Consider the following 57162-nt stretch of genomic DNA (forward strand, 5'->3'; position numbering starts at 1 on the left):
CCGCGGCTTCGCGCGCTTCCCGGTCCTGAATGTCGATGTTCTCGCTCATGCCAGATGATCCTCGGTCATGGGGGTCGGTGCTGCGAAAGGGCCGCGCAGCTGGGCAAGGGTGATGCCCGCCAGCGCGCCGCGCAGCGCGTTGTTGATGATCGGCCAGTGCGACTTCATGCTGCACCCGGCCTCGTAATCGCAAGGCGTGTGATCGACGCAGGCGGTGAGCGCGATGCGCCCTTCGATCGCCTCGACGATGTCCGCCACGGTGATCGCCGCCGCGGGCCGCCCGAGCTGCAAGCCGCCATGCGCGCCGCGCACGCTGCGCAGCAGGCCCGCCGCGGTCAGCTTCGAGACCAGCTTCTGCACCGTCGGCACCGGCAGGCCGGTTTCCGCCGCCAGCTCCGCTGCGCTCACCCGGCCATCGCCACAATGCGTGGCGGCCTGGCACATCGTGATGACGGCATAATCGGCAAGGTTGGACAGGCGCATTTGCGAGCGGTTCTCAAATTGGACGGAATCGTTCCGATTTCCAATTAGGAGCAAAACGCTCGCATTACAACCGCCAAAGCCGGGCTGGCGAGTGGGTTACTCGGCTGCAGCCTTCAGCGGCGTGCCCGCGTCCCCATGCGCCGCCGGATCGAGCATGTCGCGCGCCAGTGACTGCTCGCGGAACTGGGTCGGCGTGCGCCCGGTATAGCGGCGGATGTCGCGGATCAGATGCGCCTGATCGAAATAGGTCGCCATCAACTGGTCATGCAGATCCCGGCTGACCGCGGGCTGTGACAGCATCATCGCGGCGCGCAACGCGCGGAACCGTTTGAGCACCTGCGCCGGTGCGACGCCGAAGAAGCGGCGGCTGATGCGCTGGAGCTGGCGGGGGGAGACATCGACGCTGGCGTGAAGATCGGCCAGCGCAGGATCGAACCCGCTCGCCAGCCAGCCAAGGATCGCATCGACCACCGCGACATGATCCTCACGCAAGCCATGCGGGCCTGCGGCGATGACGGCGGTGAGGTGTTGGCACAGGTCTTCGGGCGCGATCCGCCCTTCGTCGCAGGCGATCGCGGCGGCTTCGAGCGTGGCGATCTGGTCGGGGGTGAGCACAGCCTCGGCGGGGATCAGCCGGTCGTGCACTTCGTCCGCCGGGAGATTGGCGAGCCGCTGCCAGGCGGTGTGCGTCAGCGAGGCACCCACCTGCAACACCGGGCCCTCAAGCACCGCATGGGCGCTGCGCATCTGCGGGGCGTTGATGAACACCCGCGCGGATTGCCCCGTGCTGCCATCGGCGAAGGTAAAGCGTATCTGCCCGCGCACCATCACCAGCAGCTGCGCGGCATAGGCGGGCACAGGTTCCTCGATCGGCGCTGCGCCGGTCTCGATGATGTAGAAGGTGTTGACCAGCCCCGCGGCCTCAGCCGGGGGCGCGATCATCGTGGTGCGGTACTGCAACCCTGCCCTCTCCTTGCGGAGACCCCCTTGGTTGGTGCGGTGCGACCCGCCGCGCTTTTGCGCAAATACGCAACTCTTGTCGAGAGGGCGTGCAGGTCAGGGCCCCAGTTCGCGCAGGTTTCGCGCGTCGATCATCTCGGCGAGGTAGGGCGTGGACGGATCGCCCAGCCGCGCCGGGGTCCGCCCGACGAAATGGGCGATCTCGCGGATCATGTGCGGCTGATCGAAGAAGGCCTCGGCAATCTCGGCCTCGTCCTCCAGCGACAATTGCGGGGCCGAGAGCAGCGCGGCGGCGCGCAGGGCGCGATACTTGCGGGCAAGCGCGCGCGGCGGCAGGCCGAAATAGCGCTCGACCAGCCGCTGCACCTGCCGCCCGGAATAGCCCGCCACGCCGGACAGCTCGCCGATCTCGGGATTGAACGATGCGCCCAGCCAGCGGGCGGTCGCCGCGATCAGTTCGAGATGGCGCGGATGGATAGGCTTCACCTTCGCGCCGATGAAATCGCCGACGGCCAGCGCGCAGTCCCGCCCGCTCATGCTGCCTTCGCGATAGGCCGCGATCAGCCGCTCGCCCAGTTCCGCAATCTCTGGTCCGAGCACGCTGGCGGCGGGCAGCAGCCGGTCCTTGTGCTGCCCGGCGTGGAGCCCCGTCAGCGCCGCCCATCCGACCGGAGAGAGCGCCGCGCCGATGGCATGAAACGGCCCCTCGACCTCGATCGGCGTCGCGCGCGAGAGCGGGGTGAGCAGGCCCACGGCATGATTGGGATCGCGGTGACCCTCTGCGAAATGCATTTCACCGGTGCCGTGCGGGAACATGCAGAGCTGCCCGATCGCGGCGGGCTGGATGTCGCGGATCACCGGCTCGTCGCAGCGGAAGTGGTAGAGCGTGGTGACGAAGGGCGCGATGGGCGCAGGCGGGGCGATGTAATCCACCGCGATCAGCGCAGCTGCGGTTAGCTCCCCCTGCGGGACCGGCTGATTGCGATCGAGATCGGGAGGGGCGGTTGGTGCGTCCATGGCGTGCGGCGCGCACTATTGCCGCTTTTGCGCCCCCCGTCAAAAAAGCGGAGCAAAGTCAAAAGCGCGAAAAAAAGGCGGCGTCCCTGGAGGAACGCCGCCTATCTGAGTTGAGGAACTCTTTGCATCTCTGCTCCGAGCCCTTCGGGTCGCAGGAGAGCCTATAGCCTGCGAATCGGCCGGGGGATTGTATGCAAGCGACACGCAATTCCCCTTATCGTGGGGGTGGCCTTCGTTAGTCTTTGTAAACTCACGGATTAGTGGCGCGGATGGGCCCGAAATGCCCGATTGTCTCGACATGACGCGCGCGCTGCCATAGGCGCTCGGCCATGCTGTTCCGCCTGATCAAACCCGCCCTGTTCGCGCTCGACTCGGAGACCGGGCACCGCCTTGCCCTGCGCTCGCTGGCGCTGCTGCCGCATCGCGCGCCGCCTGCTGCCGGGCCGCTGGCGGTGGAGGTGGCGGGGCTGACCTTTCCCAATCCGGTCGGCGTCGCTGCGGGGTTCGACAAGGATGCCGAGGTCCCCGACGCGCTGCTGGGGCTGGGCTTCGGCTTTACCGAAGTGGGCTCGATCACGCCGCTGCCGCAGGCCGGAAACCTGCGCCCGCGCCTGTTCAGACTGGTGGAAGATCAGGCGGTTATCAACCGCATGGGGTTCAACAATGGCGGGGCCGAGGCGGCATTGACGCGGCTGCGGGCGCGCGCCGGGCGACCGGGTATCGTCGCCGTCAACATCGGCGCCAACAAGGATTCCGCCGACCGCATCGCCGACTACGCGGTGATGGCGCGCAAGATGGCTCCACATTCGAGCTATCTCTGCGTCAACGTCTCCAGCCCCAACACGCCGGGCCTGCGCGCGCTTCAGGATGAGGGCGCGCTGACCGCCCTGATCGCCGCCGTGATCGCAGCGCGAAACGAGGCGGTCACCGATTCGCCGCCGCCGGTGTTTCTCAAGGTCGCGCCCGATCTCGAGCCTGCAGACATCGACGCCATCGCCCGGATCGCACTGGATCACGGGCTTGGCGCGCTGGTGGTGTCGAACACCACGATCAGCCGCCCGGCGCTGCGCTCGCACCATGCGGGCGAGACCGGCGGCCTCTCGGGCGCGCCCTTGCGCCAGCTGGCCACCCAGCGCCTGCGCGATTTCCGCAAGGCCACCGGGGGCGCAATACCGCTGGTCGGCGTCGGCGGGATCGCCACGGCGGAACACGCGTGGGAACGCATCCGCGCCGGAGCGAGCCTTGTGCAGCTCTATTCCGCGATGGTCTATGAAGGCCCCGGCCTCGGCGCTGCAATCGTGCGCGGGCTGGAGCGGCTGATGAAGCGCGACGGCTTTGCGAGCATTGCCGAAGCGGTGGGAAGCGAATAGCTAGCTTGGCGATGCGTTTCCTTCCTGCCCTCATCGCCCCGCTGGCGCTGGCCCTGTCGGGCTGTGTCACCCCCCAGACCTTAGCCCCCGCCGGGACCGTTGCAGCGCCGTCCGTCCCCGTCATGGCAGGCGCGGTCAGCGCGGCCGATCCGCGCGCGGCGGCGGCGGGTGAGGCGATTCTGGCGCAGGGGGGATCGGCGGTCGATGCCGCGATTGCGGTGATGCTGGCGCTCACCGTGGTCGAACCGCAAAGCTCCGGCATCGGCGGCGGCGGCTTCATGCTGCGTGCGGATGCTGAGAGCGGTGCGCTGGTCACCTATGACGGACGCGAGACCGCCCCTGCCGCCGCGACCCCGACCCGCTTTCTCGATGACGCGGGGAAGGTGCTCCCGCGCGAGACCCGCGTTTTCTCGGGCCTCAGCGTCGGCGTGCCGGGCAATCTCGCGCTCGCCGCCAAGGCCCATGCCGAACACGGGACGTTGCCGTGGGAAGCGCTGTTCCAGCCCGCCATCGCGCTCGCGCGGGATGGCTTCGTGATGAACCAGCGGCTGTACGAATCGCTCAAGGGCAACAAGGGCCGCGCCGATCTCGATATGGAAGCGAAGCGCGTGTTCTTCGGCCCGGACGGCGAGCCGCTGCCGCTGGGCACCGTCGTGCGCAATCCCGATCTCGCCGAATCGCTCACCGATCTGGCGCAGAACGGGCCGGGGGCGCTGTACGACCTCAACGCTGGCAGCCTCGCGCGCTGGGTGGCCGAACGCACGCCGAGTGACGGCAAGATGACCGAGGCCGACGTGCGCGGCTATACCGCCAAGGAGCGTCCGCCGGTCTGCGTGCGCTACCGCGTCTACAAGGTGTGCGGCATGGGCCCGCCGTCCTCTGGCGGGGTCGCGGTGGCGCAGATGCTCGTCCAGCTCGAACGCTTCGATCTTGCCGCGATGGGCCCGGATAGCCCGCAGTTCTGGCACCTGTTCATCGAAAGCCAGCGCCTCGCCTATGCCGACCGTGAGCTCTATTCGGGCGATGCCGATTTCGTCGAAGTGCCTGTCGTGGGCCTCGTCGACGCGGGCTACCTCGCCAGCCGGTCGGCGCTGATCTCGCCCGACACGCGGCTCGCCAAGGTCGAGGCCGGGGTGCCGCCGGGCGCACCGGTTGCCCGCGGGGACGGGCCGGAGGAGCCCGAGCACGGCACCACACACTTCGCGATTGTGGACGCGGGCGGGAACGCCGTCAGCTACACTTCGACCATCGAAGGCGCATTCGGGTCGGGGCTGTTCTTCGGCGGGTTCTATCTCAACAACGAACTTACCGACTTCACCTTGACGCCCGAGGCCGATGGCAAGCCGGTCGCCAACCGGGTCGAGGGGGGCAAGCGCCCGCGCTCGTCGATGGCGCCGACCATTATCTACGATGCTGAGGGCAAGATCGTGCTGGTGATCGGCGCGGCGGGCGGGCCTACGATCCCCGTCACCGTGGCCCGCGCGATCATCGGCGTGCTCGATTTCCGCATGGGCGCGCAGGATGCGCTCGCCATGCCCTTCGCGATGGCCTTCGGCGATACGCTGCTGATCGAGGAAGGCTCGTCTCTGGCGCAAATGCAGGATGCGCTGAAGGCGCTCGGCCACACCGGCATCCGCGTCGGACCTGCCCCGATCAAGGCCAATGCCGTGGGCCGCCGCGCCGACGGCACGTGGGAAGTCGCGACCGAGCCGCGGCTCGTCAGCGTCGTCACACCCTGAGCGCTTGCCGCTACGGCTGCGACCTTCTAATCTGCTGCCCAAACGCGGGTCGTGCCTGAACCTGCGACATATAACCTCGAAGGGATCAGGAGCCTTTGCCAGTGCATTCCCCCAGCCATGTCCACGCCCCCCGCGCGGTCGTAAACCCCGCTGATAACCAGCTGTTGCAGGACATCGACGGCGCGCAGAACCTGGTCGCGCTGTTCCTGAAGCGCGCTGACCAGAAGGGCGATGCGCCCTTCCTCGGCCACAAGACCGGCGGGCAGTGGGTGACGCAATCCTGGCGCTCGGCAGCGGAGCAGGTGTGCCTGATCGCCGAGGCGCTGCGGGCGATGGGGCTGGGCGATGGCGACCGGGTGGCGCTGGTCAGCGAGAACCGCCCCGAATGGTGCATCGCCGACCTCGCGATCATGGCCGCCGGGTGCATCACCGTGCCGACCTACACCACCAACACCCGCCGCGATCACGCGCACATCCTCGACAATTCGGGCGCGCGCGCGGTGTTCGTCTCGACCGAGAAGCTGCTCGCGCCGCTGGTGGGCGCGATCGGGCAGACCGGACTGGTCGAGCACGTCATCGGGATCGACGATCTGAAGCGCCAGCAATCGGGCAGCTTCGAATATCACCGCTGGGCGAGCCTCATCACCGGCGATGCCGCCGCAGCGCGCGCGGCAGTGGATGCGCGGATCGCACGGATCGAACGCTCGGACACCGCCTGCCTGATCTACACCAGTGGCACCGGCGGCGCGCCGCGCGGGGTGATGCAGCACCACGGCGCGATCCTGTGCAATGTCGCGGGCGCGGCCGAGGTGCTGATCGAGGATTTCGGGATCAAGGACGAGCGCTTCCTCTCCTTCCTCCCGCTCTCCCACGCCTACGAACATTCGGGCGGGCAATATCTGCCGATCGGGGTGGGCGCGGAAATCTTCTATTCCGAGGGGCTGGAAAAGCTCGCCTCGAACATCGAGGAAACCCGCCCCACCATCATGGTCGTCGTCCCGCGCCTGTTCGAAGTGCTGCGGACGCGGATCATGAAGCAGGTCGAAAAGCAGGGCAAGGCCGCCAGCTTCATGATGGACGCGGCGCTCCGCATCGCGGGGAACAGCAAGGACGGCAAGAAGCGCCTGCGTGACAAGCCGCTCGACTTCATCGTCGAAAAGGCCTTTCGTCCCAAGATTCGCGCCAAGTTCGGCGGGCGGATCAAGGCGATGGTGTCGGGCGGCGCGCCGCTCAACCCCGAGGTTGGCAATTTCTTCGATGCGGTCGGCCTCACCATGCTGCAAGGCTATGGCCAGACCGAGGCCGGGCCGGTGATCAGCTGCAACCGCCCCAAGGTCGGCCTCAAGATGGATACTGTCGGCCCGCCGCTGCGGGGTGTCGAAGTGCGGATTGCCGAGGACGGCGAGATCCTCGTGCGCGGCGAGCTGGTGATGCACGGCTACTGGCGCAACGAGGCCGAGACCGCGCGCACATTGCAGGACGGCTGGCTCCACACCGGCGATATCGGCCATTTCGACAGCAAGGGCCGGATCGTCATCACCGACCGCAAGAAGGACATGATCGTCAACGACAAGGGCGACAATATCGCCCCGCAGAAGGTCGAGGGGATGCTGACGCTCCAGCCCGAAATCGCGCAGGCGATGGTGAGCGGGGACAAGCGGCCCTACGTGGTCGGCCTGATCGTGCCCGACGCCGAATGGGCGGTGGAATGGGCCCGCGCCAATGGCGAGAAATTCGACCTCAAGGCCTTGCAGGAGCTCCCCGCCTTCAAGAACGCGGTGCGCGCCGCGGTCGACCGGACCAATGCCGACCTGTCGGTGATCGAGAAGGTCCGCCAGTTCGCCTTCGCGGACGAGGCTTTCACCATCGAGAACGAAGAAATGACGCCGTCGATGAAGATCAGGCGGCACAAGATCCGCGACCGGTATCAGGAACGGATCGACGGGCTTTATCGGGGGTAGGGGCATGCGCGCTTCCTGCGTAGTCGCCCTTGTTGCGCTTGCCTGTTGCACACCGCAGAATGCAAGTGAGCAGCCCGCTGCAAAGCCCCCAGAACTCGTCGACCTCCAACAGCTCGCCACGCTCGATTGTCAGTGTCGGCTGGCTGGCAAAGACGGCTCCAGACACGGCAGAGAATATGGCCGTCTCACGGAAACTCTGAGACGGGAAAGTAGCGCCACATCAAGCGCCCCGGTCAGCTACGAGAGCGAGTGTTTCCCTGCGCTTGGAGAAAGCGCCTGCGTGCTGACGCGCGGCTACATTCCGCCAAACTCTGAAGACTTCGTCTGCACCGAAGCGCAGGGGATTGAACTCGAGACGGTCTGGAAAGATGCCTATGATCGCCGCGCTTCGGAGAACGAGGCGGACAAGGCGATACTCCAGCGGCTCGGCAAGATACGTGACGAGGCTAAGACGTCTGTGCGCGAAGAAGACTGTGCCTAGCCTTTCGACGCCAACATTTTCGTCACCCCGGACTTGATCCGGGGTTGGGCTTTATCTTCAAGGCCAACGCCTTGATCTGGCCGAGCTGATAGTGCAGCGACCTCTGCGCCGCTTCGATATTGGCCAGAATTTCAAGCATCTCTATTCGCGTGTAGGTCTTCAGCGGGTACCGCGTTTCGGCCTTACCGTCGAAAGTTATGTGATTGACACTTATGCCATGTTCAGTGGCCCTGATTTCGGCATGCGCAAGAGGAGCGCGGGCTTCGTACACGCGATCCCACTCCTCAATCCGTTTTAGCGCCGCCTTGCCGTGCCCGCCGAACTCCTGTGCTGCGATGCACGTGCGCAGGGCCTTGAGACGGTTTCCGCCGAAGGGATTGAGCGCCTCTTTCCCGAGCGGCACTCCGGCACCCGAGAGAGTGCGCAAACAATCCGCCACCGAATGTTCGGCCCGCGCAAACACTTCGAGGCAACAACCCCTCCATGCGCAAACCGCGACGGACCAATCATCCAGCCCGAAGAAGCTGATCTTGCTGACATCGAAATGCACCGACATGGGCGTCGCATAAGATACAAGGCCTTAAGCCTTCGTCACTAAGCGGCGACCAACCCGCCCCTGACAAATGCATCAGGCCGCACCGGGCCTGTGGCATTTGCCACACTCTTGCGCCACCATCGGCTTCATGGTCCCATGCGGGATGGCGTCATGCCGCCTGTCGGGGATCGCCAAGGGGGGCATCGATGGAGCACGTGACTTCGAAACATATCGACGGGATCGCCGATCTCGTCGTGATCGCGCCGATCAAGGATGGCTTCATCAAGGCCTTCGAGACGATGAGCTACGCCTCGCGGCTCGATCTTGCCGCCAACGCGCTCAACAAGCTCCGGGTCGCGGCGCGCGAATATGAGCGGGTGATGCCCTTCAGCGACGTCACCGAGCGGATCCTCAGCCTGCTCGATTTCCGCGTCGGGGTGATCGACCGCGACCTGTTCGGGCTTGCGCGCGGCAATGACCAGACGCTGACGCTGACCCCGCGCCGCTACCTGTATCTCACCGCCACCTTCGAAGGCGGGTTCGAGCCATATATGCGCCAGATCTGGCGCCCGCTCGGCCCGTTTCTCGACCTGCTGTTCTGCAATTGCGAGGGCTATGTCACCGCCACCGAGCACGGGTTCGAGGAATATATCCAGTGGGTGCGCGACAACCAGATGGACAGCGCGATCTTCTACAACACCACCGGGCTGGGGGTGCGGGATCACAAATATCTGAGCGCGCTGGAACGGGCCGAACGCAGCGGGGCGGGGGACGTGGCGCGCGCCGGGCTGACGATGGCGCACCCCGAAGACGATGCGCTGCACACCCGCATGGCGCATCCGCGCAAGACCACCGAGCTTGCCTTCGAAGCGCTCAACGTGCTGCACAAGCTCGCCGATTTCTACCCGCCCGAATGGATGACCGGCCCCATCGGGGAGCCCGAGCGCGAAAATGAAGGCCACCGCCTGCTGCGGGTGACGCGCGACATTCTGCTGGGGTTCGATCCGGTGCTGGCCGGGATCGAGGCGGCGGCGGCGGCCGATCCGCAAGGGCCGGAGGCGCTGTTGCTCAGGGCCTATGCCGTGCCGCTCGACTGGTATCGCACCGGGCGGGCCTATGTCGATGCGCTGGATGCCGCGGCGCTCCCGCCGCCCGATCCGGCCTTCGACCGCAAGGAAGTGCAGGCCGGAATCCTGCGCGCCCACGGCACCCGCACCGCGCCTGCCGATCAGGGCGCGCTGATGCTGCTGAGCGTGCGCGACGCCGAGGGCGCGCGCGATTTCATCCGCACACTGATGCAGAGCGGCGTGCTGCGGTTTGAAGGCGATCCGCCGGGCGACCCCGCGGCGCTGGCGGGCAATATCGCCTTCACGCCGCAGGGACTCGTCGAGATGGGCATGGCGCCGGACACGCTCGACCGTTTCCCCAAGGAGTTCCGCGAAGGGCTGGCGCAGCGCAGCGGGCTGGTGGGCGACATGCGCGAGAACCATCCCCGCAACTGGATGCTGCCCGAACGCAACGGCCCCCCGCTGATGGGGCTGGTGCCCGATGATCTGCGCCTCCCGCCGGTACAGCTGGAAGAGGTCGACATCGTCCTCCAGCTGCGCGGGCAGGGTCCCGACCGCGCCGCCTTCCGCAGCGCGGCGCTGGCGCTGGTGCGGCAGGCGGGGGCGGCGGTGACGCTCGAGGCGGTCGACTGGCTCCACGCCAAGTTCGACGAGGAAGGGCGGTTCCGCGAACATTTCGGCTTCATGGACGGGATCAGCCAGCCACGCCCGCGCTTGCCCGATGCCCCCGGCTACGGCCTGCACCGCGACCGTGTGGCGCTTGGCGAGGTGCTGGCGGGCTATGGCAATGATCGCGGCGACGGCCCGCCCGATGAATTCCGCACCCTCGATGCCGAGGATCGCCCGCTGGATTACAACACCCATTGGCGCAGCCCGCACCGCAAGGAGGCGCTCGCCTTCCAGAAGAACGGCAGCTTTCTGGTGGTGCGCAAGATCGGCACCAATGTCGCCGCCTTCGACGCCTGGCTCGATGCGCACAAGCACGCCATCGCCGCCGCCACCGGCTGGACCGAGGTCGAGGCCCGCGCGCGGCTGAAGGCAGCGGTGATGGGGCGCGACGAGGCCGGCAGGCCGCTCGCCGACACGGTCTCGCCCGATCTCAACGATTTCGATTTCCGGGGCGATGCCGATGGCCTGCGCTGCCCCCATGCGGCCCATATCCGCCGCGCCAACCCGCGCCGCACCGAACGCGGGCTCGCCGCCCCGGTCGAGGTCCGCCGCGAGCATGACCGCCCGACCCCGCGCCTGCTGCGCCGGGGGATGCTGTTCGGCGAGGACACCGATGCCGCGCCCGGGATGATGTTCATGGCCTATGTTTCCAGCATTTCCGAACAATACGAGGTGATCCAGCGCTGGCTCAACGGCGGCAATCCGACCGATGTCGCTTCGGCCAACAACGACCCGCTGACCGGCGTGTGCCCGCGCGCCGGCGAAGGCGCGTTCCGCTTCGTGGCGCACCGTGCCGATGCCTCCGGGCGGCGCGAGCCGGTGGTGCTGAGCCTTCCGCTGCCCGTGCCCGATCAGCCGCAAGGCAGCCTGTCGGAGCCGGGCCGACACCCCTTCACGCCGCTCTATTGGGGGCTCTACACCTTCGCCCCGGCGCGTGCGGCGCTGACCGCGATGACCGAGGAATGGCAGGGCAGCTACCGCCCGCTCGGCCCGCTGCGCGGTGCGGACATCGGCGCGCCGCAGATCAGCCGGGTGATGCAGATCGCCAACGAGACGGTGCGCGGCGGGGAGTGGAAGCGGCTGCTCGACGATTTCCTGACCAAGGACCCGGCCGAAAACGGCATCAGCCCGCATGTCTGGGAAGCGATCCGCACCGCGGCGGGGGGCGTGGTGAATTGCCGCGCGCCGATGACCAAGGGGCCGAACAAGGCGCTGATGGCGTCAGCCCGCGCGCTGTCCGATCAGCCGGTCTGCACCGAGCAGTGGCGCAATCCTTCGTGGGATCACCAGAACGTGATCATCGCCGGGGGGATGCATCAGGTGATGCGGGTGCTGGCCGACTGGGACAATTTCACCAATGAGGAACAGCTGCGGCGGGTCAGCCCCAATGCCGGGCCGATCTATGTCACCCAGCAGCCCGATGATCGCTATATCTGCCTGTCCGGCACCCACGACTATCCCGGCCCCGACGGCACCACGAAGCAGCAGAAGCTGAATTACCACGCCGAATCCGCCGCCACCAACACCGCGCTCCTCGCTTATCCCGAGGCCGATGCCTTCCGCGCGGGCTATGCCGCCGGGCGCGCGGTGCTCGACCAGCGCAAGGCGGCGGCCCGCGCGCTGAAGCGCACCTCGTTCAAGCTCGAGATGCGGCGCGAATATCTCCAGCCCGCGCTCGCCGGGGTCTGGCAGCTGTGGTACGGCCTGCCCGACGAACAGGCGCTCCATGCCGGAAGCTGGTCGTGGAAGCGGATCGTCGAGACGGTGGCCGATTCCGCGACCGAGCGGTCCAAGGCGCTGTGTCCGGGGGACTTCATGGCGCCCTCGCGCGGGGCGGTGTTCCCGCGGCCCAATGCCTCGATCCGCGATTTCGCGCAGATGCACGGCACCGCGATCCTCAAGGCCGGGCGGATGTTCGTCGCCCGTCACCGCGCCGATCCGAGCCTGCCGCGCACCCCGCTGATCCAGACGCTGTTCGACAAGACCCCGGACGATGAAGTGCTGGCCCGCAATATCATCGGCAGCATGATCGGGGCGATCCCGCCGATGGAGGCGAACATGCGCAACGTGCTGTTCGAATGGCTCACCAGCGGGCGGTTGTGGCGGCATCAGGCGGCGCTGGTGCAGGCGCTGGCGGGGCGCTCACCCGAGACTTGCGCGGACGAGGCGCTTGCCGTGCTGGCGGTGCCGGTGGCGCAGGCGATGTGCATCCGCCCCGCGCCCGACGTGCTGTTCCGCACCGCCAAGCGCCCCGTCACCATCCGGCGCGATCCCGCCTGCGGAGAGCCCGACGTGACCGCCGAGGAAGGCGACATGGTGGTCGTCAGCCTCGCTTCGGCGAGCCAGGGCGCGCTCTGCGCCGATCCCACCGGTGCATCGGGGATCGACGTGATCTTCGGCGGGCGGCGGGCGAAGGGCTGGCAGGGCTACCGGCTGGGCGATGACGGCACGGTGCTGCCCGATCCCGACGCCAGCGACGAAGAGCCGGTCCACGCCTGCCCCGCGCAGGCGATGGCGATGGGCGGGATGAAGGGCATTCTCGCCGCGCTGCTGGAGGCCGGGACGATCCAGGCGCTCCCCGCATCGTTGATCCTGCGCATCAGCGACTGGTGAAGGCGGGCATGTCCATCTGCGCGAAGGCGGCAATGGCGGCCTCGCGCAGGCGGGCGGCTTCGTCGGCTTGGCCCTGCGCGGCGAGGAGATCGGCGGCGAGCATGTCGTTATGCGCGGCTTCACTCGCCGAGATCCTCAGCGCAGCGGCGCGGCGGGCAAAGCCAAGGTAGCGCGCGGCGCGCTTCTGGTCGCCAGCCGCCAGCGCCGCGCGCGCCATCGCCCGCCAGCCCATCGCCTCGCCCAGCCGGTCGCCCGCAATCCGCGCGCGAGAGATCACCTGCCCCATATATTCGCGCGCGCGGGGGATATCGCCGACCGCGACCATCGCCTCGGCCACCCAGCCGAACACCATCGAGACGTGCTGCAGGCTGTTGCTGCCGGTCAGGAACTCGCGCGCCACGGCCTCGAGCGCGGCGGCGTCCTGCGCCTCGCCGGTCAGCCGCCAGCGGGCATAGGCGGTCTGGGCGCGGGCGGTGCGGTTCTGCATCCGCGCGCGGCTGCGATGGCTGACCGCGATGACTGCGCCGGCCGCTTCCATCGCCGCTTCCCACGATCCTTGCGTGATCAGCGCGGCGGAGCGGTAGAGCAGGATGCTGGCGTTCATCGCGCTGGCGGGATCGGCGAGGACCCGGTCGGCCTCGGCAAACAGCGCTGCGGCGCGGGCGTGGTGGCCACTTTGCGCGTTGAGGAAGGCGAAGCCCGCATGGGCATAGGCAGCGACCTCGCGCTCGTTGCGGGTGCTGGCAGCGGCGAGGCGCGGCAGATCGGCCTCGAACTGCGCGGCGGCGGCGGCGACCTGGCCGCTGGCGAAGAGCGAATGCGCGCGCTTGGTGCGGATCAGCAGGATGTCGCTCTCGCGCCTGCTCGCCTCGGCCCGCGCCAGCGCGGCTTCGAGGTGCCGGACCGAGCGCTTCCCCAGCCCCACCCCATAGGCGATGAGCCCGAGCCAGTATTCGGCGCGCTGCATGTCGCGTGCCTGCCCATACACCGCCAGCACCTCACGCAGCCGTTCGAGCACCGCGAGCTGATCGGGCGCGGGATCGACGATGCAGGCGAGGCCGAACTTGTTGAGCAGCGCCCAGCCCGCCTCGCGCTGCGCCTCGGGCGTGGGCAGGCGGCCGAGCAGATCGAGCGCGGCGAGGTAATGCCCCTGCGCCCGGTCAAGCGCGCCCGCCGTCAGCGCGGCATCCCCCGCCGCGATCGCATAGGCGAGCCCCGTCGCCCCGCGCCCGGCGGCAACCGCGTGATAGGCCAGCGCATCGAGCAGCGCCTCGCGCCCGCGCGCCGCGCTCGCCGCCTCGAGCACCGCCAGCACTTCGGCATGGAGCAGCCGGCGCTCGTCACGGCCCAGTCCGGCATAGAGCGCATCGCGGGTCAGCCCGTGCTTGAAGCGATAGGTGCCCGGCGTATCGCCCGGAAACAGGAAATCGACCGCCTGCAAGCGTTCCAGCTGTGCGGAATCGAGCGGGGCGCCGTGGAGGCTCTCGATTAGCCAGCCGGGGACGATGTGCCCGATCACCGCCGCCAGCTTGAGCAGGTCGCGGTCGGCGCGCTCCAGCCGGTCGAAGCGCGATTGCACCGCCTGATCGAACCACGCCCCACGCGGATCGCGATCGGGCGCGGCGGTGCCGGTGGCGAAGGCGTGGCACAATTCCTCGATCAGCAGCGGCGACCCGCCCGAGGCGCGCTCGATCCGGTCGACCACGAAGGGATCGGGTGAGGCAAGCAGCGCCTCGATCGCCGCCAGCGTCGCGTCGCGGCCCAGCGGGGCGAGCGCCAACACCTCGGCCTCGCCGCTGTCGGGAAAGTCGAAGCCGCTCTCGCGCGAGGCGAGCACGCAGGCGAGCCGCGCGGGATCGGCATCGCGCAGCAGATCGGCGAGGAAATCGCGGCTGGCATCGTCGGCCCATTGCCAGTCGTCGATTACCAGCAGCACCTGCTGGCCCGTCAGCAGGGCGGCACGCACCGCTTCGGGCGTGTCTGCACAAAGCGGCTCGCCCGGCAGGCTGGCAGCGGCCTGGGCAAAGGCCTGCAAGGGGCGCGCGCTGAGATAGGCCTCGCAATAGCCCGGCGCGACGCTCCATCCGGCGGCGGCGGCATGGGCGGCGATGCGCGACAGAAAGCGGCTCTTGCCGATCCCCGCCGGGCCATGCAGCCCGAGCACCGCCGGGCGGCTGCGGCGCGCGGCGAGCCAGCGGGTGAAGCTCTCCCATTCCCCGTCGCGTCCCTGAAACGGGGTCAGCCCGGCCCGCGCGCGCGCCTCGAACCGCCGGGCGATGCCGCTGCGCCCGGTGACGGCGAGGCATTCGAGCGGCGTCTGGTGCCCCCGCGGATGGATCGCGCGGGCTTCGGCGACGGTGAAGAAATGCCGCTCGGCCCCCAGCGTCTCGGCGCTGACGAGGATTTCGCCCGGCGCGGCGGCATCGCACACGCGCGCCGCGACATTGGTGGCATCGCCCAGCACCTCGTACTTGCCGCGCACCAGATCGCCTTCGCGGATCAGCACCATCCCGGCGTGGATCCCGCTGTGCAGCTTGAGCGGCAGGTCGCTCGTCCCGAACACCGCCGCGATCGCCGCCATCGCGGCGTGCATGTCGAGCGCGGCCTCGGTGGCGCGGCGGCCCGCGTCCTCGTGGACATCGGGATAGCCGAACAGGCAGAGCATCCCGTCGCCATCGACCCGCAGGATATCGCCGCCATGCGCCGGGATCACCCGGTGCGCGATCGCGCGGATCTGCTCGATCACTTCGACGAACTGCTCCGGCTCCAGCCCGGCGGCGAGCGCCGTGGAGTTGGTCAGGTCGGAAAACAGGAGGGTGGCGAGACGCCGTTCCTGCCGGATGGCCTGCATCAGCGCGCCAGCCTTTCGTGCAGCGCCGCCAGCCCGGCGCGCGACACCACCACCAGCTTGCGCCCGGTTTGCACGACCAGCCCGTCGCGCGCCAGCTGACGCAATTCGCGCGTCACTGCCTCGCGGTGGGTGCCGATCCGGGCGGCGAGATCGGCATGGGTCGGCATCCGCGCGATTTCGGCGCGGTCATCGTCATGGCCCGTGGCGGCAGCGATCCGCAGCAGCTCGCTCACCAGCCGCGCGGCGACCGGCTGCGAGGCGAGCTCGACCGACTTGTCGGAAAGGTTGCGCACCCGCGACACCAGCTGCGCTGACATCCAGAAGCCCGCGCCCGGCACCTCGACCAGAAAGCTGCGGAACGCCGCCGCCGAGATCAGCACCAGCACCGCATCTTCGATGACGGTGACATTGGCCGAGCGTGGGCCCCCGTCGATCGCCGCCAGCTCACCGAACAGCCGCCCCGGCCCCATGTCGCGCAAGATCGTCTCACGCCCGTTGGCCGAGAACACCGAGATATTCACACGGCCCGATTCGATCAGATAGACATCGCTTGCCTCTGACCCTTGCGCGATCAGCATCTGACCTTTGCGCGCATGAATGCGCTTGCCCCGCGCGGCGAAAGCCTCTGCCAGCGCGGGCGGGAGGGTCTCTTCAGCGTCGAGCCCGGCGATGGCGACTTGTCTGATGGTTTCCATAAGGCGCCCCCGCACACCTGCCCTTCGCAAATGCACAAATGTGCGTTTCAGCACAAGACCCCTGTGAGGAATGCCGCCGCGCGGGTACGCGGGTTGCGGCATGGTTGCGCCGCAGTCAGCGCCGCTCCGGCGCGTCATGGGGGGACGAGATGTCGAGCACCTTGAGCATCTGGCATGCCGCACCGGGGGCGCTGGCTGTGACGATCAAGCCGCTGCGGCCCTTCATCCCCAAGCCGCGCCTGTCGCTGATCTCTCCCAGCGAGGAACGCGATTTCGCCTTCCAGCCCGACGATACGGGCCTCACCGCCGTCATCCCCGAAGCTGCGGTCGAACAGCTGATGCGCGGGGCGGGCACGCCCGGCGGGGCGCATCTGGTGCTCGGCGTGCGAGCCCTGTTCGAGCCCGGCGCACCGACCCGGCGGTGGCAATGGGGCATCCGGCTGGCCCAGGATGGCGCTGCGCTGACCTGCTACGGCAGCAACCGCATCTCCATGCCCGCCGATGCCGAGGGCTTCGTGCGCTCGGCGGTGCGCGCCTTCCCGCACAAGCGCACCTATGCCTTCGACGAGTGGGAGCTGGCCTTGCAGGACGCGGCGCAGGACCCAGCAGCACCCGGTGCATCGTGGCAGCAATCGCAACCCCTGGCGGCCTGTGCTGGTCGCTGAGGCTCCGGCGCACGATGCGTGCAACGACGCCGTGACCGGCTTTGCGCGCCCGCTGGTGCTCGACGGCATCGGCCACGCCGCCTCCGGAGCGCAGGGGCTTTCCCCGCTGACCGGCCCGCTCACCCGCCGCTTTGCGCCGGGCACCTTCCACGTCGTGGCGGGGCCTCCGGGCGCGGGGAAGACCACGCTGCTATCGATCCTCGCGCTGGCGCTGCGGCCGATGCAGGGGTCGGTGCTATGGGGTGAATTCAACCTCACCCGCCTGTCGAGCGCCGGGGCGGCGGCATGGCGACGGCAGAACCTCGGCCTGATCGCGCAGAGCCAGCAGACCGTCGGCGTGCTGACGGTGCGCGAGCATGTGCGCCTATCGGGCGTGCTGCGCGGCATGCCCGAGGCCGAGGCCGAGGGGCTTGCGCTGCTCGGGATGCTGGGGATGGGCCGGCGGCTGACCCAGTTCGGCGGAGAGCTTTCGGGCGCGGACAAGCAGCGCCTCGCCATCGCGCAGGCGCTGTGCGCGCGGCCCACGGTGCTGCTCGCCGACCAGCCGACCGCGGCGCTCGATCAGGCAAGTGCGGGTCTGGTGGCCGATACCTTGCGCGATTACGCGCGCGATCGCGGCGCGGTGGTGATCTGCGTCAGCCACGATCCGGTGGTGATTGAGGCTGCGGATGATCTGGTGATGTTGCGGAAGGGCTGAGGGGGTCTGCGGGTGTGGGCTTCGGAAGGGGCCTGCGGCAAAGCCGCAGGCTGACGTCAGACGGGTTCGGCGGCTTTGCGCCGCCGCCCCGCTGGCCGACCGCTCCGGCTGCCGCTGCGCGGCACCGGCGGCCAGCAGGGCTGGCCGCCTGCCTGCGCTAGTACATATGCTGGCCGCCGTTGATGCTCATGGTCGAGCCGGTCATGAAGCCGCCGTTCTCGCTCGTGAGGAAGGCCACCCCGCGTGCGATTTCCTCGGCCATGCCCAGCCGCCCGACCGGGATCTTGGCGACGATCTTTTCCAGCACCGGCGCGGGCACGGCGGCGACCATGTCGGTGTCGATATAGCCCGGCGCAATCGCGTTGACCGTCACCCCGAACTTCGCGCCCTCCTGCGCCAAGGCCTTGGTAAAGCCGTGAATTCCGCTCTTGGCCGCGGCGTAGTTGACCTGGCCATATTGCCCCGCCTGCCCGTTGATCGAGCCGATGTTGACGATCCGCCCCCAGCCGCGCTCGCGCATGCCGGGGAAGGTCGCCTTGGCCATGTTGAAGCACCCGCCGAGGTTGATGCGCATGACATCGTTCCAGTCGTCGAAGCTCATCTTGTGGAGCGTGCCGTCGCGGGTGATCCCGGCATTGTTGACGACGATGTCGATGGGGCCGAACTCCTCGGCCACCGCCGCGCAACCGGCCTGGGTCGCCTCGTGATCGCCCACGTCCCAGCGGCGCGCGGGGATGCCGGTGGCTTCGGTGAAGGCCGCCGCCTTTTCTTCGTTCCCGGCATAATTGGCGATGACCGTGTGGCCCTGCCGCTGGAGCCGCTTGCAGATCGCCTCCCCGATCCCGCGCGTTCCTCCGGTGACGATGGCAACCCGGCCCATGGCATTCTCCCCTTATGTGACTGGCTTAAGGCCTCGCAACCTAGCGATGCCGTAAGGTCAGGGGAAGCGGGGAATAGCTATGCGCGGGAGGTTGGCGCCGGGCCCGAAACGCCCGGTTGGCAGGGATCAGAAGTTGATCTGCGTGCCCACGTAGACCGCCTGGCTGTCCTTGACCGAATTGGTCAGCGGATCGAGCCGCTCGCGCTCCTGCGAGTAGCGCACCCCGGCGGTGACGTTCAGATTGGGCGAGAGGCGGAAGCTGCCGCCCACGCCCACGGTCTGCGCCCCGATCGAATCGAGCGTGTTGGGCGAGCGCCCGGCGATTTCGCGATCTTCCAGCTCGATCCGCGGTTGCAGGCGGCTGGGCTTGTCTTCGGCCTTGGGGCGCGAAGGTTCAAACTGAGAAAGATCGGGCAGCGACAAGTTCTGCACCTTGGCCGACAGGTCCACGGTGCGCGCAAAGCTCTGATAGCCGCGCGCCGAGCCGAGCTTGAACTTGCTCACGTCGAGACCGGCAAGGCCGGAGTTGCGGCCGGGCATGGCTTCCACCGCCTTACGCACCGAGATTGCACGGGCGGCATCGTCATCGACCCGCACCGCGACGGTGATCGTGCGCTTGCCGCTGATCGGCGGCGCGCTGGCGGGGGTGAAATGCACGCCGCGCGCGCGGGCCTTGTCGGCAACGCGGGCGGCCAGTTCGGGATCGACCGAGGCCGGGGTAAAGGTGCCGAGGCCGAGTGCATCGCGCCCGAAGCTCGTCAACGCGGCGGTCCCCACGGGGGTGAAATCCCCCGCCAGGGCGAGCCCGGCGGTCGGCACGGCCAGCGCCAGCGCGCCGCACAGCGCAAACAGCGGCAGCGAGCGCTGCGCTTTTGCGGTCATGTGCGGCTGGCGTGCCATCGTGCTATCCGTTCCCTGTCCTGTCCGGCGATCATACCGGTTTGGGCCTGTCGATTTGGAATCAAGCCCAAGCATTATTTACCTTAACCGCAGGTGAGTCGCACCCCGGTTGAAACATAGTGATAGGCTTGGACCCCCAGCTTGCAATGGTCTTTCAGGCCCGCGCACGGGATTCCTCCTCAAACTGTGGCAGCAGGCACACAGACTCGCGCGAGTCGGCGCCAATTCATCCCCGGTAAAGCCCCGAGCCTGTCTTGCTGCGGGCCAAGGTGCCTGCAAACCTCGCGGATGATGCTTGCCGCGAGGGTGCTGGCGGTTATAGGGGGCAGGGGAGCGCCTGCTCCGATCAATCATGAGGAATACCCGGCTGTGACATCCGCCAAATCCGCCACCTTCCGCCGCACTCTGGCACTGGCCCTTGTCGTGCCGGCGCTGGCCGCGCTGAGCGCGTGCGGCGGCAATAGCCGTCCGCGCACCGAGCTCGCCGCCGCGAAGCTCAACACCATCGGGGTCAACGCCTATCTGTGGCGCGCTGCGCTCGACACGGTGAGCTTCGCGCCGCTGCTGCAGGTTGACAGCACCGGGGGCGTGATCGTGACCGACTGGTATGCCAACCCGGCCAATCCGGGTGAGCGGGTGAAGCTGACCGTGACGATCCTCGATCAGGACCTGCGCGCCGATGCCCTGCGCGTCGCCGCGAGCCGTCAGGTAAACGAGGCCGGCAACTGGATCGAAGCCCCGGTGCAGGCGGCAACGGTGCAGAAGCTGGAGGACATCATCCTCACCAAGGCCCGCGATTTGCGCCGTCAAGCGCTCGCTTCGTAGAGTTTAACGCTTCTCACTGAAAGCCGTTCATGACTGATACCCGTTTCGACTCTGCGGGCGCCCCTGCGGATCGCTTCGATCCGCAAAACGCCGACGCGCGCTGGCAGCGTGCCTGGGCAGACGCGGGCACCTTCACGGCGGATTCGGACAGCCCCAAGCCCAAGAGCTACATCCTCGAGATGTTCCCCTATCCTTCGGGGCGCATCCACATGGGCCACGTGCGCAACTACACGATGGGCGACGTGCTGGCGCGCTACCAGAAGATGCGCGGTTTCGAGGTGCTGCACCCGATGGGCTGGGACGCCTTCGGGATGCCGGCGGAAAACGCCGCGATGGAAAAGGGCGTCCACCCCGGCGGCTGGACCCGCCAGAACATCGCCCAGATGAAGGCGCAGTTGCAGCGCATCGGCTTCGCGCTCGACTGGACCCGCGAATTCGCCACCTGCGATCCCGAATATTACGGCCATGAACAGGCGCTGTTCCTCGACCTCTATGAGGCGGGGCTGGTCTATCGCAAGGAATCGACCGTCAACTGGGATCCGGTCGACATGACCGTGCTCGCCAACGAACAGGTGATCGACGGCAAGGGCTGGCGTTCGGGCGCCGAGGTCGAGAAGCGCAAGCTCAACCAGTGGTTCCTGAAGATCACCGACTTTGCGGATGATCTGCTGGAGGGTCTGGGGAGCCTCGAGGACTGGCCCGAGAAGGTTCGCCTGATGCAGGAGAACTGGATCGGCAAGTCGCAGGGCCTGGAGTTCAGCTTCGACCTGTCTGACGGCGGCAAGCTTGCGGTCTATTCGACCCGCCCCGATACGATCTTCGGCGCGAGCTTTTGCGCCATCGCCGCCGATCACCCGATCGCGCAGGGGCTGGCGGGCGATCCGGAAGTCGCCGCGTTCATCGACCAGTGCAAGAAGGGCGCGACCACAGCCGCAGCGCTCGAAACGGCGGAGAAGCTGGGGTATCGCACCCCGGTCACCGCCAAGCACCCGTTCACTGGCGCGGACCTGCCGGTGTTCATCGCCAACTTCGTGCTGATGGAATACGGCACTGGCGCGGTGATGGGCGTGCCGGGGCATGACCAGCGCGACTTCGAATTCGCCACCAAATTCGAATTGCCGATCCTGCGCGTGGTCGCCAGCGATTCTGCCCGCGCCGACGAGCCCTTCAAGGGCGAAGCCGAGGCGGGTGACGGGGTGATCGTCAACTCCGACTTCCTCAATGGCATGAGTGTCGAGGAGGCCAAGCAGGCCGTCATCACCCGCGCCGAAAGCGGCGGCTGGGGCGAGGGGCGCACCGTGTGGCGGCTGCGCGACTGGGGCGTTTCGCGCCAGCGTTACTGGGGCACGCCCATCCCCTTCATCCACTGCGATGCCTGCGGCGTGGTGCCGGTGCCAAAGGACCAACTACCGGTGACGCTGCCAGAGGATGTCAGCTTCGACATCCCCGGCAACCCGCTCGAACGCCACCCGACCTGGAAGCACGTGGACTGCCCCAAGTGCGGCGCAGCAGCGCGGCGAGAGACCGATACGCTCGACACTTTCGTCGACAGCTCGTGGTATTTCCTGCGCTTCGCCAGCCAGCCCGCCGACCGTCCGTTCGACCCGGAGGAAGTCGCCAAGTGGATGCCGGTGCAGCACTATATCGGCGGCATCGAGCACGCGATCCTGCATCTGCTCTATGCCCGCTTCTGGACCCGCGCGCTGGCGCACACCGGCAAGATCACCGTGCAGGAGCCGTTTGCCGCGCTGTTCACGCAAGGCATGGTGACGCACGAGACTTATAGCCGCATCGACGAGAGCCGGGGCGTGCCGGTGTTCTTCGGCCCCGAGGAGATCGACCGGACTTCCGAGGGCGCGACGCTGCTCACCGATGGCGGGGCCGTGGAAGTCGGCCGCGTCATCAAGATGTCGAAGTCGAAGAAGAACGTCGTCGACCCCGATGCGATTATCGCCCGCCACGGTGCGGATGCGGTGCGCTGGTTCATGCTGTCAGACAGCCCGCCCGAGCGCGACCTGCCGTGGTCCGACGCCGGGATCGAGGGCTGCGCGCGCTTTGTGCAACGCTTGTGGCGGTTGTTCAGTGCCTATGACGCCTCGGCACAGGGTGAGGACAAGGCGCTGATGCGCAAGACCCACCAGACCATCGCTGCGGTTGCCTCGGACATCGAAGCGCTGGGCTTCAACAAGGCCGTGGCGCGCATTTACGAGCTGACCGGCGCGACCGAGAAGGCCGCTCCTTCGGCCAGCCGCTCGGCGGCGATCCGCGCGCTTGTCCACCTCGCCGCTCCGATGATGCCGCACTTGGCCGAGGAAGCATGGGCGAACATGGGCGGAGAGGGCCTCATCGCAGACGCGCCGTGGCCCACCGTCGATCCCGCGCTGCTGGTCGACGACGAGGTCACCATCGCGATCCAGCACATGGGCAAGCTGCGCGACACCGTCACCGCGCCCAAGGGCTCCTCCAAGGAAGATCTCGAAGCGCTGGCGCTGGCCTCGGCCAACCTCCAGCGCTCGATTGACGGCGCGGCAGTGCGCAAGATCATTGTCGTGCCCGACCGATTGGTGAATATCGTCACCTGATGCGCAGCGTTGTCGCCCTCCTCGCCTGTCTCGCCCTCACCGCCTGCGGCCTCCAGCCGATGTATGCGGGCGGGGCCAGCGGGGCGAGCGCGCAGGGGATTGCGGCGGTCGAAGTTCCGGCGATCGCCGGGCGCGGGGGCTGGCTGGTCAAGAACGCGCTCGACGCGCGGCTCGGGGTCGCCGGGCAGACCACACCGCAATACCGGCTCGACGTGCGGCTCGACGATTCGCTCGAAGCGCTGGGCGTGCTCAACGATGACACCATCAGCCGCGAACGCCGCATCTTGCGCGCGCGCTATCAGCTGATCGATCTCGCCACCAATGCGGTGCTGCTCGACGCGACGGCAGGCTCGGACGCGGGGATCGACGTGGTGTCATCGGAATACGCCACCATCGCCGCCGAGCAGAAGGCGCTCGAAAACCTCGCGGTCGATGTCGCCGACCGGATCGCGACACAGGTGGCGGTGACGCTGCGCACGCGCGCCGTCGCGGGCCAGTGAAGGCCAAGAACAGCGATTTCCTGCGCGGCTTTCCCGCAGGGGCGCTTGGCTGCCGCATTTTCTTCTTCTGCGGGCCGGACGAGGCCGGGGCGAGCGCCGCCGCCGCGCGGCTCGCCGCTGCGATCCCCGATGCGGGCGAGCGGATCGAGCTGGCCGGGGCCGATATCAAGCGCGATCCCGCGCTGCTGGGCGACGAGGCGCGCTCGACCTCGCTGTTCGGCGACACGCGCCACATCTGGGTGCGCGCCAGCGGCGACGAGGCGCATGACGCGCTGCAATTCCTGATCGAGACCGCCGAGGCCGGCGCGGGCGAGGCGGCGCCGGTGTTCGTCGTCGCGACCTCCGCCACCGACAAGTCGCGCACGGCCAAGCTGCTGGAAAAGCGAACCGATGCGCTGGTGGCGATGTTCCATCAGCCCGATCTGTCTGCCGTCGCGCAGGCGGTGCGGGGGATGGCCGATGCGGCGGGCCTCAGGCTCGGCGGCGATCTGGCCGAGCGGATCGCGCGCGCCGCCGGGCTCGACGTGCGGCTCGCGCAGTCGGAGATCGACAAGCTCGCGCTCTATTGCGATGCCGATCCGCAGGCCCCCAAGCCCGCCACGCCCGAAGATCACGCCGCGATCGGCGCGGCCACGGAGGAAGACGGCTTCGCCCCATTGGTCAACGCCGTGCTGGGCGGCGAATTGGGCAAGATCGCCAGCGAGATCAAGCGGATGCGTGAGCTCGGCCTCAATCCCGTGGGCGTCGCGCTGGCGCTCGAACGGCGCGCGGCGCAACTCGCGAACATCGCCGCCTATCTCGGCCCGCGCGGGCAATTCGACCGGATCGACAAGGGCGCGGAAATGCGGCTCGGCATCTTCTACAAGGAAAAGCGCGACATCGCCCAGCAGTTCAAGCGCTGGACCATGCCCGCCGCGCGCGGCAGTCGCGCAACCCGGCTCGACCGATTGATCCCGCGCCTCACCGCGCTGCACCGCAGCCTCCTTGCCAACAGCCAGTCGGCCGAACTGCTGCTGGCGCAGGAACTGGCGCAAATTGCGCGATTTGCTGCGAAGCGGTAGCAAAATGTGACAGGCCGCGCTTCGCAGTCGCACAATTTTGCCCTTTTCTCTGTCAAGCAGCCTATGTAGGTAACCTTAGGTCGCGCCTCTGGGGGAAAGTCTTTCATGAATCGCGTCACGCCGAAACTGCTTGAATCGGTTCGGCATCAGGCAGTCGAGAACAGGATCGTTCCCTCGCTGGAGCGGCGCCGGCTGCGTGCCTATGTACTGATGCTGCTGGCCGATGGCGTGCTGTTCAATCTGTGCTTTGCGCTGGCGGCGCTGCTGTGGGACGGGCGCTGGTGGGAACCGCGCGCGATGCTGGCAGCGCAGGCGATGCTGCCGGTATTCTTCACCATTGCGCTCTACAACGGATCCTATGGCGTCAAGGCGCTGGGCGACTGGCTGTTCGCCTCGCGCCAGGCGCTGGTGGCGCTGGTGATTTCGGCAGGGCTGATCAACTTCGTCGGCTTCTATACCAAATCGAATGAGGATTTCTCGCGCGCGGCGGTGACGCTGGGCCTGCTGTTCACGGCCTGCGCGCTGGTGGTGTTCCGGCGGCTGGTCCACGGCCTGATCCGCTATCGCTGGGGCGGGAAGGTGACCAACCGGCTGGTGATCGACGACGGCGGATCGAGCTTCAGCTTCGAAGGGGCAGAGGTGATCGCCGCGGCCGATTACAATCTCGACCCCTCCAGCCACGATCCCTTCATGCTCGACCGGCTGGGCAAGCTGTTGCGCAATCAGGATCAGGTGGTGGTCAGCTGTCCGATGGAGCGGCGGCAGAACTGGGCGTTCCTGCTCAAGTCCGCCGGGGTCTATGGCGAAATCGTGAGCGAGCCCGCGCACGAGCTCGGCGCGCTTGGGGTCCATTGCTACGACGATCTCGACCGCACGACGCTGGTGGTCTCGACCGGGCCGCTGGGCCTGCGCGCGCGGATCCTGAAGCGCATGTTCGATGTCACGGTGGCCGGGGGCGCGTTGCTGGCGCTGTCGCCGCTGCTGCTGCTGGTGGCGCTGCTGATCAAGCTGGAAGACCGCGGGCCGGTGCTGTTCGTCCAGCGGCGGCTGGGGCGCGGCAACCAGTTCTTCGACATGTTCAAGTTCCGCTCGATGCGCGAGGAGAAGCTTGATCACGCGGGCGAGCGTTCGGCCTCGCGCGATGATGACCGCGTGACCCGCGTCGGCGCCTTTATCCGTCGCACCAGCATCGACGAGCTGCCGCAGATCATCAACGTGCTGAAGGGCGACATGTCGATCGTCGGCCCGCGCCCGCACGCGCTGGGATCACGCGCGAACAACAAGTATTTCTGGGAGGTCGACCGCCAGTACTGGCAGCGTCACTGCCTCAAGCCGGGGCTGACCGGCCTCGCGCAGGTGCGCGGCCATCGCGGCGCGACCGAGCGGGAGAAGGACCTGACCGATCGGCTGCAATCCGATCTCGAATATATCGCGGGTTGGTCGCTGCGGCGCGACATCGGCATCGTGCTGCGCACCGTGATGGTGCTGCGCCACCAGAACGCCTACTGATCCTGCTTGCGGTCCTGCGGGACGGTGAAGGTGCCGGTCACCCGGCCCTGACCCGAAGGCGAACCCGGCGCTGCGGCGCTGCCGCCGGTCGCGGTGCCATCGACGGTCGAGAGCCCGCTCTGCAGGTCGATCACCAGCCGCCCGCCATTGAGCGTGTCGCTCCCCCGGCGCAGGCGGACATTGCCCGCCATGGTGATGATCCGGCGGTTGAAATCGTAGATCGCATTGTCGCCGCTCGCCCGCTCGTCGCCGCGGGTGATGATCACGCCGCCGGTGGCGGTGATGCGCTGGATCTGGAGCTGCCCGCCGGCGTCGGTGAAATTGACCAGCATCCGGTCGGACTGGACGCGCAGGCCCGCTTGCGTCACCACCACGCCGCCGGTGGCGACCGCCTGATTGGCCCGGTCGTCGAGCACGAACTTGCCCGCATCATAGGTCACCGGCGCGTTGGAATCGTGCCGGGCAATGCCCTGCGCGGCCAGGTTCATGCCCCCCGCCAGCACGGCGGCAAGCGCGAAGCCCCCCGCGCCCCATACGAGAGCGAGGCGGCCGAGCGGTGGGCGGTTTCGGACAGGCTGGGTCATCACGGCATCCTCAACTGGCCGGGGGTCATGGTGAAGCGCGCATTTCCTTCGAGCGTGATGGTGCGCGCGGAGAGATCGGCCTGCATGGTGTTGGCGGAGAAGGTCCCGGCCGGAATTGCGCCCTCGACGCCCGCGTCGCCCTGCATCGTGCGGCTCTTGAGATCGACCGAAACCCCGCGCGCGGTCATGGCATAGCCGTCAGAAGCGGTGAGGCGCACCGGGCCGTTGACGGCCACGGTCTCGGCATCGATGTCGTAGGTGCCGCCTTCGGCACTGAGGCGCGCCGGGCCATCGGTGAGCAATAGCTGCGCGACCAGATCCTGCATCCGCACCAGCCCTTCCGCGCTCGAACGCTGTACCGCTTCGCCCGCCAGCAGCGAGAAGGGGCGGCCCTGATTGTCGCGCCCGCGATACATTGCATTGTCGACGCTCAGCCGCTCGTCGATCATCGCCACCTTGTTGCGATCAAGCAGGAAGCTGACCTCGCCGCGCGGGGAGAGCGGCGTGATGATCATCAGCGCCGCGATCACCCCGACCCCCATCGGAAGCCCGCGGGCGAGGAACCGTACCAGCCGGTCATGCGAGCCGCCGGGCGCGGCAAAATGCTGCCGCCGCCCGCGCAGAGCGCGCGCTTCGGAGGTTTCGAGGCTTTGTTCGACGGCCATGTGTGCGGGTCCTGCCTCGGGCTTCCTTACATGTGGCTGAAGATGTCGCTCTCGGCCCAGCCGGCGATGTCGAGCAGCGCGCGGGTGGGGAGGAAATCGAAGCACGCCTGCGCCATGGCGGTGCGCCCTTCGCGCTCCAGCCGTACGGTCAGTTCGTCGCGCAGCCGGTGGAGATAGCGCACATCGCTCGCCGCATAATCGCGCTGCGCGTCGGACAGCACCGGCCCGCCCCAGTCGCTCGACTGCTGCTGCTTGGAGATGCTTTCCCCCAGCAATTCCTCGACGAGGTTTTTCAGGCCATGCCGGTCGGTGTAGGTGCGGGTCAGCTTGCTGGCGATCTTGGTGCAGAACACCGGCCCCGCCATCACGCCGAGATAGTGGTGGATCGCAGCGAGATCGAAGCGGGCGAAGTGGTAGATCTTCTGGCGCGCGGGATCGGCAAGGATCGCCTTCAGATTGGGCGCATCATAGGCGCTGCCCGGATTGAAGCGCACCAGATGCTCATCGCCCGTGCCGTCGGAAATCTGCACCACGCACAGCCGGTCACGCGGGGTGATAAGGCCCATGGTCTCAGTATCGATCGCCAGCGCGGCGCTGCCGGTCAACACGCCTGCGGGAAGGTCTTCTTCATGAAAATGCACTGCCATGTCTGAGCCCCTACGCCGAATGGGGAACAAGGGGAAGCGTGGAAAGTGGCTGAGCCCGGCGCAGTGGCGCCGCCGCGCGCCGTCGCTATTCCGGCAAGGCCTGTGCACCCGGCACCTTGCGGAATCTCGCCAAGCCAAGCGGGCCATCCAGTTCGAGCACCCCGTCCATCAGCATGCCGTGCATCCCGCTTAGATCGTAGACGCCGATATCGTTGGGGATGAACTCCACGTGCAGCGCCTGACCCGGGGTCCATCCGATCGCGTCGAGATCGAAGCGCGGCGAAGCGACGTCATATGATGAAAGCTCGACCGTGACAGCGATGGGCCGGTCGCAGCGGGGCGGGTCATCATCCTCGTAATAAGCGTTGCTGCCCGCCACGAAGCCATAGATCGTCACGCCATTGGCGCATTCGCTGCGGGTATCGGCGTCGGTGAAGGGCTTGCCGCTGGGCCGCGTCACCTGAACCTGCACGATTTCGGGCGTCGGCGGAGGATATGTGTCGTCTGCTTCGGCCTTGTCCTGCTCCGGGATCACCCGCGCCGTCAGCCCCACAAGCCGGAACTCTGCCGGGACAGGCGTGGGCTGGGTGGTGAGGTGGATCACACCATCGCGCACCTCCCACGAGCCTTGCGAGCGCAGATCCAGCGAGCCGACCGCCAGCACCCAGCGGAAAGTGCCATCCTCCCGCAACTGCATCGCCATATAGGTTTCGAACGAGCTGCCGTCGTAGATCCCGGCGATTTCGGCAGGGTCGGTTTCGGCCCAGACAGGCTCGGGCGGGGTATTGCCGAGGCTCAGCAGCGCCGCGAGGCAGGCCAGCAGAGGGCGGGCAAGATGAGGACGCGCGATCATCCCCCGGTCGATACGCCGGTTGGGGAAACAGGGAAAGCGCCGTTTCGCGTGGCGGGCGGGCCGTGTAGGCATGGCGCCATGACGTCCGAAACCATCCCCGATAGCTGGCGTCCGGTGCTGGAGCCGGTGCTCGCCACACCCGAAGCGCGGCGGCTGGGTGGCTGGCTCACAGCCGAAGAAGGCGCGGGCAGGCAGGTCTATCCCCCGCGCGGGACACGGCTGGCGGCGCTGGCGCTGACGCCGCTGGACGATGTGCGCTGCGTGATCCTGGGGCAGGATCCCTATCACGGGCCGGGACAGGCGCATGGCCTCGCCTTCTCGGTGCAGGCCGGGGTCAGGCCGCCGCCCAGCCTCGTCAATATCTACAAGGAGCTGGAGGCCGACCTTGGCCTGCCGCGCGCGGCGACCGGCGATCTCACCCCGTGGGCCCGGCAGGGCGTGCTGCTGCTCAACAACACGCTGACCGTCGAGGCCGGGCTGGCAGGCAGCCATGCCGGACGCGGGTGGGATGCGATCACCGATGCCTGCGTGGCCGCAGTGGCCGAGCGGGAGGCGCCGACCGTGTTCATCCTGTGGGGCAGCCACGCGAAGAAGAAGGCGAGCCGCGTTCCTGCACTCAGCCGCGCGGGTCATCATCTGGTGCTCGCCGCGGCGCACCCCAGTCCGCTTTCGGCACATAATGGCTTCTTCGGCTCGCGCCCCTTCAGCAAGGCCAACGCCTTTCTCGAAGCGCAAGGGCGCGGGGCAATCGACTGGCGTGTGTGACGCGCAGGTCCGGGGCTTGGTTAACCTAATCGATATCATTCTGAATTATCAGCGGGGATATTGTATCATGCGGAGCGCGGGCGCGCTGCCTTCGCGTGATCGATGCAGGCCACTCTCCCAGCCCGAAAGCAGCGACGGGTCCAAGACGCGATGCAAGGTTCCGCAAGTGCCCCTCACGACGCCGGTCTGATCGGCCACACCGGCTTTGTCGGCGGGGCCCTGCTGCGTCAGACGCGCTTCGATGCCTGCTTCAACAGCGCCAATATCGCGGCCATCGCAGGGCAGAGCTTCGGCACGCTGGTGTGCGCAGCCGCGCCGGGATCGATGATCGAAGCCAACCGCGCGCCCGAGCGTGACGCGGCGCAGATCGACGCGCTCATCGCGCGGCTGGCGCAGGTGCGGGCGGAGCGCTTCGTGCTCATCTCCTCGATCGCGGTGCTGGCGGACTTTGCCGGCGGCGACGACGAGAGCACCGGGGCGTTCCAGCAAGACCTCGCCTATGGCCGCCATCGCCGCGCGCTCGAAGCCTTTGTCGAGAGCCATTTTCCCGCCAGTCTGATCATTCGCCTGCCCGCGCTGTTCGGGCAGGGGCTGCGCAAGAATTTCCTGTTCGATCTGCTGAACCCAGTCCCCTCGCTGCTGACCGCGGCGAAGCGCGACGCGCTGATGGCGGCGCTCGACCCCGCGCTGTCAGGCTGGGTCGAGACGCTCTATGCGCCCGATGCGGTGACGGGGTTGCTCAAGCTCGACCGCGCGGCCCTCAATGCCGACCGGCGGCGCGCGGCGCTCGAGGATGCGGTGACCGCGCTGGGCGCTTCGGCGACGCAGTTCCATCATCCGGAGACGACCTACCAGTATTACCCGACCGACCGGCTGTGGCAGGATATCGGCATCGCGCTCGACGCGGGGCTGTCGCACCTGCATCTGGTGGCAGAGCCACTCACCGCCGCCGCGATCCACCAGCGCCTGACCGGGCGCGCCATGCCCGAGACGCCCGCCCGGCTGCACCGCGAGGACATGCGCACCCGCCACGCAGCCCTGTGGGGCGCTACCGGACCCTACCAGTTCAGCGCCGCCGCCACGCTCGATCGGCTCGCCGCCTTCTTCGCCAGCGAAAGGCAGGCGGCATGAGGCTTGCCATGTCGAACATCGCCTGGGCGGCGGAGGAGCGGCTGGAGGCCTACGCCATCCTCGCCGAGGCCGGGATTGCGGGGCTGGAGATCGCGCCGGGGATTTTCTTCCACGCCGCCGCCGATCCCTTCGTGCCCGATGCGGCCAGCGCCGCGGAAGCGCTGTGCGAGATCGCCGAGGCGGGACTGTCGTTGGTATCGATGCAGTCGCTGCTGTTCGGCGTCACCGGGGCAGAGCTGTTCGGCGGGCCCGAGGCGCGCGGCGTTTTCGAGCAGGGGATGACCCGCGCGATCGCGCTCGCCGGGCGGTTCGGCATTCCCAATCTGGTGTTCGGCTCCCCCGGGCAGCGCCGTGTGCCTGAGGGCCTCGCGATGGCGGACGCGCTGGAGCAGGCCGCCGCCGTGTTCCACCGCCTCGGCGATGCCGCCGCAGCCGCCGGAACACGGATCACCATCGAAGCCAATCCGGCCGCCTATGGCACCAACTTCCTCACCACGCTGGAGGAGGCCGAGGCCTTCGTCGCCCGCGTCGATCACCCCGCGATTGCGCTGATCCTCGATCTGGGTGCGATGCACTTGAACGGCAGCTTTGCCAGCGTGCCCGCGCGTCTGCCCGACCTCGCCCCGCGCCTCGCTCACGTCCATGTCAGCGAGCCCGATCTCGCCCTGGCCCCCGCCGATGCGGCGGCGCTGGTGCCGGTGCTGCGCGGCCTCAAGGCGGCCGGCTTTAGCGGCGCAGTATCGATCGAAATGAAGCGCCCGCCGAAGGGTCTCGCCGAGGTGCGGCGTGCCGTCCACCGGCTGGTCGCCACCCATCGCGCAGCGGAGACGGTCGATGCGTGAGCCCGACGCCGACCAGTTCAAGAAACCGCGCGAGGACGTGGTGGTCTCGGTCTGCTTCTCCGACCTTGCCGCCACCCCCGCCACCTTCGCCGCCTTGCGCCTGGTTGCCGCCACGCTCGACCGCGCCTTTCGCTTCCGCGAGATCATCCTTGTCGTCGACGACACCCAGCGCGAGGGCTTCCTCCCGCTGATCGCCGAGGTGCCCAATTGCCGCCTGTTCGTGGTGCGGCGCGACACCGAATATTACGACCGCCGCGTGATCGCTGCCGAGGAAGCGATCGGCGACCTCGTGGTGCTCGGCAATCTTGACGAGATCGTGCAGCTCGACCTCATCGCCTTCCTCGCCCATGCCGAGCGCGAGAATGCCGTGACCATGGTGTTCCGCGCCGCGCGTCGCCCTGTGAAGCGGCTGCTGGCCTGGCCCTTCATCGCGCTGGGCAAGCTTGCCGGGTTCAATGTCGATCCCAGTGATTTCCAGTCGATCGCACTGCCGCGCACGGCGCTCAACCTGCTGCTCGCGCATGACGAGCCGCGTCTCGCGCTGCGCTTCCCCCCGCGCGATCCCGGTCTGCCGCTCGACTGGTTTCGCACCACCCGCAACGTGCCCGGGCGCACTGCCTTCATGGGGCTGGGGCGCCGCGCACAGCTGCTCCAGACGCTGCTGGTCTATCTCACGCCCACGATCCTGACCGTGGTGGCGCTGTCCTCCACCGTGCTGACGCTGGTGGGCCTCGCCTATGCCGCGTGGATCGTCGGCGCGCTGTTTGTGGTCGATGAGCTTGCTCCGGGCTGGCTCACCACCAATGCCATGCTGGCGGTCAGCGCGGTGTTCATGGGGCTGTCGACGCTTGGTCTCAGCCTGGGCCTGCAACACCTTCTGAAACAGCAGCGGCGGCTGAAGGGCGGGATCGTGCCTGAGGAGGTCAACCGGATCGACCTGTTCCAGCAAGTCGCCTTCGATCTCAATGTCGAGCTGGAGAGCGACGCGCGCCCCGGCGCGGCAGGGCCGGACTGATGCCGCGCGCGCCTGCGACCCAATATGATTACGTCGTGATCGGCGGCGGTTTCTACGGCTGCTGCCTTGCGCTTTACCTGCGCTCGATCGCGGCGCGGGTGCTGCTGGTGGAGGCGGGGCCGCGGCTGATGGACCGCGCCTCACGGGTCAATCAGGCGCGGGTGCATACCGGGTTTCACTACCCCCGCTCGGCGGCCACGGCGGTGAAATCCATGCTGCTGCACCGCCGCTTCCTGGCCGATTTTCCCGAGGCGGTGGTCGACGATTTCCAGATGCTCTACGCCATCGCCCGGCGCCGCTCGAAGGTCACGGCCAAGAAATTCCACCGCATGTTCCGCGACATGGGCGCGCCGATCGAACTCGCCAGCCCCAGCCACAAGGCGCTGTTCGATCCCGAAATGGTCGAGGATGTTTTCGCCTGCCGCGAAGTCGCCTTCGATCACAAGCTGCTCGGCACACAGGTTGCCGCGCGGCTGGCCGAGGCGGGGATCGAGGTGCGGCTCGATACCGCGCTCACCGGACTTGCCGATCACCGCAGCGGCGTGGTGGCGGCGCTGTCCGACGGCAGCGAGGTCACCGCGCGCTATGCCTTCAACATCACCTATTCCCAGATCAACGCCGTGCTCGCCAAGGCGGGCCTGCCGCAGGCGCAGCTGAAGCACGAGATCGCCGAACTGGCGCTGATCGAGCCGCCGCGCGAGCTCGACCGGATCGGGGTGACGGTGATGGACGGGCCGTTCTTTTCGGCCATGCCCTATCCTGCCGAGGGGCTCTACTCGCTCACCCATGTGCGCTACACCCCGCACGAAAGCTGGGCCGACGATCCGGCGCGGCGCGATCCCTATCGCCATTTCGCGAGTCTCGAGCCCGAAACGCGCTATGCCTTCATGCGGCGCGATGCGCAGCGCTATCTGCCGTGCCTCGCGGGTGCTACCTATCAGCGGTCGATCTACGAGGTGAAGACCATCCTCATCAAGAACGAGGGCGATGACGGCCGCCCGATCCTCTATCACCAGAAGCCCGAGGCGAGCCGGGTGATCTCGATCCTCGGCGGGAAGATCGACAATATCTACGACCTTTTCGAAGCGGTGAAGGATACGGCGCCCGAATTCGCATCCCTCCATTCGGGTTTCGTCTTCGGACACGCCTATGCCTGATCGGCTGGGGACATTGCCGCGGGCGAAGGGCGGTTGGGCGCTGGCAGGGCTGGCGGCGGCGATCTGCGCCCTGCGCGCGGGCGTGGTGCTGTATGACCACAGCCTCAATTCGATCGACGGCGCGTTGCAGACATGGTTCGCGCTCCACCACTTCGCGGACGGCGACCAACTGGGGACGGGGTTCCAGTCCTATCTCGGGGTGACGATGGTGCTGGCGCTGGTGCCGCTGTTTGTCGCCTTCGGGGAGACGCTGTTCGCCTCGTCGCTGGCGGCGCACACGGCGGTGGTGGCAGGGGCGTTCGGCGCGGCCTATGCGACCGTGTGGCTGATCCGCGCGGTGCCGCCGCGACGGCGCTGGCAGGCGGCGGTGCTGCTGATTGCGGTCTTCTACTACGCCGCGCCGCCGGTGGCCGAGCGTGCGGGTCTGCGCTGGCCCGCGACCTTCGACCCCGGCGTCTCGCTCCGCCCCCTGCGCGGGTTTCTGCCGTTCTTCGTGCTGCCCTTCTTCGTGGTGCTGGTGCGCCGCGTGCTGCGCGATGGCCGCGCGCTGGGGCGTGGGCTTGCGTTGGGGCTGGTCGCGGGGGCGGGGCTGCTGTGGTCGAACGATGCGGGGATTCCGCTGGTGCTGGCGCTGGTGCTGGGACTGGTCGCGGCGCTCCACCGCCGCCTCGCCCTGCTGGCGCGGATGCTGGCGGCATTGGGGCTTGGCGTCATGGCCTCGGCGGGCGCGATCCTGATCGCGGTGACGCACGGCGCGCCGGGGCCGTGGCTGACCTACAATTTCCGCGACGTGGCGGGCGACCAGTTCTGGTTCTTCGCCCCGTGGGAGAGGAGCACACGCATCCTCGGCCTTGGCGACCTGCCGAGCATCCTGCATCACGCCGATCCGCTCTCTGCGGCGAGCCTGATCGTCCTGACGCTGTGCGTGCTTTGGGCGATGCTTCAGCGGCTGCGCGGGCGGGGGGCTCCGGTGCGGCTGAGCGCTTTCGTATTCGTCGGCGCGGGCGTGATCGGCACCGCGCTCGTCCCGCAGGTCGGCGGGCATGTGGGGGCGGAGTATAACGCGATCACCTTCGTGCTCGGGGCCTGCGCGCCGCTGGTCGTCGCGCCTGCGGGTCTGTGGCGACGGTTGGGCGGTGTGCTGCGGGCGGTCTCGCCGAGGCAGGTCGCGGTGCTGACCGGCCTCGCCGCGCTGGCGATGGTGGGGGCAGAAGGCGCGCGCTTCGCGAGCGTCCGGGCGAACACCGAGCGGACGGTCTACGACCCGGCGCTCGGGTTCTTCGTGACCCCCGACTATGCCGCAGACCTTGCCGCGATGCGGCGCCTGGCGGCGGCGTGGGATGCGCGTGGGGCGCCGCAGGATCGCCGCCTGCTCTCGGTCTACACCTCGCCGCTCGATATCGTCGCGGGGGTGGAAAGCGCGACCCCAGTGGGATCGCTGATCCATGCGCTGGGGCCGCGCTATCGCACTATGGTCGCCAGCAAGATCGCCAACCGCTCGGTCGCTGCCGTCACCACCATCGCGCCCGATTATAGCGGGTGGGAGGGGTGGCTGATGCGCGCGCAGTGGCCGTTCTTCAAAAGCCTCGGCACCTATTACCGCCCGATTGCGCGCACCGGGCAGAACATCCTGTGGGTGACGTCGGGGGGGCAAGGGCCGGGGGGCGGGGCGCGCTGCGAGGCCACGCAGACCTCTGCCAGCAGCCTGCGGGTTACAGTGACGGCGGCGCGCTCAGGCATCGCCTCGGTGGAACTCACGCGCAGCGGCACCTATGCCACTGGCCGGGAGGCGATGCTGACCGTTACCGAGACCTCGCCCTATACCCGCGCGGCGACCAGCCCGCCGTGGAGCGATTTTCCGCGCTACGGGATCGCCAATGAACCGAGGCTCTTGCTCCCCGCGCCGGTCGATCCGGGCAGCGCGACCGTGCTGGAGCTGGCGGTGCTCGACGGGTCGACAATCGGCACAGCGCAGTGTCTGGCGGTGATGATGGCGCCCCTCGACCTCACCGCGCTCCCGCCGCTGCCCGAGGGCATCGACGAATACCTTGCGAGCGGCAGGCCATGAGCGAGCTGGCGCGCTTCTTCGCGGTGACGGTGCTGGGGGTGATCCTCGACCTCGCGATTGCCTTTGCGCTGCACGCCGGGCTGGGCGTGCCGCTGTGGCTCGCCGCCGCGATCGGCTTCACGCTGGCGGCGAGTGCGAATTACGTCATCCACCAGACATGGAGCTTCCGCAGCGGCCCGCTGTCGGCCCGGCGCGCGGGGATGTATGCGCTGGTCGCGCTCGCCACGCTGGCGGTGCGGGTGGGGATAGTGGCGCTGCTCGACCGCGCGCTTCCGGGGGTCTGGCCGCTGGCGATCCTCGTTGCCGGGGCGGGGGGATCGTTTGTCGTCAACTTCGCCCTGAGCAAGTTCGTCGTCTTCGCTGCCGAGCCTGAGCGGCCATGACCATGCATCCGCCCCCCATCCTCGACGACAGCGACTGGGATGTGCCTGCCCACGACGCGGCGGTCTACGCCCCGCGCCAATATGCGCACGCGCTCGTCATCCCGGTGATCAACGAGGGCGAGCGGATTCGCGGACAGCTGTTGCGCATTCAGGCGGCGGGCCTGCCGGTGGACGTGATCGTCGCTGACGGGGGCTCGAGCGACGGTTCGCTCGATCCCGATTTCGTGACGCAAGCAGGCGTGCGCGCGGTGCTGACCAAGACGGGGCCGGGCAAGCTCAGCGCCCAGCTGCGCATGGCCTATGCCTGGTGCTTGCGGCAGGGCTATGCCGGGATCGTCACCATCGACGGCAACGGCAAGGATGGGGTCGAGGCGATCGCGGCGATGGTCGAGAAGCTGGAGGAGGGCTGCGACTATGTGCAGGGCTCGCGATATCTGCCCGGCGGCGTGGCGGAGAACACCCCGCTCGAACGCACCATCGCCAACCGGCTGATCCACGCCCCGCTGCTGAGCCTTGCGGGGCGGCACTGGTTCACCGACACCACCAACGGCTTCCGCGCCTATTCCGCGCGCTATCTCACCCACCCCGATGTGCGCCCGTTCCGTGCGGAGTTCTTGGTTTATAACCTCTTGTTCTACCTCACGGTGCGCGCCGGGCAGCTGGGGCTCAAGGTTGCCCATGTGCCGGTGGAGCGGCGCTATCCCGATGACGGCAAGGTGCCGACCAAGATCGGCGGGCTCGGGCCGAAACTGGCGCTGCTGAAGGAGACCGTCATCGCCGCGACCAGCGGCTACACTCCCGATGAGGCCGTTCGGCGGCCGACATCGTGGGTGTGGCCGTGCCTCGCCCTGTTGCTGGTGCTCGCCCCGCTGCTGGCGAGCGTGATCGCCGCGCCGCCATACTCGCCGGACTCATGGGCGCTTTACGAGTTGTCGCAGACGGTGCTGGGCGATTTCTACCGCTTCAATCACTGGCGCAGCTATGCCAGCGCGTCCGAGTATTCCGCCAGCTTCCCGCCGCTGACCCCGCCGCTGATCGGGCTGACCGACACGCTGTTGGGCACCGGCCCGCGCACCGGGCTTTATTGCGCCTTCGCCTGCTTTACCGGGTTCGCGCTGGTATCGGAACGGATCGGGCGCACAGTCACGGGCGCGGCGTGGATCGGGCTCGGCGCGGCGCTGATCGGGCTGCTTGGCCCGAACATGCTGCTGGCCGAACTGGGCGCGGGGCGGACGATCCCGCTGCAATTGCTGCTGCTGGCGCTGATTCTCAACGGGTTGCTGCGGGGCGCTGAGATCGGCCTCGCCCGCGCGGCGCTGATCGGGCTACTCGCGGGACTTGCGGTGCTCAACCGCTTCGATGCGGTGCTGCTGCCGCTGCTGGTCGCCGCGACGATCGGCTGGGTGACGCGCAAGCCTTCACGCGCGGTGGCGGCGCTCGCCGCGTCGGCGATCGCGGTTGCGCCCTGGGTGATCTATTCGCTCGCCACCTTCGGGACCCTGTTCGCGACCGATAACAGCGCGATTGCCACCCGGCTCGACCCGCTCGCCTATGTGACCGACTGGTGGCCGACGCCGCAGCCGGGTCTCTCCGACGATCCGGCGGCATGGGCGGCGCGGGCGCTGGGCAATGCGCTGGGCTATGTCACCACCGCGCTGTCGCTACTGCCGACGGGCATGGCGCTGGTTGCGGCTGTGTTTCTGCTGCCACCCGCTGCCTGCGCGCTGCTGGCGGAGAAGCGGCGCCGCGCTGGCGACCGCCCCAAGCTCATCACAGCCTTCGCCGCGATCACCGCGCTGCTGCTCGCGCCGCAGGTGCTGACGGGCTATCTCGAGCATCGCTATTTCGCCGCTGTCATCTGGGCCGGCCTGCTGGCGGCGGCGTGCTGGGGGCTTGCCCTTGCTCGCTCGCTGCACCAGCGGGTGCTGGCGGCAAAGCTCGCCTTTGCCGGCGTGGCGGCGGGGATGGCGATGCTGGTCATCGGGCAGGTGGGCGAGGCCGTCGCCAACGGGCGGACGGACAGCGCTGCATGGGCGCGGTTCGATTCCGCCGACGATCTCGCCGCGCTGCAAGCCTGCGTCGCGGACACGCCCGATCCGCGCATCCTCGTGCTGGGCGACGACAATTTCGCCGCGCGCGCCGGAGCGCTGGGCGAAATGGCGACGATGATGGAGCCGCGCAACATGGCGCGCGGGCGGCTGGGCGGGGAGGGCAGCCGCGCTTTCCTCATCGCGTGGAAAGTGGACCACGTCCTCGCCAGAGACCCGGCCCGCGCCGAATGGGCGAGGGCGAACCTGCCGCTCGCCGCTGTGCCGGACTGCCCTTTCGCGCTCTACAGGGTCACGCGGTAAGCCGTAGGGCGTGCAGCCCCGAAACCCGTCACCCGATGCGGTGTTCGCCCCTGATCCAGCGAACGGTTCCGGAACTGGCCCGCATTACCACACTCTCGGTCGTCAGGATCGTCTCGCCGGTCGGCTTGCGGCGGCGCTTGACGCCGCCCAGCAGCGAGCCGTCGGTCACGCCGGTCGCAGCGAAGATGCAGTCGCCCTTGGCGAGGTCTTCGAGCTTGTAGATGCGGTTCAGATCCTCGATCCCCCACTTGCGCGCGCGGGCTTTCTCGTCCTCGTTGCGGAATACCAGCCGGCCGTTGAACTGCCCGCCGACACAGCGCAGCGCCGCTGCCGCCAGCACGCCCTCGGGCGCGCCGCCCTGGCCCATGTACATGTCGATCGTGGTGTTCTCGTCGGTCACCGCGATTACGCCCGCCACGTCGCCGTCGCCGATCAGCACAACGCCGCAGCCAAGTGCGCGCAGCTCGGCGATCAGCTCGGCATGACGCGGACGGTCCAGGACGCAGACGTTGATGTCGGAAGGCTTCACGCCCTTGGCATTGGCGACCGCGCAGACGTTCGCGGTTGGCGATTTGGCGAGGTCGATGATGCCTTCGGGATAGCCGGGGCCGACCGCAAGCTTGTCCATATAGGTGTCGGGCGCGTTCAGAAGGCAGCCTTCTTCCGCCGCCGCCAGCACCGCGAGGGCATTGGGCCCGGCCTTGGCGGTGATGGTGGTGCCTTCGAGCGGATCGAGCGCGATGTCGATCTTGGGGCCTTTGCCCATGCCGACCTTCTCGCCGATGAACAGCATCGGGGCCTCGTCCCGCTCGCCTTCGCCGATCACCACGGTGCCATCGATATAGAGGTTGTCGAAGGCGCGGCGCATCGCTTCGACCGCGGCGGCATCGGCGGCCTTCTCGTCCCCGCGCCCGATCAGCTGCGCAGCGGCGACCGCGGCAGCTTCGGTCACGCGCACCATCTCCAGCACCAGCACGCGCTGGATCGCGTTGTCGCTGGCGGCTTGTGCGGCAGCGGCGGCGGCGGTATCGATGGTTGAGTTCATGTGCAATTCAGCCCTTCTTCGCTCTGGTTGCGTGCCAGCAGGTATCACCCCGGCGCTTAAGCGGATGGAGACGGGTTTGTCGAGCAATGCAACGTCTGTCGGCCCCCGTTTTCGCAGTCACCTTGCGCTGATCGCCGCGCTCATAGCCGCGCCTGTGGCCGCGCAGGATGACAGCGCCGCGACTCCGCCGCCCGCAGCGCCGCCGCCGAAGATCAATCTGACGGTCACCGTGCCGCGCGAGGAGGTCAACGAGGCCGCGCTCCAGCAATGCCGGGACGAGACCGATGCGGGCACTCTCAGCGGCGAGATCGTGGTGTGCGGCGGGCTCGGCAACGATACCAGCGCGCTGACCGGCGACCGCGCGGCGACGCAGAAGCGCTATGCGCAGGAGACCATGCTCAAGGGCGCCCCGCGCGCGCCGGAAGCCTTCGGCATTGCCAATCACGGCAACCCGATCGGCTTCGGCAAGCCGCCGCCGGCGGCGATCCTGATCGATGTCGAGGCGCTGCCCACGGCACCCCCCGGTTCCGATGCCGACCGGATCGCGCGCGGGCTCGCTCCGCTGGATCAGGATCGCGAGCTGACCGAGGAAGAGGAACGGGCGCGGCGCGAGGCGCTGGGGATCAAGACCACCACGCCGCCACGCGACAAGAAAAAGGGCGGCTGACGGAGCGGTCGGCGTGCCCCTCGCCCTTCTCCTCGCCGCGCTGGCCGCGCAGGTCGCCACCGATCCGCAGGTGCAGGTCGGGCCGCAGGTGCCGCCCCAGCAGACCCTGCGCCTGCCGCTCCCGCGCGAGGCGACCCCGCGCGAGGCGACCCGCCTGCCGCAGCGCCCCGCGCCCGACGCGCCGCCCGAACCGGAGCGCATTCCGATCGACCTCGGCCCCGATGCCCCGACCTCCGGCCCGCCGCAGCAGATCGACATTCTCGCGAGCCCCCAGACCTCCGAGGCCGCCGATGCGGTGCAGCTCAAGGAATGCGAGGAACTGCGCGATGTCGGGGTGGTGGCGGGCGAGATCGTGGTGTGCCGCGAGCTTCCGGCAGACACCTCGCAGCTCTACAGCGGCAGCCGCGAGGCGTGGCTGAAGGATTATGCCGAGCGGACGATGAATGCGGGGACCATCCCTCCCCCCGATGTCGCCGGGCCGGGGATCTTCCGCGGGCCGCCCACGGTCAGCGGGCTGTGCTTCATCGGCCCTTGCCCGAAAGACCCGGCGCTGATCATCGATGTGGAAGCCATCCCGACCCCGCCCGCAGGCTCGGACGCCGAGCGGGTGGCGCAGGGGCTTGAGCCGCTGAAGGACGACGACGCGCCGCTGTCGGACGAGGCGCGTCGCCGGGTCGAGGAGGAATTGGGCCTGCCCGAGGTGCCCGAACGTTAGAGTGGCAGGATCGGCAGCACCAGCGGATCGCCGCTGAGGCTTTCCGAGCCTTCGAGCAGCGCCAGCGCCTTGGCGACATGGGCCTCGGGACCCTCATGCGTCACCATTGCCACCATCACCTCGCCCCCGCTCTGTGATCGGCCCTGCTGGATCAGGCTCTCGATCGAGACGTCTCCGTCACGCAGCGCAGCGGTGATCTCGGCGAGCACGCCGGGGCGGTCCTTGACCATGAAGCGGATATAGGTGCGCGCCGGGCGGTGGCCGGGTTCGGCCGGGGGCATGGCGACAAGCTGGGCGCAGGGGATCGAGAAGGGCGCGCCCACCTCGTCGCGCGCGATGTCGATGAGGTCTGCGGCGACGGCACTCGCGGTCGGCCCGTCGCCCGCGCCTGCGCCCTGAAACAGCAGGCGGCCCGAGAAGTTGCCCTCGGCCACAACCGCGTTGGTGGGGCCGTCGACCGCGCTGAGGGGATGGCCCCGGGCGACGAGGCACGGGCGCACGCGCTGGAGCAGGCGGGGCCCCTCTGCCGTCTCCTCGACGTCGGCCTCGCCGATCAGCCGGATCACGAATCCGAGCGCATCGGCCTGCGTGATGTCGTGGCTGCGCACCTCAGTGATGCCGGTCACCCGCACGCCGCCGAAATCGACCCGCGTGCCGAAGCCGATCGCCGCAAGGATCGCCAGCTTGTGCGCCGCGTCCACGCCCTCGATGTCGAAGGCGGGATCGGCCTCGGCAAAGCCCAGCCGCTGCGCTTCGGCCAGAACGACATCGAAGTCCGCCCCGGTCGCTTCCATCTCGGAGAGGATGTAATTGCAGGTGCCGTTGAGGATGCCATAGACCTTGGTGAGCGCATTGGCCGAGGTGCCTTCGCGCAGGCCCTTGATCACCGGGATGCCGCCCGCCACCGCCGCCTCGAACTTGAGCGCGGCGTTGTTCGCCTCGGCGATTTCGGCCAGCTCCAGCCCATGATGCGCGATCATCGCCTTGTTGGCAGTGACCAGCCCCTTGCCCGCCCGCAGCGCGGCGCGCGAGCAGGCCAGCGCCGGGCCGTCGGACCCGCCGACCAGCTCCACCACCACGTCCACATCGTCGCGCCGGGCGAGGGCGGTCATGTCGTCTTCCCAGGCGAAGCGGCTGATATCGACCCCGCGGTCCTTGCCGCGCTCGCGCGCGCTGACGGCGACCACCTCGATCGGGCGACCGGCGCGCGCGGCGATCAGCTTGGCATTGGTGTCGAGCAAGCGGATCACGCCCACGCCCACAGTGCCGAGCCCGGCGATGGCAATGCGCAAGGGTGCAGTCATGGACGGTGCGGTGGTGGTCAAGCGGCCCTCCGTTGGTAACGCGAGGGGTCGCTTAACCGTGCCACGCGCGCGGTCAAGCGGGCATAGGCCCCATCAGCCTTCGGTGATGCGCCGCTCGCAAGGGCCGATCGCCTGCCGCACGAAGGCATAGTCGGTTGCCGCCAGCCGCCGCTCGTCCGCCTCGCGCGCGAGATTGGCATTGCTCGGCAGCTGCGCAGGCAGAGAGCAGGCGAGGCGATACCAGCGCAGCGTTTCGGGCTGGGGCGGGCGCGCCGACGAATCGATGATCTCGCCCCACGACACGCCCCATTGCACCTGCTGACCGGGGCGGCGGAGCACGGTGATCGACACGGGTGAGCGGTTTTCGGTTGCCAGAAAAATCTGCGTCTCCGATTCGCCGGTCAAGGTGCCGGACACCGCCAGCGCATCGCTGATCCCGGTGATCCGCGGCGGCGGGCCTTCGGCGGCGTAGAGCTCGGTCAGGATCGGGCGCAGGCGCGCTTCGAGTTCCGGCGTATAGGCCAGCTGCGCGGTCGGGGAGACCAGCTGCACCTGCCCCGCGCGGCCCGGCACGCTGCGGGCAAACAGCACGAAGTCCTGCTTTTTCAGCTTGGGCACCTTGCCCTTCGCATCGAGCGGCACGTCGACCAGATAGGCCAGTGTGCCGCCCACGCTGCTGCGTCCGGCGATCAGGGCGATGGTCTGGGCCTCGACATAAAGCCGCGCGAATCCCGGTGCGAGGCCGGGCGCGCGTTCGGGTTTCAGCGCGGTCTGGCGGCGAATCTGCGCGCGGATGACCAGCTCCGAAGCCTCGGAAAAGGTCGCCAGATCGGCATAGGTCGGCCCGGTTGACGCTGCGGCGGCGGCCGGAGCCGGGGTCTGCGCATGGCCCGCCATCGGCACCACAAGCGCCGCGCCGAGCACACCTGCCGACATCTTCATAACCTTGAAAAACGGCATTAATTCATCCTTAACCTGTTACCCGGCGGTGGCCTGCCCGCAGCATCGCGACGACACCGCTTCACCATCACTTGTTGCACATGATTCGCAGTGAATCAGCCCTGAACCGCAAAAGCGTTTGATCGGGTAGGGGTTGCCCGTTAAAGCCCGAATATCTGATCGCACGGGACTGGGGACATTGCCGCGCGAACAGTTCAGGTTGCAGGCTGGGCCCAATTGCTCAGAATGTACCGGCCGGGGAAGGTTTCGGGCCATGCGTATTGCGCTGGCCCGTGTTTCTTTACCTGGTGTGGGAGGACCGAAATGACCGGGATCCACCAACCCGCCGTAAAGGCAGGAGGGGTGGTGAGTGTGCCGATCGCATGATCGGCTAGTAATTGGAGAGAAAGCGCTGGATGTCCTACGCTAGCCAACAACAAGGATTGACCGGCCCCAAGCTTGTCGCCCTGATTATCGCGCTTGCGATTGTCGGTGGTGTCGGGACGGGGATGGTCCTCTTTCTGACGGTCGATGCCGTCAAGGAAATGGTCGAACGTGTGACCACCGTGAACGTCAAGGAAGAGGAGCCGCCGCCACCCGAGGAGGAGCCGCCGCCGCCGCCGCCGGAAGATATTCCCGAAGTGACATCGCCGCCGCCGCCTAACGTGCCGCAGATGCCGTTCGAGTTTCCGACCCCCAACAAGTCCGAGACGACCCAGAAGGAAACGCCGAAAGGCGAACCTATCAAGCAGGCGAGCACCAACAACGATGCGCCTGTGGGTGAGCCCGTCAAGGAAAAGGTGCCTTCCAAGGCGCGCGGGGTGAAGACCAAGGGCGAACGCGGCTGGGTGCAGCGCATCACCAACGATTACCCGAGCCGCGCCGCGCGTGAGGAAATCGAAGGGACCGTGGGCGTGCGCGTTACCGTGACCGCCGATGGCCGGGCCACCGGATGTTCGGTCACCTCGTCGAGCGGTTCCAGCATCCTCGACGATGCAGCTTGCAAGGCGGTGGAACGCTACGCTCGCTTCGAGCCCGCATTGAACGATGCGGGTGAGCCGATCAACGCACCGTGGTCGACGCGCATTACCTACAGGCTGAACTGACCGATCAATCCGGCCGGAGGCCACGCCTCCCGGTCGCAGGACAACTTTTCAAAAGGACTATTCGCAATGAACCTTTACCTTCTCGCCGCCGCCGCCGGGGAAGCGCCCCAGAGCCAGTTCGGCTTCGTCCAAGCCATGAAGGAAGGCGGCCCGGTCGCCTGGTCGATCCTTGCCATCATGATCATCATGTCGGTCGGCTCGTTCTACATCATGTTCACCAAGCTGTTCGAACAGAACAAGGTGATGAAGCAGTACAAGTCGGTCGAGACGTCGTTCTGGCGTGCGCCGAGCCTCAGGGAAGGCGCGACCAAGCTCGACAAGGACAGCCCCTGGCGCCAGCTGGCCGACGATGCGGTCAAGGCCCAGGAAGATCACCACAAGATGACCGACAGCCTCGAATCGCATGACTACATGCACGGTTCGCTGCAGCGTTCGGAAGATTCGATCAACGCCGTGCTCGCGGGCGGTCTGCCGTTTCTCGCCACCGTTGGTGCGACCGCGCCATTCGTGGGTCTGCTCGGCACCGTGATCGGGATCTACCGCGCGCTGATCAACATCGGCATCGCCGGTAACGCCTCGATCGACAAGGTCGCCGGCCCCGTCGGTGAAGCGCTGATCATGACCGCGATCGGTCTGCTCGTCGCTGTGCCCGCGGTGTTCGCGTTCAACTGGCTGCAGTCGCGCAACCGCAAGATCGCGGCCATGCTGAGCACCTTCTCGACCGACCTGCTGGCCTACATGAACTCGAACGGCGCCGTGAAGCCGACCACGGTTGCAGCTCCGGCCCCGGCCGCGAAGCCCGCTGCCAAGCCGGCCGCCAACCCGACGCTCAACAAGTCCTGATCGTCATCGCCTGCGTGCGGCGGGGGGCCTCTTTAAGGTTCTCCCGCCGCTGCCCGGTCAGGCACAGTCGCTGCGACCGGGCAGGCAAACCACGTCAATGTTTTGACAGGCTAGGAATTCACAATGGCGATTTCTACGGGAGGCGGGGCCGATACCCCCATGTCCGACATCAACACCACTCCGTTGGTGGACGTGATGCTGGTGCTCCTGATCATCTTCCTCATCGCGGTTCCGGTGGCGATCCAGACGATCGAAAAGCTGGAAATTCCGGTGTTCGAATCGGATGAGTCTAAGGACAAGGTCGAAAACCTGCTGATCACCGTCAGCGCGACCGACGATGCTGGTCGCATGGCCGGGGATGCCGGCTATGCCGGTGCCTCGCGCAACGGCCAGTGCCGAATCTACATCAGCAACATCACGCTGGTCGATTCCCAGGAACTTCAGGATCAAGCTTTCAAGAAGCTCGACGCGATCGTGAAGCGCGCGGGCGGGCCGGAAGCGCTGCAGGCGGATCCGGAAAAGATCCCGCAGGTGCACATCCGCGGCGATGTCAACGCCCCGTGGTCCTGCGTGGCCGGTGCGATTTACCGTGTGCAGGCCGCCGGCTACCCGATCGTCGGGTTCATCTCGAACCCAGTCGATCCGAACTGAGAGCGCAAGCCAATCTAAGGAGAAAACACCATGGGTATGTCTGGAGGCAAGCTCGACGGCGAGCCGATGATGGACATGAACATGACCCCGCTGATCGACGTTCTGCTCGTTCTGCTGATCATGTTTATCATTACCATCCCGGTGGCCACGCACTCGGTCGATATCGATCTTCCGACCCCGCAGCCGCCGACCAATCCGCCGCCGATCGATCCGATCAAGAACAAGCTGGTCCTGTCGGCCAATGACGAGATCTTCTGGAACGGCACCGTTCTGACCCGCGAAGAGCTGATCTTCACGCTCCAGCAGAGCCTGGCCCTGCCGGAAGAGCCCGAGCTTCAGTTCGAGCCCGAAGCGCAGGCCAGCTATGACCTGTCGGCCAAGGTGCTGAATGACATCAAGTCGTCGGGCGTGACCAAGTTCGGCTTCGTCGGCAACGACAAGTATCGCGACTTCAGCAAGTAAGCCGCGCCTTTCGGGGCAAGGATACGAAAAAGGGGCGCTGCGAAGAATCGCGGCGCCCTTTTTTCATGGCCGCGCCGAACCGCGGCCCTTTCGGTAGCAGGGCGCATACCGGTACGCGTTAGGCAACCTCTTGTTTATGGGTTAGATTTGCCGCCTCATCGTCGAGGAGATTGACCATGCCCCACAAAGTCATCCGCCCCAACCGCTACAATGCCCGCCCCCGCCCGATCGGTGACATGAACGTCACCCCCTTCATCGATGTTCTGCTGGTGCTGTTGATCATGCTGATCCTCGCCATCCCGATGCCGGTGAATGTCACCACGGTCGATCTGCCCAGCGATCCACTCCGCCCGACCCTGCCGGTGCTCGATCAGAACACCATCGCCATCGACGCGGCCGATCGCCTGTCGTGGAACGGCGCGCCCGTCACCCCCGGCGAACTGCGCGCGCAGGTCGTGGCGGCCAGCGCGCTGGAGCAGGAACCGCTGCTACGGTTCGCGCCGGACGCGCTCGCCAGTTATGATGTGGCCGCCCACACCATCGCCCTGATCAAGGACGGAGGCGCGCAGAGCTTCGCCTTCATCGGCAACGACAGATACCGCGACTTCTGATCGCTGATGGCGCCGCATAGTTCTGCTAATGTTTCACGTGGAAGCGAAGCTGTGCCGCAGGCACAATCCTTTGTGGAACATCGGCGTCAGCCATCCCCCTCCAGCGGCGTGTCGGGGCGCATTGCGGCGGCGATCAGCCCCTCGGCCTCGAGCAGCAGCTCGTCGTCGACCGCGCCCTGCGGCACCGCCTCGCGGCCGATCATCGTCATTACCGGAACCGCGAGTGGCGAAACCCGGTCGAGCGTCACGTGCACCAGCTCGCGCTCCGAGCGTTCGAGCAGGTCAGCGAGGCGGCCCACATCGGTCATCCGCGCGCGCGCATCGGCCCAGGCGGCCTCGATCAGCACGTGATCGGGCTCGTATTTCCGGAGGACGTCGTAGATCAGGTCGGTCGAGAAGGTGACCTGCTTGCCGGTCTTGCGCTGCCCCGGATGCTGGCGCTCGACAAGGCCGCTAATCACCGCCACCTCGCGAAAGGCGCGGCGCAGCAGGTGGCTTTCGGTCACCCACTCGACGAATTCGCCGGTGAGGATATCGGGTGAAAGCAGAGGGGCGGGGTCGGTCACCGGCTTCAACCCCCACACCGCAAGGCAATAGTCGTTCGCCACGAATCCGCCGGGGAGCAGGCCGCGGTCCTCCATCCGCCGGGTGATCAGCATGCCCAGCGACTGGTTCGCGTTCCAGCCCTCGAAGGTGTAATAGGCGGTGTAGTGCTTGCCGCCATGCGGGAAGCTTTCGACCAGCAGCTCGCCCGGCGCGGGCAGACGCGAGCGCCAGGCCTGCATCTCCAGCCATTCGCGCACATCGTCGGGGAAGCGCCCCCAGCCCGCGCGGTCCGCCAGCATCGCCTGCACCCGCGTCGCCAGATGCGTGGTGAGCGGCAGGCGCAGCCCGCCATAGCTCGGGATCGTGGCGCTTTTCTTGGCGGCGCGGACGGTGACGTCCATGTCCTTCACGCCCTCGACCTCGAGGCTCATGCCGGCAAAGAAGAAGGTATCGCCGGGGGAGAGCTGCGCCGCGAAACGCTCCTCGACCTTGCCGAGACTGCGGCCGTTCTTGAAGCGGACGTTGAGCATCTCGCTATCGACGATGATCCCTGCGTTCATGCGGTGCCGCTGCGCCTGATTGGGATGCGCGAGCCGCCACACCCCGTCCTTGCCCCGCACGATCCGCTGGAACCGGTCATAGGCCTTGAGCGCATAGCCGCCGTTGGAAACGAACCCCAGCACGCGGGCGAAGGTCGCTTCGTCGACCCAGCTATAGGCCAGCGCGCTGCGCACTTCAGCGAGCAGCGCGTCCTCGTGGAAGGGCCCTGCGCAGGCGCAGGCCATCACGTGCTGGGCGAGCACATCGAGGCTTCCGGGGCGGAAGGCCTCGCCATCGCGCTGCCCTGCGTCGACCGCGTCCTTGGCCGCCATCGCTTCGAGAAATTCGAAGCGGTTGCCCGGCACCAGCACCGCGCGGCTCGGCACGTCCAAGCGGTGGCCCGCACGCCCGATCCGCTGGAGCAGCCGCGAGGAGCCCTTGGGCGCGCCCATCTGCACGACGAGGTCGATATCGCCCCAGTCGATCCCGAGGTCGAGGCTGGCGGTGCACACCAGCGCGCGAAGATCGCCGCGCGCCATCGCCTCCTCGACCTTGCGCCGCGCCTCGACCGAGAGCGAGCCGTGGTGGATGCCGATCGGCAGGTTGTCGTCATTCTCCTCCCACAGGCACTGGAAGATGAACTCGGCGAGGAAGCGCGTGTTGGTGAAGACCAGCGTGGTGCGGTTGGCCTTGATCGCCTCCATCAGCTGCGGCACCGCCCAGCGCCCGGCGTGGCCGCCCCACGGCACGCGCTCCTCATTGGGGAGCAGGATCTCGACTTCGGGCTCGGCACCTTCCTCGCCGATGACGAGGTCGGCGGCGGCGATCTTGCCAGCCTCACCGGTCTGCGGGGCGAGCCATTCCTGAAAGTCGCGCGGATTGGCGAGCGTGGCCGACAGCGCCACCCGCTGCGCCTCGGGGGCGAGCGCGTGGAGCCGCGCGAGGCTCAGCGCCAGCAGATCGCCGCGCTTGTCGGTGGCGAAGGCGTGGACCTCGTCGATAACGATGCGCTTCAGCCCCGCGAACAGATCGGCGCTTTCGGGGTAGGACAGCAGCAGCGAGAGGCTCTCGGGCGTGGTCAGCAGGATATGCGGGGGGCGCTCGCGCTGGCGCTTCTTGCGGTCCGAAGGCGTGTCGCCGCTGCGAGTCTCGACCCGGATCGGCAGCCCGATCTCTTCATTAGGGGTCAGCAGGTTGCGCTTCACATCCTGCGCCAGCGCCTTCAGCGGCGAGACGTAGAGTGTGTGGAGACCGTCTCCCGGCACCGCATCGCCCGCGAAGTCGCACAGGGTTGGCAGAAACCCGGCAAGCGTCTTGCCCGCGCCGGTGTCAGCCACCAGCAGCGCATGGCGGTCTTGCTGCGCCTTGGCGAGCATGTCGGTCTGATGCCGCCGCACCCGCCACCCGCGCCCGGCGAACCAGGCGGCGATGTCGGGTGGGAGCGCGGGGGAGGGGGCGTCCCGCTCGGGCTCGATCACGTCAATCGACGGTCGCCTCTTCCGTCGCTGCCATGACCGCGTCGACTTCGAGATTGGCCTCGATCTCCTCGACCGAATAGCCGGTCAGCGCAGCGACCTTGGCGCGTTCCTCAGGGCTGAGATCGGCAAAGCTGCGCGGGGCGGGCAGGCTTTCGGTGCGCGCCTTCATGCGCTCTTCCATCTGGCCGATCATCGCGAACATTTCGGGCATGGCTTCCATGCTGGCCGCCAGCATCCGCTTGTCGCTCGCCATCGAGAGCGATTCGCGGGCATATTTGGCGCCGGTGTCGGTCGCGAAGAAGGCATCGATCGCGGCAAGTTCGGGCGCAGTGAAGCGGATCGCGTAAAGCTCGGTCATGGCGCGGCGCATCGGCGGCTCGACGAGGCCCATGATCTCACCCGTCAGCTCCGGCACCATCGCCTTGATCGCCGTTTCACGCTGCTCCCACACGGGATCGAACAGGCCTAGAGCCTCGGTGGCCTGCTCGTCGGTCATCCCTTCCAGATCGAAGGGGCTGAGGCCGATGAGCGCCGCTAGACCGGCCTTGGCCCCGGTCGGCATCATGTCGCCAAATCCACCGAACATTCCGCCGAACATGTTCTGCGACATTTCAGCCGCAGCACCCTCTGGCCAGATACGGGCCATCACTTTCTCGGCAGCGGGCACGCGCGCCTGCTGTTCGGCGGTGAGCGGTTCGACCTCGATCATCGTCGCGCCCATCATCCCGGCGAGCGCGGCCATCGGATCGTCGGCCCCTTCATCCTCGGCCCATTCTTCCTCAGCCATGTCGTCGGCGGGTGCGGCCTCTGCCATCGCTTCGGACTCGGTATCCTGCGCGGCGAGGGTGGCCGGGGCGGCCAGCAGCGAAAGGGCAGAAGCCGTGGCAAGGATCAGGCGCAGGGGTTTCATCGAATCTCTCCGTTTCAGACCATTACTAGTGCCGCAGGGCCGCCGCTTGCGCCAGCCCCGGGGTGCGGGCAGTCACAGCCAGCGCAGCAGATCGGCGGGCACGCGGCCCGGCTGCTTAAGCATCGCAGTGCGCAACGCCAGTTCGACCCGGCAGCGCGACGGGTGGGCCGGATCGCGCAGCGCGGCGCCCAGTTCGTCCGGACCCAGCCCGGTGCGCTCCATTGCCTCATCGACCATCCAGCCCGGCACGCTGAAGGTCCGCTCCCCCGCCTTGCCGCGATGCCCGAGCACGCCGGCATCGAGCAGCCGGCGCAGCAATTGCATTTCGCGCATGCGCCCGGGCTTGTCGAGCGCCAGCGGCTGGCTCTGGAAATCGCCTTCCAGCACCTGACGGCACTGTTCTGGCGAACCGATGGCCGCGAAGAGCCACAGCTGCTTCAACTCGGCCAGCGCCACCAACTCGTCGAACTCGGCCACCTCGGCGCTCTGCACCGCCTTGTTGCGGGCAAAGGCGAGCGCGGCTTCCGGTGTGGCGCCCTGTCCCATCGCCAGCCTTAGCTGATAGGCGAACGGCGGATCGGCCTTGCGCACCGCGGCCACATCTGTGCCCTCCCCGAAGATGGCGGTCGTCGCGACGACGAAATTGGCCTCGCGCAGCGCCTCGGCGACCGCCACTTCGGAAGGCTGATCGCCGGCATTGTCCCTCTCCGACATGGCGCTGCCCAGCCGTGCCAGCATCGATCCCACCAGCACCAGAATGAAGATCCAGCGCACCACATTGGGCCCCGTGCCGTCGGGGCTGCCCTCCAGCGACCCGACCCTGTCCCACGAGGCAACGCGCTGCGGATCGAGATAGCTTTCCAGTTCGGGATAACGGGTGCGGATGCCGCCCAGCAGCTTGTCGACCTCGACCCGCTTGACCTTCAGCCGGTCGAGCATCCCCGCCGTGCCGGGGCGCGACAGCTCGGTCCATGCCCTGTTGAGCGGGTGATCGGGCTGCTGCACCTTCTCGTGAAAGCGCATCCCCTTGAGCCGCTGGTTGAGGAACCGCAGCGCCGCGCGCTCCTCCAGCGCGCCGGCCTCGTCCAGCCAGTGAAAGGCGGTGTTGGCGGGTTCCACGAAAGGCGCAGAACGCGGCCAGGTGCGTGCGAAGAGCTCGGCCAGCGCGTCGTCGAGCGCATCGTGCTCGGCAAGATCGGCTTCCTCGGCGCGGATGAAAAGCGCATCGAGCGCGGCCAGCCCGGTGTCCAGTTCGGCGTGGGTGACTGCCTCGTCGCTCTGTAGGCCATTGGGATAGAGCACGGCGTGCAGGTCTTTCCACGCCGCCTGCGCGCGCAACTGCCCGGGCGAGAGCTCCGGTTCGGGGCCGGGGAGCGGGGTCTGGATGCCGGGCGCGACGTCCCACGCGCCGTCATTCCCGTCCCAATCGTCCTCATCCCAGCCCCCATCCGAGCCATCGTCACCATCGAGGTCACCGAGGCCGAAATCGTCCTCTTCCTCGCGCTGATCCTGCTTGGCGAGCCACAGCGCCTGATCTCGCGCACGGCGCAATTCGGCATATCCGGCGATGTCCTCATCGACATTGATCGCGCGCAGGGCATCGGCATAGGCCTTGCGGATCGCGCCCGCATCACTGGTGGGATCAATCCCGAGCCGGCTCCACGGAAAGGCGCGCGTCATACCGGCGGATTGGCCTCGATCTGGTCGAGCAGCTGCGCCAGCGCCTCGCGCGCGTCGGCGATGATGCGCGCATCCTGCTTGTCGAGCGCGCCCTGAAACTCGGTCAGCGCCTGCCCGATAAAGTCGCGCACCGGGCCGGTGAAGCCTTCGTAAGCCCGCTCGGCGCGCGCCAGCATGGCGACGTTCTCGGCCTCGTCGCGCGGGTGGACCTTGAGCTTTTCCAGAGCCTTGCGCCGCGCTTCGATATCCTTCTTGCTGCGCCGGTCTTCCTCGTCGACGATCACCAGATTGCGGGTGAGGCCGGTGGCGGGCACGGCGACATCGACTTCGAGCAGCCCGCTGGTGTCGTAGGTGAAGCGCACGTCGACGCTCACCTCGCCTGCGGGCCGCGGGGGGACGGGCACCTCAAGCTCGCCCAGCTTGACGTTCTTCTTCACGTCGCGCGCTTCGCCCTGATAGACCGCGAACAGCACCTTGCGCTGGTTGTCGCCGAGGGTGAAGAACCGCTCCACCCGGCTGACCGGCACGGGGGTGTTGCGCTCGATGATCGGGGCGAAGATGTCGTCGTGCAACCGGCCGTGCGCGTCGCGGGTGGCGCTGTTCACGCCGAGCGTAAAGGGCGCGACGTCGGTGATGCGGATTTCCTCCAGCCCGTCTCCGCCCGACAGGAGCCCCGCCTGAATCGCTGCGCCCAGCGCGACCGCGTGATCGGGGTGGACGGTGGCATTGGGAAAGCGGCCGAACATCCGGGTCAGCGCCTTCCTCACCACCGGCATCCGCGTCGCCCCGCCGACCAGCACGATGTCCGACAGCGCCTTCACATCGATATGGCTGTCGCGCAGCGCCCGGATCACCGGATCGCGCAGCCGCTTGACGAGGCCCGCCGCGGCTTCCTCGAAGTCTTCGGTGGTGACCCGCGCGGTGACGGGGGTGCCATCGGCAACCACGTTGAATTCGGCCTCTTCGGCGGTGCTCAGCGCGCGTCGGGTGCGCTCGGCAGCGAGGGTCAGCAGCGCACGGCGGCTGTCGGCGGGCAGGGTGCCCAACGCCGCCCCGTTCTCGAGCACAGGCTCGACCAGCCGCACCAGCGCTTCGTCAAAATCGTCGCCCCCCAAGCGATTGTCGCCCGCAGAGGCGCGGACCTCGACGATCCCTTCGAACATCTCGACGATCGAGACATCGAAGGTGCCCCCGCCAAGGTCGAACACCAGAAAGGGTTCGCGATCGCCCCGGTCGGTGAGGCCGAAGGCGAGCGCCGCAGCGGTGGGCTCGTTGATCAGGCGCTTGACCTCAAGGCCCGCGATCTCGCCCGCGCGGCGGGTGGCGCGGCGCTGGCGCTCGTTGAAATAGGCCGGGACAGTGATGACCGCGCCCATGGGCCGGGTGCCGGTCGCCGCCTCGACATCGTCGGCCAGGCTGCGCAGCACCATCGCCGAGAGGTCTTCGGGCGTCAGCTTTGTCCCTGCCAGCGTCACCGTGCTGGCAGTGCCCATCATCCGTTTGAAACTGGTGACGGTGTCCGCCGGATGGGTTGCCATGCGGTCCAGCGCGGCTTCGCCCACCCACGCCTGTCCGCCCTTGGCAAGACTGACGGCAGAAGGCGTGAGTTCCTTGCCGAGTGCATTGGGCACCAGCTGCGGCGCACCGTCCTGCCACAGCGCAACCGCGCTGTTGGTGGTGCCAAGGTCAATCCCGACGATCATGTCGCTCGTCATAGCGTGGGCTTCGCGTCAGGCAATTGCAATTGCGGGGAGAATGGCGCGATCCGTGCCGGAACGGCACCAAGCCCGCGCGGCGCGTGAGCGTTGCTTTTCCGGCCGCGCCAGCGGCTTCGGAAAACGCATCAGTGCCCGACGGATTCGCCGCGCTCCAGCCCCGAAGCGGCCAGCTGCGCGTCGATCTGCGCCAGCAGCCGCTCCAGCCCTTCGGGCGTGTCGCTTTCCGCCCGCGCCACCAGCACATCCTGCGTGTTCGAGGCGCGCAGCAGCCACCAGCCGTCGGCGGTGTTCACCCGCACGCCATCGGTGGCGTTGACGCTTTCGACCTCCGGCCCCGGCGCGGTGGTCAGCCGCTCGGCGATTTCGGCCATGGCGGCGAACTTGCGCGTCTCGTCGACCTGAAAGCGCAGTTCGGGGGTGTTGAGCATCGGCGGGATCGCACCGCGCAGCTCGGTCACCGACTTGCCAAGCCGCGCCGCCGCTGCCAGCAGCCGCACTCCGGCATAAAGCGCATCGTCGAAGCCGTAATATTCGTCGGCAAAGAACACGTGCCCGCTCATCTCGCCCGCCAGCGGCGCGCCAGTTTCCTTCATTTTGGATTTGATCAGCGAGTGGCCGGTCTTCCACATCAGCGGCGTCCCGCCCAGTTCGTCGACCCGGTCGAACAGCGCGCGGCTGGCCTTCACATCGGCGATAATCGTGGATCCGGGGCGGGTTTTGAGCAAATCCTCGGCATAGATCATCAGCAGCTGATCGCCCCAGATCACCCGGCCCGTGCCGTCGATCGCGCCGATCCGGTCGCCGTCGCCATCGAAAGCCACTCCGAAATCGAGGTTCTTGTCCGCGACAAGCGCGCGCAGATCGACAAGGTTGGCCTCCACAGTCGGATCAGGATGGTGGTTGGGAAAATGTCCGTCAACTTCAGTAAAGAGCAGATGATGTTCCCCCGGCAGCCGCGCGGCGAGAGCCTCCAGCGCGGGGCCGGCAGCGCCGTTGCCGGCATCCCAGCCGACGCGGAGATTCTGCAGCGCCTCGGGATCGATCCCGGCCAGCCCCTCGAGCAGGCGCTCGACATACTCGCCGAGGATGTCGCGCGTGCTGACCGCGCCCATGCCGCTGGCGAAGGCTCCGTCTGCTGCCAGTTTCCCGAGCTTTTGGATATCGGCGCCGAAGAACGGTCGACCCATAAATACCATCTTGAAGCCGTTGTAATTGGGGGGATTGTGGCTGCCAGTTATCTGAATGCCGCCATCCACCTCTTCGGCTGAGGCTTCGGCGTAATAGAGCATCGGGGTCGCCCCCATGCCGATCCGCACCACATCGCACCCGCTCGCCGTCAGCCCTTCGACCAGCGCGTGTTCGAGCATCGGCGAGCTGACGCGCCCGTCATAGCCCACCGCCACCGTCGTTCCGCCCGCCTCGCGCAGCAGCGTGCCGAAGGCCCGCCCAATCGCGCGCGCATCATCCGCGCCCAGCGTCTCGCCGATGATCCCGCGAATGTCGTATTCACGCAGCACGGTGGGGTGGAAGTGGTGTTGCATGATCGCAAGAGGCTCCTTGTGGCGTGGTGTCGCCGCATCATGGCGCCGCCGGGGTGAGGGGCGGTCGTGGCTTTTAGCTTTGGGCGCTGAGGGATGGGCCTGTCGCTTTGCGCCGAAAGGATCGGCGCGCGCGACTATGCCCCATCCGTGCGGCCAGAGCCGTCAAACCCGTGGCGCGCGTTTGTGTCAATCCTGCGATTGCGGGGGCCAATCATCGTCCGGCCCGGCGATCGGCGCACCCGGCAGTTCGGACAGCAGCAGATCGCGCGCGGCATTGGCCTCCTGCATCGCCGCGGTGGTGCCGCCCTTGTCGGGATGCACCAGCGTCACCAGCCGGCGATGGGCGAGGATGATCTCCTCGCGCGGGGCACCGGCCTCGACCCCCAGCAGCTTGCGCGCGCGGAAGATTGCCTGCGAGCGTGTGGGCGCGGGGCGCAGATACTCCCACGGCCACTTGCCCAGCGCCCAGCGGCAGAACACGCTCAGCGCGATTGCAAACATGAGGATTTTCGGCAGCATCAGGCCAGCTCCAGCGCGCCCTGCTCGGGATCGAAGGCGGGCAGGCTCAGGGTCTTGACCAGCGCGCGCAGTTCCTGCCGGGCGACGAGGTGACTGGTGCCAAGCTCGCCCAGATGCCCCTTGTCGAGCAGGGTCAGCCCGCTGGGGAACAGCTCGCGGTAGATCACGCGTTCGCTGAGGCCCTGCGTCACCCGGAACCCGACCCGCTTGGCCATTTCATTCAAGGCCTTGTGCAGACGCGCCTGGTTGCGCGCCTCGACGTGGCCGGTGCGGTTTCTGACCACGATCCAGTCCATCTCCGGGCGCTGCTGCTCGATCGTCATGCGGCTGCGCTTGAGCCGCGCTTCCCAGATTAGCTCGGCGAAGAACGAAAGCTTGCGCACCTTGAAGGTCTCGGCATCGACCTGCCCGATCAGATCGAAATCGACGAAGCTGTCGTTCATCGGCGTCACCAGCGTGTCGGCGTGCTCCACCGCAACGCGGGCAAACGGGTCATCGCGCCCCGGATTGTCGATAATGAGGAAATCGCAGGTCGCCTCCATCCGCCGGATCATCGCGATCAGATCGCCGGTGGTCTCGCCGCGGAACACCTCGCATTCCGGGGTCGGCAGGGTGAGGCCGCGCTTTTCGAGCGTGTTCAGCCGGTTCTCGATATAGCGGTGCGTGGTGCGCTGGCGCGGGTCGAGATCGATCGCCGCTACCCGCGCGCCGAGATAGGACAGCGCCACCGCCACGTGCACCGCCGTGGTCGACTTGCCCGTCCCGCCCTTCTCGTTGGCGAACACGATCCGGTGCGCCTGCCCCTGACGCAAGCGGCGCCCGGCGAGCACGGGATCGGATGGTTGGGCGCTGGCAGCAGCGGGTGACATGGCAGGTCTCTTCGCGAAGCTCGAAGGCGGAGCGGCTTGAATTGGGACAGCTTGCGCCGCTAGGGCACGGTTTCGGTGTATCCTTGGAGGCGCGCAGGTGCAAACGGTCAAGTCGCTGGGAGTGTTGAGAACCACTCTGGGACAATGGCGCAACAGCGGCGCGCGCATCGCGCTGGTGCCGACGATGGGCGCGCTCCACGAAGGCCACCTCACGCTGGTGCGCCGCGCGCGGGCCGAGGCGGATCGCGTGGTCGCCTCGATCTTCGTCAACCCGAAGCAGTTCGGCCCCAACGAGGATCTCGATGCCTATCCGCGCCAGCTGGCCGCCGATGCCGCGATGCTCGAGGCCGAAGGCTGCGCACTGCTCTGGGCTCCGGGGGTGGAGGCGATGTATCCGCCCGGTTTCGTCACCAATGTCGGCGTGTCGGGCGTGAGCGACGGGCTTTGCGGCGCGGCCCGTCCCGGCCATTTCGACGGAGTGGCGACGGTGGTGCTCA

51 protein-coding genes (2 of these 51 only partly in view) are annotated in these 57162 nt (G+C 67.8%); 28 read left to right on the top strand and 23 right to left on the bottom strand.

From position 1 onward, the window contains the following. From sufB to BZF59_RS04340, 4 genes are all read right to left on the bottom strand, one after another. Window positions 1-49, bottom strand: the start of a protein-coding gene (sufB, locus tag BZF59_RS04325) for a Fe-S cluster assembly protein SufB (RefSeq protein WP_086607010.1). Its footprint begins 1433 nt before the window's first position; the window shows 49 of its 1482 coding nt (coding positions 1-49); the start codon lies at window positions 47-49; the stop codon falls past the left edge of the window. After that, window positions 46-483, bottom strand: a complete 438-nt coding sequence (locus BZF59_RS04330; protein WP_086607011.1) for an SUF system Fe-S cluster assembly regulator — start codon at window positions 481-483, stop codon at window positions 46-48. The genes sufB and BZF59_RS04330 overlap by 4 nt, the downstream gene beginning before the upstream one ends. A gap of 96 nt (window positions 484-579) precedes the next feature. Further along, complete coding sequence (locus BZF59_RS04335) at window positions 580-1443, bottom strand: helix-turn-helix transcriptional regulator (RefSeq protein WP_143738090.1); 864 nt, start codon at window positions 1441-1443, stop codon at window positions 580-582. Window positions 1444-1539: 96 nt separating this feature from the next. Next, complete coding sequence (locus BZF59_RS04340) at window positions 1540-2460, bottom strand: helix-turn-helix domain-containing protein (protein WP_086607013.1); 921 nt, start codon at window positions 2458-2460, stop codon at window positions 1540-1542. Window positions 2461-2789: 329 nt separating this feature from the next. Here BZF59_RS04340 and BZF59_RS04345 point away from each other — a divergent pair, with 329 nt between their 5' ends. The 4 genes from BZF59_RS04345 to BZF59_RS04360 all read left to right on the top strand — a co-directional run bounded on the left by BZF59_RS04345 (window position 2790) and on the right by BZF59_RS04360 (window position 8011). Beyond that, window positions 2790-3830, top strand: coding sequence for a quinone-dependent dihydroorotate dehydrogenase (locus BZF59_RS04345; RefSeq protein ID WP_086607014.1), 1041 nt, complete (start codon window positions 2790-2792; stop codon window positions 3828-3830). Between the two features lie 11 nt (window positions 3831-3841). Next, complete coding sequence (gene ggt / locus BZF59_RS04350) at window positions 3842-5569, top strand: gamma-glutamyltransferase (protein WP_086607015.1); 1728 nt, start codon at window positions 3842-3844, stop codon at window positions 5567-5569. 161 nt (window positions 5570-5730) lie between these two features. Beyond that, on the top strand, window positions 5731-7530 hold the full coding sequence (locus tag BZF59_RS04355; RefSeq protein WP_086607085.1) for an AMP-dependent synthetase/ligase: 1800 nt from the start codon (window positions 5731-5733) through the stop codon (window positions 7528-7530). A gap of 280 nt (window positions 7531-7810) precedes the next feature. After that, complete coding sequence (locus BZF59_RS04360; protein WP_086607016.1) at window positions 7811-8011, top strand: hypothetical protein; 201 nt, start codon at window positions 7811-7813, stop codon at window positions 8009-8011. Between the two features lie 22 nt (window positions 8012-8033). Here BZF59_RS04360 and BZF59_RS04365 read toward each other — a convergent pair whose 3' ends face one another. Then, on the bottom strand, window positions 8034-8567 hold the full coding sequence (locus BZF59_RS04365) for a hypothetical protein (protein ID WP_086607017.1): 534 nt from the start codon (window positions 8565-8567) through the stop codon (window positions 8034-8036). Window positions 8568-8752: 185 nt separating this feature from the next. Here BZF59_RS04365 and BZF59_RS04370 point away from each other — a divergent pair, with 185 nt between their 5' ends. Then, window positions 8753-12895, top strand: a complete 4143-nt coding sequence (locus BZF59_RS04370) for a hypothetical protein (RefSeq protein WP_086607018.1) — start codon at window positions 8753-8755, stop codon at window positions 12893-12895. Here BZF59_RS04370 and BZF59_RS04375 read toward each other — a convergent pair. Next, a complete protein-coding gene (locus tag BZF59_RS04375) occupies window positions 12882-15746 on the bottom strand; it encodes an adenylate/guanylate cyclase domain-containing protein (protein ID WP_086607019.1) in 2865 nt (954 codons plus the stop codon). The genes BZF59_RS04370 and BZF59_RS04375 overlap by 14 nt on opposite strands. Further along, window positions 15746-16441 carry a Crp/Fnr family transcriptional regulator gene (locus BZF59_RS04380; RefSeq protein ID WP_158094270.1) on the bottom strand — a complete coding sequence of 232 codons (696 nt, stop codon included), beginning with the start codon at window positions 16439-16441 and terminating at the stop codon, window positions 15746-15748. Before BZF59_RS04380 ends, BZF59_RS04375 begins: the two co-directional genes overlap by 1 nt. 149 nt (window positions 16442-16590) lie before the next feature. Here BZF59_RS04380 and BZF59_RS16185 point away from each other — a divergent pair, with 149 nt between their 5' ends. Both BZF59_RS16185 and BZF59_RS04385 read left to right on the top strand, forming a co-directional pair. Then, a complete protein-coding gene (locus tag BZF59_RS16185) occupies window positions 16591-17106 on the top strand; it encodes a hypothetical protein (RefSeq protein WP_158094271.1) in 516 nt (171 codons plus the stop codon). After that, window positions 17093-17803: an ABC transporter ATP-binding protein gene (locus tag BZF59_RS04385; RefSeq protein ID WP_158094272.1), complete on the top strand. Its 711-nt coding sequence runs from the start codon at window positions 17093-17095 to the stop codon at window positions 17801-17803. The genes BZF59_RS16185 and BZF59_RS04385 overlap by 14 nt, the downstream gene beginning before the upstream one ends. Before the next feature lie 157 nt (window positions 17804-17960). Here the strand turns inward: BZF59_RS04385 and phbB are convergent, their stop codons facing one another. Beyond that, a complete protein-coding gene (phbB, locus tag BZF59_RS04390; RefSeq protein ID WP_086607022.1) occupies window positions 17961-18683 on the bottom strand; it encodes an acetoacetyl-CoA reductase in 723 nt (240 codons plus the stop codon). Between the two features lie 126 nt (window positions 18684-18809). Continuing rightward, window positions 18810-19583, bottom strand: a complete 774-nt coding sequence (locus BZF59_RS04395; protein WP_086607023.1) for a hypothetical protein — start codon at window positions 19581-19583, stop codon at window positions 18810-18812. Window positions 19584-19952: 369 nt separating this feature from the next. Between BZF59_RS04395 and BZF59_RS04400 the strand changes: the two genes are divergently transcribed. The 5 genes from BZF59_RS04400 to BZF59_RS04420 all read left to right on the top strand — a co-directional run bounded on the left by BZF59_RS04400 (window position 19953) and on the right by BZF59_RS04420 (window position 26060). After that, window positions 19953-20408: a DUF3576 domain-containing protein gene (locus tag BZF59_RS04400; protein ID WP_245806013.1), complete on the top strand. Its 456-nt coding sequence runs from the start codon at window positions 19953-19955 to the stop codon at window positions 20406-20408. A 29-nt stretch (window positions 20409-20437) separates the two neighbouring features. After that, window positions 20438-22990 (top strand): leucine--tRNA ligase, encoded by a 2553-nt coding sequence (gene leuS / locus BZF59_RS04405; RefSeq protein ID WP_086607024.1) that lies wholly within the window; start codon window positions 20438-20440, stop codon window positions 22988-22990. Beyond that, entirely contained in the window at window positions 22990-23490 is a 501-nt protein-coding gene (gene lptE / locus BZF59_RS04410) for an LPS assembly lipoprotein LptE (RefSeq protein WP_086607025.1), read from the top strand. Before leuS ends, lptE begins: the two co-directional genes overlap by 1 nt. After that, window positions 23487-24551: a DNA polymerase III subunit delta gene (gene holA, locus BZF59_RS04415; protein ID WP_169712045.1), complete on the top strand. Its 1065-nt coding sequence runs from the start codon at window positions 23487-23489 to the stop codon at window positions 24549-24551. Before lptE ends, holA begins: the two co-directional genes overlap by 4 nt. 105 nt (window positions 24552-24656) lie before the next feature. Further along, the gene (locus BZF59_RS04420; protein WP_086607026.1) at window positions 24657-26060 is read left to right on the top strand and encodes an exopolysaccharide biosynthesis polyprenyl glycosylphosphotransferase; all 1404 of its coding nucleotides are present in this window, start codon (window positions 24657-24659) and stop codon (window positions 26058-26060) included. Here the strand turns inward: BZF59_RS04420 and BZF59_RS04425 are convergent. From BZF59_RS04425 to BZF59_RS04440, 4 genes are all read right to left on the bottom strand, one after another. Further along, the gene (locus BZF59_RS04425) at window positions 26054-26644 is read right to left on the bottom strand and encodes an LptA/OstA family protein (protein WP_086607027.1); all 591 of its coding nucleotides are present in this window, start codon (window positions 26642-26644) and stop codon (window positions 26054-26056) included. The genes BZF59_RS04420 and BZF59_RS04425 overlap by 7 nt on opposite strands. Continuing rightward, window positions 26644-27309 carry an LPS export ABC transporter periplasmic protein LptC gene (gene lptC, locus BZF59_RS04430; protein ID WP_086607028.1) on the bottom strand — a complete coding sequence of 222 codons (666 nt, stop codon included), beginning with the start codon at window positions 27307-27309 and terminating at the stop codon, window positions 26644-26646. The genes BZF59_RS04425 and lptC overlap by 1 nt, the downstream gene beginning before the upstream one ends. A gap of 26 nt (window positions 27310-27335) precedes the next feature. Continuing rightward, window positions 27336-27956, bottom strand: a complete 621-nt coding sequence (locus BZF59_RS04435) for a ribonuclease D (protein ID WP_086607029.1) — start codon at window positions 27954-27956, stop codon at window positions 27336-27338. An 85-nt stretch (window positions 27957-28041) separates the two neighbouring features. Then, window positions 28042-28809, bottom strand: a complete 768-nt coding sequence (locus BZF59_RS04440; RefSeq protein WP_086607030.1) for a hypothetical protein — start codon at window positions 28807-28809, stop codon at window positions 28042-28044. 78 nt (window positions 28810-28887) lie between these two features. Here BZF59_RS04440 and ung point away from each other — a divergent pair, with 78 nt between their 5' ends. The 8 genes from ung to BZF59_RS16330 all read left to right on the top strand — a co-directional run bounded on the left by ung (window position 28888) and on the right by BZF59_RS16330 (window position 38521). Next, on the top strand, window positions 28888-29574 hold the full coding sequence (gene ung, locus BZF59_RS04445; protein ID WP_086607031.1) for a uracil-DNA glycosylase: 687 nt from the start codon (window positions 28888-28890) through the stop codon (window positions 29572-29574). 150 nt (window positions 29575-29724) lie between these two features. Next, window positions 29725-30705 carry a Rossmann-fold NAD(P)-binding domain-containing protein gene (locus BZF59_RS04450; RefSeq protein ID WP_086607032.1) on the top strand — a complete coding sequence of 327 codons (981 nt, stop codon included), beginning with the start codon at window positions 29725-29727 and terminating at the stop codon, window positions 30703-30705. Next, entirely contained in the window at window positions 30702-31547 is an 846-nt protein-coding gene (locus BZF59_RS04455) for a sugar phosphate isomerase/epimerase family protein (protein WP_086607033.1), read from the top strand. Before BZF59_RS04450 ends, BZF59_RS04455 begins: the two co-directional genes overlap by 4 nt. Then, window positions 31540-32562: a hypothetical protein gene (locus BZF59_RS04460; RefSeq protein ID WP_086607034.1), complete on the top strand. Its 1023-nt coding sequence runs from the start codon at window positions 31540-31542 to the stop codon at window positions 32560-32562. The genes BZF59_RS04455 and BZF59_RS04460 overlap by 8 nt, the downstream gene beginning before the upstream one ends. After that, window positions 32562-33719: an NAD(P)/FAD-dependent oxidoreductase gene (locus tag BZF59_RS04465; RefSeq protein ID WP_086607035.1), complete on the top strand. Its 1158-nt coding sequence runs from the start codon at window positions 32562-32564 to the stop codon at window positions 33717-33719. Before BZF59_RS04460 ends, BZF59_RS04465 begins: the two co-directional genes overlap by 1 nt. Beyond that, on the top strand, window positions 33712-35787 hold the full coding sequence (locus BZF59_RS04470) for a hypothetical protein (protein ID WP_086607036.1): 2076 nt from the start codon (window positions 33712-33714) through the stop codon (window positions 35785-35787). The genes BZF59_RS04465 and BZF59_RS04470 overlap by 8 nt, the downstream gene beginning before the upstream one ends. Further along, window positions 35784-36170 carry a GtrA family protein gene (locus tag BZF59_RS04475; protein WP_086607037.1) on the top strand — a complete coding sequence of 129 codons (387 nt, stop codon included), beginning with the start codon at window positions 35784-35786 and terminating at the stop codon, window positions 36168-36170. Before BZF59_RS04470 ends, BZF59_RS04475 begins: the two co-directional genes overlap by 4 nt. Before the next feature lie 2 nt (window positions 36171-36172). Then, on the top strand, window positions 36173-38521 hold the full coding sequence (locus tag BZF59_RS16330; RefSeq protein ID WP_211277345.1) for a glycosyltransferase family 2 protein: 2349 nt from the start codon (window positions 36173-36175) through the stop codon (window positions 38519-38521). A 28-nt stretch (window positions 38522-38549) separates the two neighbouring features. On the opposite strand, the gene glpX is transcribed toward BZF59_RS16330, so the two are convergent. Further along, entirely contained in the window at window positions 38550-39566 is a 1017-nt protein-coding gene (glpX, locus tag BZF59_RS04485; protein ID WP_086607038.1) for a class II fructose-bisphosphatase, read from the bottom strand. A gap of 64 nt (window positions 39567-39630) precedes the next feature. On the opposite strand from glpX, the gene BZF59_RS04490 reads away from it, so the two are divergent. Beyond that, on the top strand, window positions 39631-40233 hold the full coding sequence (locus BZF59_RS04490; RefSeq protein WP_143738091.1) for a hypothetical protein: 603 nt from the start codon (window positions 39631-39633) through the stop codon (window positions 40231-40233). A 13-nt stretch (window positions 40234-40246) separates the two neighbouring features. After that, window positions 40247-40948 (top strand): hypothetical protein, encoded by a 702-nt coding sequence (locus BZF59_RS04495; protein ID WP_086607040.1) that lies wholly within the window; start codon window positions 40247-40249, stop codon window positions 40946-40948. Here BZF59_RS04495 and BZF59_RS04500 read toward each other — a convergent pair. Continuing rightward, complete coding sequence (locus BZF59_RS04500) at window positions 40945-42252, bottom strand: homoserine dehydrogenase (RefSeq protein WP_086607041.1); 1308 nt, start codon at window positions 42250-42252, stop codon at window positions 40945-40947. The genes BZF59_RS04495 and BZF59_RS04500 overlap by 4 nt on opposite strands. Window positions 42253-42345: 93 nt before the next feature. Next, complete coding sequence (locus tag BZF59_RS04505; RefSeq protein ID WP_245806014.1) at window positions 42346-43212, bottom strand: hypothetical protein; 867 nt, start codon at window positions 43210-43212, stop codon at window positions 42346-42348. A 488-nt stretch (window positions 43213-43700) separates the two neighbouring features. Here BZF59_RS04505 and BZF59_RS04510 point away from each other — a divergent pair, with 488 nt between their 5' ends. From BZF59_RS04510 to BZF59_RS04530, 5 genes are all read left to right on the top strand, one after another. Next, window positions 43701-44297: an energy transducer TonB gene (locus tag BZF59_RS04510; RefSeq protein WP_245806015.1), complete on the top strand. Its 597-nt coding sequence runs from the start codon at window positions 43701-43703 to the stop codon at window positions 44295-44297. A 66-nt stretch (window positions 44298-44363) separates the two neighbouring features. After that, the gene (locus BZF59_RS04515; protein ID WP_086607043.1) at window positions 44364-45140 is read left to right on the top strand and encodes a MotA/TolQ/ExbB proton channel family protein; all 777 of its coding nucleotides are present in this window, start codon (window positions 44364-44366) and stop codon (window positions 45138-45140) included. 123 nt (window positions 45141-45263) lie between these two features. Further along, on the top strand, window positions 45264-45791 hold the full coding sequence (locus BZF59_RS04520; RefSeq protein WP_211277346.1) for an ExbD/TolR family protein: 528 nt from the start codon (window positions 45264-45266) through the stop codon (window positions 45789-45791). 30 nt (window positions 45792-45821) lie between these two features. Continuing rightward, a complete protein-coding gene (locus BZF59_RS04525; protein WP_086607045.1) occupies window positions 45822-46253 on the top strand; it encodes an ExbD/TolR family protein in 432 nt (143 codons plus the stop codon). A 176-nt stretch (window positions 46254-46429) separates the two neighbouring features. Continuing rightward, window positions 46430-46864: an ExbD/TolR family protein gene (locus BZF59_RS04530; protein WP_245806016.1), complete on the top strand. Its 435-nt coding sequence runs from the start codon at window positions 46430-46432 to the stop codon at window positions 46862-46864. An 86-nt stretch (window positions 46865-46950) separates the two neighbouring features. Here BZF59_RS04530 and BZF59_RS04535 read toward each other — a convergent pair whose 3' ends face one another. The 7 genes from BZF59_RS04535 to BZF59_RS04565 form a co-directional block, all read right to left on the bottom strand. Continuing rightward, a complete protein-coding gene (locus tag BZF59_RS04535) occupies window positions 46951-49428 on the bottom strand; it encodes a ligase-associated DNA damage response DEXH box helicase (RefSeq protein ID WP_245806017.1) in 2478 nt (825 codons plus the stop codon). 1 nt (window position 49429) lies between these two features. After that, on the bottom strand, window positions 49430-50338 hold the full coding sequence (locus BZF59_RS04540) for a DUF2059 domain-containing protein (protein WP_086607046.1): 909 nt from the start codon (window positions 50336-50338) through the stop codon (window positions 49430-49432). 72 nt (window positions 50339-50410) lie between these two features. Further along, the gene (locus BZF59_RS04545; protein ID WP_086607047.1) at window positions 50411-52018 is read right to left on the bottom strand and encodes a hypothetical protein; all 1608 of its coding nucleotides are present in this window, start codon (window positions 52016-52018) and stop codon (window positions 50411-50413) included. Then, a complete protein-coding gene (locus tag BZF59_RS04550) occupies window positions 52015-53733 on the bottom strand; it encodes an Hsp70 family protein (RefSeq protein WP_342744111.1) in 1719 nt (572 codons plus the stop codon). The genes BZF59_RS04545 and BZF59_RS04550 overlap by 4 nt, the downstream gene beginning before the upstream one ends. A 128-nt stretch (window positions 53734-53861) precedes the next feature. Beyond that, window positions 53862-55277, bottom strand: a complete 1416-nt coding sequence (pgmG, locus tag BZF59_RS04555; RefSeq protein ID WP_086607048.1) for a phosphoglucomutase/phosphomannomutase PgmG — start codon at window positions 55275-55277, stop codon at window positions 53862-53864. A 186-nt stretch (window positions 55278-55463) separates the two neighbouring features. Next, entirely contained in the window at window positions 55464-55796 is a 333-nt protein-coding gene (locus BZF59_RS04560) for a J domain-containing protein (protein ID WP_086607049.1), read from the bottom strand. Further along, window positions 55796-56665 (bottom strand): division plane positioning ATPase MipZ, encoded by an 870-nt coding sequence (locus tag BZF59_RS04565; RefSeq protein WP_086607050.1) that lies wholly within the window; start codon window positions 56663-56665, stop codon window positions 55796-55798. Before BZF59_RS04565 ends, BZF59_RS04560 begins: the two co-directional genes overlap by 1 nt. A 97-nt stretch (window positions 56666-56762) precedes the next feature. Between BZF59_RS04565 and panC the strand changes: the two genes are divergently transcribed. Next, a protein-coding gene (gene panC, locus BZF59_RS04570) for a pantoate--beta-alanine ligase (RefSeq protein ID WP_086607051.1) crosses the window boundary here: on the top strand, window positions 56763-57162 show its 5' end (the start). It continues 464 nt past the right edge of the window; 400 of the gene's 864 nt are visible here — the first part of the coding sequence; it begins with the start codon at window positions 56763-56765; its stop codon lies beyond the right edge, outside the window.

The organism is Erythrobacter donghaensis (assembly GCF_002155425.1).
In the GTDB taxonomy this organism is placed as follows: Bacteria; Pseudomonadota; Alphaproteobacteria; order Sphingomonadales; family Sphingomonadaceae; genus Erythrobacter; species Erythrobacter donghaensis.

Bases quoted from the DNA above. Each gene is read 5' to 3' on its own strand.
- BZF59_RS04330 (WP_086607011.1), bottom strand. From the start codon at position 483: ATGCGCCTGTCCAACCTTGCCGATTATGCCGTCATCACGATGTGCCAG.
- BZF59_RS04340 (WP_086607013.1), bottom strand. From the start codon at position 2,460: ATGGACGCACCAACCGCCCCTCCCGATCTCGATCGCAATCAGCCGGTC.
- BZF59_RS04345 (WP_086607014.1), top strand. From the start codon at position 2,790: ATGCTGTTCCGCCTGATCAAACCCGCCCTGTTCGCGCTCGACTCGGAG.
- ggt (WP_086607015.1), top strand. From the start codon at position 3,842: ATGCGTTTCCTTCCTGCCCTCATCGCCCCGCTGGCGCTGGCCCTGTCG.
- BZF59_RS04365 (WP_086607017.1), bottom strand. From the start codon at position 8,567: ATGTCGGTGCATTTCGATGTCAGCAAGATCAGCTTCTTCGGGCTGGAT.
- BZF59_RS04370 (WP_086607018.1), top strand. From the start codon at position 8,753: ATGGAGCACGTGACTTCGAAACATATCGACGGGATCGCCGATCTCGTC.
- BZF59_RS04375 (WP_086607019.1), bottom strand. From the start codon at position 15,746: ATGCAGGCCATCCGGCAGGAACGGCGTCTCGCCACCCTCCTGTTTTCC.
- BZF59_RS04380 (WP_158094270.1), bottom strand. From the start codon at position 16,441: ATGGAAACCATCAGACAAGTCGCCATCGCCGGGCTCGACGCTGAAGAG.
- BZF59_RS16185 (WP_158094271.1), top strand. From the start codon at position 16,591: ATGTCGAGCACCTTGAGCATCTGGCATGCCGCACCGGGGGCGCTGGCT.
- phbB (WP_086607022.1), bottom strand. From the start codon at position 18,683: ATGGGCCGGGTTGCCATCGTCACCGGAGGAACGCGCGGGATCGGGGAG.
- BZF59_RS04395 (WP_086607023.1), bottom strand. From the start codon at position 19,583: ATGGCACGCCAGCCGCACATGACCGCAAAAGCGCAGCGCTCGCTGCCG.
- leuS (WP_086607024.1), top strand. From the start codon at position 20,438: ATGACTGATACCCGTTTCGACTCTGCGGGCGCCCCTGCGGATCGCTTC.
- lptE (WP_086607025.1), top strand. From the start codon at position 22,990: ATGCGCAGCGTTGTCGCCCTCCTCGCCTGTCTCGCCCTCACCGCCTGC.
- BZF59_RS04420 (WP_086607026.1), top strand. From the start codon at position 24,657: ATGAATCGCGTCACGCCGAAACTGCTTGAATCGGTTCGGCATCAGGCA.
- BZF59_RS04425 (WP_086607027.1), bottom strand. From the start codon at position 26,644: ATGACCCAGCCTGTCCGAAACCGCCCACCGCTCGGCCGCCTCGCTCTC.
- lptC (WP_086607028.1), bottom strand. From the start codon at position 27,309: ATGGCCGTCGAACAAAGCCTCGAAACCTCCGAAGCGCGCGCTCTGCGC.
- BZF59_RS04435 (WP_086607029.1), bottom strand. From the start codon at position 27,956: ATGGCAGTGCATTTTCATGAAGAAGACCTTCCCGCAGGCGTGTTGACC.
- BZF59_RS04440 (WP_086607030.1), bottom strand. From the start codon at position 28,809: ATGATCGCGCGTCCTCATCTTGCCCGCCCTCTGCTGGCCTGCCTCGCG.
- ung (WP_086607031.1), top strand. From the start codon at position 28,888: ATGACGTCCGAAACCATCCCCGATAGCTGGCGTCCGGTGCTGGAGCCG.
- BZF59_RS04450 (WP_086607032.1), top strand. From the start codon at position 29,725: ATGCAAGGTTCCGCAAGTGCCCCTCACGACGCCGGTCTGATCGGCCAC.
- BZF59_RS04455 (WP_086607033.1), top strand. From the start codon at position 30,702: ATGAGGCTTGCCATGTCGAACATCGCCTGGGCGGCGGAGGAGCGGCTG.
- BZF59_RS04460 (WP_086607034.1), top strand. From the start codon at position 31,540: ATGCGTGAGCCCGACGCCGACCAGTTCAAGAAACCGCGCGAGGACGTG.
- BZF59_RS04465 (WP_086607035.1), top strand. From the start codon at position 32,562: ATGCCGCGCGCGCCTGCGACCCAATATGATTACGTCGTGATCGGCGGC.
- BZF59_RS04470 (WP_086607036.1), top strand. From the start codon at position 33,712: ATGCCTGATCGGCTGGGGACATTGCCGCGGGCGAAGGGCGGTTGGGCG.
- BZF59_RS04475 (WP_086607037.1), top strand. From the start codon at position 35,784: ATGAGCGAGCTGGCGCGCTTCTTCGCGGTGACGGTGCTGGGGGTGATC.
- BZF59_RS16330 (WP_211277345.1), top strand. From the start codon at position 36,173: ATGCATCCGCCCCCCATCCTCGACGACAGCGACTGGGATGTGCCTGCC.
- glpX (WP_086607038.1), bottom strand. From the start codon at position 39,566: ATGAACTCAACCATCGATACCGCCGCCGCCGCTGCCGCACAAGCCGCC.
- BZF59_RS04490 (WP_143738091.1), top strand. From the start codon at position 39,631: ATGGAGACGGGTTTGTCGAGCAATGCAACGTCTGTCGGCCCCCGTTTT.
- BZF59_RS04500 (WP_086607041.1), bottom strand. From the start codon at position 42,252: ATGACTGCACCCTTGCGCATTGCCATCGCCGGGCTCGGCACTGTGGGC.
- BZF59_RS04505 (WP_245806014.1), bottom strand. From the start codon at position 43,212: ATGCCGTTTTTCAAGGTTATGAAGATGTCGGCAGGTGTGCTCGGCGCG.
- BZF59_RS04510 (WP_245806015.1), top strand. From the start codon at position 43,701: ATGGTCCTCTTTCTGACGGTCGATGCCGTCAAGGAAATGGTCGAACGT.
- BZF59_RS04515 (WP_086607043.1), top strand. From the start codon at position 44,364: ATGAACCTTTACCTTCTCGCCGCCGCCGCCGGGGAAGCGCCCCAGAGC.
- BZF59_RS04520 (WP_211277346.1), top strand. From the start codon at position 45,264: ATGGCGATTTCTACGGGAGGCGGGGCCGATACCCCCATGTCCGACATC.
- BZF59_RS04525 (WP_086607045.1), top strand. From the start codon at position 45,822: ATGGGTATGTCTGGAGGCAAGCTCGACGGCGAGCCGATGATGGACATG.
- BZF59_RS04530 (WP_245806016.1), top strand. From the start codon at position 46,430: ATGCCCCACAAAGTCATCCGCCCCAACCGCTACAATGCCCGCCCCCGC.
- BZF59_RS04540 (WP_086607046.1), bottom strand. From the start codon at position 50,338: ATGAAACCCCTGCGCCTGATCCTTGCCACGGCTTCTGCCCTTTCGCTG.
- BZF59_RS04545 (WP_086607047.1), bottom strand. From the start codon at position 52,018: ATGACGCGCGCCTTTCCGTGGAGCCGGCTCGGGATTGATCCCACCAGT.
- BZF59_RS04550 (WP_342744111.1), bottom strand. From the start codon at position 53,733: ATGACGAGCGACATGATCGTCGGGATTGACCTTGGCACCACCAACAGC.
- pgmG (WP_086607048.1), bottom strand. From the start codon at position 55,277: ATGCAACACCACTTCCACCCCACCGTGCTGCGTGAATACGACATTCGC.
- BZF59_RS04560 (WP_086607049.1), bottom strand. From the start codon at position 55,796: ATGCTGCCGAAAATCCTCATGTTTGCAATCGCGCTGAGCGTGTTCTGC.
- BZF59_RS04565 (WP_086607050.1), bottom strand. From the start codon at position 56,665: ATGTCACCCGCTGCTGCCAGCGCCCAACCATCCGATCCCGTGCTCGCC.